The 57,046-nt window shown below is 61.3% G+C and carries 53 protein-coding genes and 3 pseudogenes (1 of these 56 only partly in view); 33 read left to right on the top strand and 23 right to left on the bottom strand.

Annotated elements, in window-relative coordinates:
• The 10 genes from ACFOJ9_RS25625 to ACFOJ9_RS25580 all read left to right on the top strand — a co-directional run.
• A protein-coding gene (locus ACFOJ9_RS25625; RefSeq protein ID WP_378982494.1) for a Na/Pi cotransporter family protein crosses the window boundary here: on the top strand, positions 1-196 show its 3' end. 1,511 nt of this gene lie to the left of the window's left edge; only the last 196 of its 1,707 coding nucleotides appear in the window; the start codon falls outside the window, past its left edge; the stop codon is at positions 194-196.
• 141 nt (positions 197-337) lie between these two features.
• Positions 338-1,537, top strand: a complete 1,200-nt coding sequence (locus ACFOJ9_RS25620) for a 2-aminoethylphosphonate--pyruvate transaminase (RefSeq protein WP_378982492.1) — start codon at positions 338-340, stop codon at positions 1,535-1,537.
• Positions 1,538-1,561: 24 nt separating this feature from the next.
• Positions 1,562-2,821 carry a phosphonoacetate hydrolase gene (phnA, locus tag ACFOJ9_RS25615; RefSeq protein ID WP_378982490.1) on the top strand — a complete coding sequence of 420 codons (1,260 nt, stop codon included), beginning with the start codon at positions 1,562-1,564 and terminating at the stop codon, positions 2,819-2,821.
• 255 nt (positions 2,822-3,076) lie between these two features.
• On the top strand, positions 3,077-4,534 hold the full coding sequence (gene phnY, locus ACFOJ9_RS25610; RefSeq protein ID WP_378982488.1) for a phosphonoacetaldehyde dehydrogenase: 1,458 nt from the start codon (positions 3,077-3,079) through the stop codon (positions 4,532-4,534).
• Between the two features lie 72 nt (positions 4,535-4,606).
• Positions 4,607-5,965: a (R)-1-hydroxy-2-aminoethylphosphonate ammonia-lyase gene (gene pbfA, locus ACFOJ9_RS25605; RefSeq protein ID WP_378982486.1), complete on the top strand. Its 1,359-nt coding sequence runs from the start codon at positions 4,607-4,609 to the stop codon at positions 5,963-5,965.
• A gap of 276 nt (positions 5,966-6,241) precedes the next feature.
• Positions 6,242-7,267: a putative 2-aminoethylphosphonate ABC transporter substrate-binding protein gene (locus ACFOJ9_RS25600; RefSeq protein WP_378982484.1), complete on the top strand. Its 1,026-nt coding sequence runs from the start codon at positions 6,242-6,244 to the stop codon at positions 7,265-7,267.
• 68 nt (positions 7,268-7,335) lie between these two features.
• On the top strand, positions 7,336-8,523 hold the full coding sequence (locus ACFOJ9_RS25595) for a putative 2-aminoethylphosphonate ABC transporter ATP-binding protein (protein ID WP_378982482.1): 1,188 nt from the start codon (positions 7,336-7,338) through the stop codon (positions 8,521-8,523).
• Positions 8,507-10,519 carry a putative 2-aminoethylphosphonate ABC transporter permease subunit gene (locus ACFOJ9_RS25590; RefSeq protein ID WP_378982480.1) on the top strand — a complete coding sequence of 671 codons (2,013 nt, stop codon included), beginning with the start codon at positions 8,507-8,509 and terminating at the stop codon, positions 10,517-10,519. Before ACFOJ9_RS25595 ends, ACFOJ9_RS25590 begins: the two co-directional genes overlap by 17 nt.
• Positions 10,520-11,103: 584 nt before the next feature.
• Positions 11,104-11,946, top strand: a complete 843-nt coding sequence (locus ACFOJ9_RS25585; RefSeq protein ID WP_378988058.1) for a hypothetical protein — start codon at positions 11,104-11,106, stop codon at positions 11,944-11,946.
• Between the two features lie 66 nt (positions 11,947-12,012).
• A protein-coding gene (locus ACFOJ9_RS25580; protein ID WP_378977816.1) for an IS630 family transposase occupies positions 12,013-12,956 on the top strand; the annotation gives its coding sequence in 2 pieces (ribosomal slippage) (positions 12,013-12,345 and positions 12,348-12,956; 942 coding nt in all).
• A gap of 12 nt (positions 12,957-12,968) precedes the next feature.
• On the opposite strand, the gene ACFOJ9_RS25575 is transcribed toward ACFOJ9_RS25580, so the two are convergent.
• The 5 genes from ACFOJ9_RS25575 to ACFOJ9_RS25555 all read right to left on the bottom strand — a co-directional run bounded on the left by ACFOJ9_RS25575 (position 12,969) and on the right by ACFOJ9_RS25555 (position 18,518).
• Entirely contained in the window at positions 12,969-13,889 is a 921-nt protein-coding gene (locus ACFOJ9_RS25575; protein ID WP_378982478.1) for an ABC transporter permease, read from the bottom strand.
• Complete coding sequence (locus ACFOJ9_RS25570) at positions 13,889-14,914, bottom strand: ABC transporter permease (RefSeq protein ID WP_378982476.1); 1,026 nt, start codon at positions 14,912-14,914, stop codon at positions 13,889-13,891. The genes ACFOJ9_RS25575 and ACFOJ9_RS25570 overlap by 1 nt, the downstream gene beginning before the upstream one ends.
• A 25-nt stretch (positions 14,915-14,939) precedes the next feature.
• A complete protein-coding gene (locus ACFOJ9_RS25565) occupies positions 14,940-16,487 on the bottom strand; it encodes an ABC transporter ATP-binding protein (RefSeq protein ID WP_378982474.1) in 1,548 nt (515 codons plus the stop codon).
• 100 nt (positions 16,488-16,587) lie between these two features.
• Positions 16,588-17,682, bottom strand: coding sequence for a BMP family ABC transporter substrate-binding protein (locus ACFOJ9_RS25560; RefSeq protein WP_378982472.1), 1,095 nt, complete (start codon positions 17,680-17,682; stop codon positions 16,588-16,590).
• The gene (locus ACFOJ9_RS25555; RefSeq protein WP_378982470.1) at positions 17,679-18,518 is read right to left on the bottom strand and encodes a GntR family transcriptional regulator; all 840 of its coding nucleotides are present in this window, start codon (positions 18,516-18,518) and stop codon (positions 17,679-17,681) included. The genes ACFOJ9_RS25560 and ACFOJ9_RS25555 overlap by 4 nt, the downstream gene beginning before the upstream one ends.
• Before the next feature lie 248 nt (positions 18,519-18,766).
• Here ACFOJ9_RS25555 and ACFOJ9_RS25550 point away from each other — a divergent pair, with 248 nt between their 5' ends.
• The 6 genes from ACFOJ9_RS25550 (at position 18,767) to fghA (ending at position 25,297) form a co-directional block, all read left to right on the top strand.
• Complete coding sequence (locus ACFOJ9_RS25550; protein WP_378982468.1) at positions 18,767-19,627, top strand: aromatic ring-hydroxylating dioxygenase subunit alpha; 861 nt, start codon at positions 18,767-18,769, stop codon at positions 19,625-19,627.
• Positions 19,628-19,668: 41 nt separating this feature from the next.
• Complete coding sequence (locus tag ACFOJ9_RS25545) at positions 19,669-20,574, top strand: aromatic ring-hydroxylating dioxygenase subunit alpha (protein WP_378982466.1); 906 nt, start codon at positions 19,669-19,671, stop codon at positions 20,572-20,574.
• Between the two features lie 22 nt (positions 20,575-20,596).
• Positions 20,597-22,363 carry a 2Fe-2S iron-sulfur cluster-binding protein gene (locus ACFOJ9_RS25540; protein WP_378982464.1) on the top strand — a complete coding sequence of 589 codons (1,767 nt, stop codon included), beginning with the start codon at positions 20,597-20,599 and terminating at the stop codon, positions 22,361-22,363.
• A gap of 9 nt (positions 22,364-22,372) precedes the next feature.
• The gene (locus ACFOJ9_RS25535) at positions 22,373-23,023 is read left to right on the top strand and encodes a glutathione S-transferase family protein (RefSeq protein ID WP_378982462.1); all 651 of its coding nucleotides are present in this window, start codon (positions 22,373-22,375) and stop codon (positions 23,021-23,023) included.
• 56 nt (positions 23,024-23,079) lie between these two features.
• A complete protein-coding gene (locus ACFOJ9_RS25530) occupies positions 23,080-24,207 on the top strand; it encodes an S-(hydroxymethyl)glutathione dehydrogenase/class III alcohol dehydrogenase (protein WP_378982460.1) in 1,128 nt (375 codons plus the stop codon).
• 244 nt (positions 24,208-24,451) lie between these two features.
• Positions 24,452-25,297: an S-formylglutathione hydrolase gene (gene fghA / locus ACFOJ9_RS25525; protein WP_378988055.1), complete on the top strand. Its 846-nt coding sequence runs from the start codon at positions 24,452-24,454 to the stop codon at positions 25,295-25,297.
• Positions 25,298-25,732: 435 nt separating this feature from the next.
• Here fghA and ACFOJ9_RS25520 read toward each other — a convergent pair whose 3' ends face one another.
• The 8 genes from ACFOJ9_RS25520 to ACFOJ9_RS25485 all read right to left on the bottom strand — a co-directional run bounded on the left by ACFOJ9_RS25520 (position 25,733) and on the right by ACFOJ9_RS25485 (position 35,020).
• Complete coding sequence (locus ACFOJ9_RS25520) at positions 25,733-26,464, bottom strand: ABC transporter permease (protein ID WP_378988052.1); 732 nt, start codon at positions 26,462-26,464, stop codon at positions 25,733-25,735.
• 4 nt (positions 26,465-26,468) lie between these two features.
• Entirely contained in the window at positions 26,469-27,176 is a 708-nt protein-coding gene (locus ACFOJ9_RS25515; protein ID WP_378982458.1) for an ABC transporter permease, read from the bottom strand.
• A gap of 76 nt (positions 27,177-27,252) precedes the next feature.
• A complete protein-coding gene (locus ACFOJ9_RS25510) occupies positions 27,253-28,050 on the bottom strand; it encodes a transporter substrate-binding domain-containing protein (protein WP_378982456.1) in 798 nt (265 codons plus the stop codon).
• Positions 28,051-28,125: 75 nt separating this feature from the next.
• A complete protein-coding gene (locus tag ACFOJ9_RS25505) occupies positions 28,126-30,096 on the bottom strand; it encodes a DUF2817 domain-containing protein (protein WP_378988049.1) in 1,971 nt (656 codons plus the stop codon).
• A 71-nt stretch (positions 30,097-30,167) separates the two neighbouring features.
• Positions 30,168-31,592: an FAD-binding oxidoreductase gene (locus ACFOJ9_RS25500; RefSeq protein WP_378988046.1), complete on the bottom strand. Its 1,425-nt coding sequence runs from the start codon at positions 31,590-31,592 to the stop codon at positions 30,168-30,170.
• A gap of 95 nt (positions 31,593-31,687) precedes the next feature.
• Positions 31,688-32,845 carry an aminotransferase class I/II-fold pyridoxal phosphate-dependent enzyme gene (locus ACFOJ9_RS25495; RefSeq protein ID WP_378988043.1) on the bottom strand — a complete coding sequence of 386 codons (1,158 nt, stop codon included), beginning with the start codon at positions 32,843-32,845 and terminating at the stop codon, positions 31,688-31,690.
• A 10-nt stretch (positions 32,846-32,855) separates the two neighbouring features.
• A complete protein-coding gene (locus tag ACFOJ9_RS25490; RefSeq protein ID WP_378982454.1) occupies positions 32,856-33,983 on the bottom strand; it encodes a 2Fe-2S iron-sulfur cluster-binding protein in 1,128 nt (375 codons plus the stop codon).
• Complete coding sequence (locus ACFOJ9_RS25485; RefSeq protein WP_378982452.1) at positions 33,980-35,020, bottom strand: aromatic ring-hydroxylating dioxygenase subunit alpha; 1,041 nt, start codon at positions 35,018-35,020, stop codon at positions 33,980-33,982. The genes ACFOJ9_RS25490 and ACFOJ9_RS25485 overlap by 4 nt, the downstream gene beginning before the upstream one ends.
• 123 nt (positions 35,021-35,143) lie before the next feature.
• Between ACFOJ9_RS25485 and ACFOJ9_RS25480 the strand changes: the two genes are divergently transcribed.
• The 11 genes and pseudogenes from ACFOJ9_RS25480 to ACFOJ9_RS38865 all read left to right on the top strand — a co-directional run.
• On the top strand, positions 35,144-36,061 hold the full coding sequence (locus ACFOJ9_RS25480; protein ID WP_378982450.1) for a LysR substrate-binding domain-containing protein: 918 nt from the start codon (positions 35,144-35,146) through the stop codon (positions 36,059-36,061).
• Positions 36,062-36,073: 12 nt separating this feature from the next.
• Positions 36,074-36,220, top strand: a complete 147-nt coding sequence (locus tag ACFOJ9_RS25475; RefSeq protein WP_378982448.1) for a hypothetical protein — start codon at positions 36,074-36,076, stop codon at positions 36,218-36,220.
• Between the two features lie 90 nt (positions 36,221-36,310).
• Positions 36,311-36,517 carry a hypothetical protein gene (locus tag ACFOJ9_RS25470; RefSeq protein WP_378982446.1) on the top strand — a complete coding sequence of 69 codons (207 nt, stop codon included), beginning with the start codon at positions 36,311-36,313 and terminating at the stop codon, positions 36,515-36,517.
• Positions 36,518-36,698: 181 nt separating this feature from the next.
• On the top strand, positions 36,699-37,376 hold the full coding sequence (locus ACFOJ9_RS25465; protein WP_378982444.1) for a protein-L-isoaspartate(D-aspartate) O-methyltransferase: 678 nt from the start codon (positions 36,699-36,701) through the stop codon (positions 37,374-37,376).
• A 1,090-nt stretch (positions 37,377-38,466) separates the two neighbouring features.
• Positions 38,467-38,904, top strand: coding sequence for a hypothetical protein (locus tag ACFOJ9_RS25460; protein ID WP_136621987.1), 438 nt, complete (start codon positions 38,467-38,469; stop codon positions 38,902-38,904).
• A gap of 340 nt (positions 38,905-39,244) precedes the next feature.
• A complete protein-coding gene (gene groES, locus ACFOJ9_RS25455; protein ID WP_258589076.1) occupies positions 39,245-39,559 on the top strand; it encodes a co-chaperone GroES in 315 nt (104 codons plus the stop codon).
• A gap of 50 nt (positions 39,560-39,609) precedes the next feature.
• Positions 39,610-41,253: a chaperonin GroEL gene (groL, locus tag ACFOJ9_RS25450; RefSeq protein WP_378982441.1), complete on the top strand. Its 1,644-nt coding sequence runs from the start codon at positions 39,610-39,612 to the stop codon at positions 41,251-41,253.
• A 166-nt stretch (positions 41,254-41,419) separates the two neighbouring features.
• Complete coding sequence (locus ACFOJ9_RS25445; RefSeq protein WP_378982439.1) at positions 41,420-41,785, top strand: 4a-hydroxytetrahydrobiopterin dehydratase; 366 nt, start codon at positions 41,420-41,422, stop codon at positions 41,783-41,785.
• 35 nt (positions 41,786-41,820) lie between these two features.
• Positions 41,821-42,147, top strand: a complete 327-nt coding sequence (locus tag ACFOJ9_RS25440; protein ID WP_378982437.1) for an antibiotic biosynthesis monooxygenase family protein — start codon at positions 41,821-41,823, stop codon at positions 42,145-42,147.
• 76 nt (positions 42,148-42,223) lie between these two features.
• Complete coding sequence (locus ACFOJ9_RS25435; protein ID WP_378982435.1) at positions 42,224-43,135, top strand: complex I NDUFA9 subunit family protein; 912 nt, start codon at positions 42,224-42,226, stop codon at positions 43,133-43,135.
• 118 nt (positions 43,136-43,253) lie between these two features.
• A pseudogene (locus ACFOJ9_RS38865) lies at positions 43,254-43,391 on the top strand (IS3 family transposase); the annotation flags it as partial.
• Positions 43,392-43,655: 264 nt separating this feature from the next.
• Here the strand turns inward: ACFOJ9_RS38865 and ACFOJ9_RS25425 are convergent.
• Both ACFOJ9_RS25425 and ACFOJ9_RS25420 read right to left on the bottom strand, forming a co-directional pair.
• Complete coding sequence (locus ACFOJ9_RS25425; RefSeq protein ID WP_378982433.1) at positions 43,656-44,078, bottom strand: CBS domain-containing protein; 423 nt, start codon at positions 44,076-44,078, stop codon at positions 43,656-43,658.
• A 142-nt stretch (positions 44,079-44,220) separates the two neighbouring features.
• On the bottom strand, positions 44,221-44,535 hold the full coding sequence (locus tag ACFOJ9_RS25420) for a DUF2934 domain-containing protein (RefSeq protein WP_378982431.1): 315 nt from the start codon (positions 44,533-44,535) through the stop codon (positions 44,221-44,223).
• A 958-nt stretch (positions 44,536-45,493) separates the two neighbouring features.
• On the opposite strand from ACFOJ9_RS25420, the gene ACFOJ9_RS25415 reads away from it, so the two are divergent.
• Together ACFOJ9_RS25415 and ACFOJ9_RS25410 are read left to right on the top strand one after the other, a co-directional pair.
• Positions 45,494-45,838: a hypothetical protein gene (locus tag ACFOJ9_RS25415; protein WP_378982429.1), complete on the top strand. Its 345-nt coding sequence runs from the start codon at positions 45,494-45,496 to the stop codon at positions 45,836-45,838.
• A gap of 1,063 nt (positions 45,839-46,901) precedes the next feature.
• A complete protein-coding gene (locus tag ACFOJ9_RS25410; protein WP_378982427.1) occupies positions 46,902-48,116 on the top strand; it encodes an NAD-dependent formate dehydrogenase in 1,215 nt (404 codons plus the stop codon).
• Positions 48,117-48,447: 331 nt separating this feature from the next.
• Here ACFOJ9_RS25410 and ACFOJ9_RS25405 read toward each other — a convergent pair whose 3' ends face one another.
• Positions 48,448-48,624 (bottom strand): VOC family protein, encoded by a 177-nt coding sequence (locus tag ACFOJ9_RS25405; RefSeq protein ID WP_378982425.1) that lies wholly within the window; start codon positions 48,622-48,624, stop codon positions 48,448-48,450.
• Between the two features lie 243 nt (positions 48,625-48,867).
• The gene (locus ACFOJ9_RS25400) at positions 48,868-49,053 is read right to left on the bottom strand and encodes a hypothetical protein (RefSeq protein ID WP_111549063.1); all 186 of its coding nucleotides are present in this window, start codon (positions 49,051-49,053) and stop codon (positions 48,868-48,870) included.
• 161 nt (positions 49,054-49,214) lie between these two features.
• Here ACFOJ9_RS25400 and ACFOJ9_RS25395 point away from each other — a divergent pair.
• A pseudogene (locus tag ACFOJ9_RS25395) lies at positions 49,215-49,563 on the top strand (sunset domain-containing protein).
• Positions 49,564-49,823: 260 nt separating this feature from the next.
• On the opposite strand, the gene ACFOJ9_RS25390 reads toward ACFOJ9_RS25395, so the two are convergent.
• Complete coding sequence (locus ACFOJ9_RS25390) at positions 49,824-50,231, bottom strand: hypothetical protein (RefSeq protein WP_378982423.1); 408 nt, start codon at positions 50,229-50,231, stop codon at positions 49,824-49,826.
• 159 nt (positions 50,232-50,390) lie between these two features.
• Here ACFOJ9_RS25390 and ACFOJ9_RS25385 point away from each other — a divergent pair, with 159 nt between their 5' ends.
• Both ACFOJ9_RS25385 and ACFOJ9_RS25380 read left to right on the top strand, forming a co-directional pair.
• Positions 50,391-51,365 carry an ABC transporter permease gene (locus tag ACFOJ9_RS25385; protein ID WP_378982421.1) on the top strand — a complete coding sequence of 325 codons (975 nt, stop codon included), beginning with the start codon at positions 50,391-50,393 and terminating at the stop codon, positions 51,363-51,365.
• Positions 51,366-51,423: 58 nt separating this feature from the next.
• Entirely contained in the window at positions 51,424-52,206 is a 783-nt protein-coding gene (locus ACFOJ9_RS25380; protein WP_378982419.1) for an ABC transporter permease subunit, read from the top strand.
• Positions 52,207-52,368: 162 nt separating this feature from the next.
• On the opposite strand, the gene ACFOJ9_RS25375 is transcribed toward ACFOJ9_RS25380, so the two are convergent.
• From ACFOJ9_RS25375 to ACFOJ9_RS25355, 5 genes are all read right to left on the bottom strand, one after another.
• A complete protein-coding gene (locus ACFOJ9_RS25375; protein WP_378982417.1) occupies positions 52,369-52,734 on the bottom strand; it encodes an Lrp/AsnC family transcriptional regulator in 366 nt (121 codons plus the stop codon).
• 751 nt (positions 52,735-53,485) lie between these two features.
• Entirely contained in the window at positions 53,486-53,986 is a 501-nt protein-coding gene (locus tag ACFOJ9_RS25370; protein WP_378982415.1) for a DoxX family protein, read from the bottom strand.
• Positions 53,983-54,792, bottom strand: a complete 810-nt coding sequence (locus ACFOJ9_RS25365; protein WP_378982413.1) for an HvfC/BufC N-terminal domain-containing protein — start codon at positions 54,790-54,792, stop codon at positions 53,983-53,985. The genes ACFOJ9_RS25370 and ACFOJ9_RS25365 overlap by 4 nt, the downstream gene beginning before the upstream one ends.
• Complete coding sequence (gene bufB / locus ACFOJ9_RS25360; RefSeq protein WP_378982411.1) at positions 54,779-55,705, bottom strand: MNIO family bufferin maturase; 927 nt, start codon at positions 55,703-55,705, stop codon at positions 54,779-54,781. The genes ACFOJ9_RS25365 and bufB overlap by 14 nt, the downstream gene beginning before the upstream one ends.
• Positions 55,706-55,734: 29 nt before the next feature.
• A complete protein-coding gene (locus ACFOJ9_RS25355) occupies positions 55,735-56,058 on the bottom strand; it encodes a BufA1 family periplasmic bufferin-type metallophore (RefSeq protein WP_378982409.1) in 324 nt (107 codons plus the stop codon).
• A gap of 174 nt (positions 56,059-56,232) precedes the next feature.
• Here ACFOJ9_RS25355 and ACFOJ9_RS25350 point away from each other — a divergent pair.
• Positions 56,233-56,357 (top strand): annotated as a pseudogene (locus ACFOJ9_RS25350) (RNA polymerase subunit sigma); the annotation flags it as partial.
• Positions 56,358-57,046: the final 689 nt, after the last annotated feature.

Genomic DNA, 57,046 nt, shown 5'->3' with positions numbered 1-57,046 from the left:
GCGCCTGCAATCGGGAATGCCGCAGAGCATCGATACCAGCGACATCCATCTGGAGGCGGTGCGGGCACTGAAGGAAATCAACTCGCTGATGGCTTCGGTCGCCTATCCGCTGCTGACGCAGAGCGGTGATCTGCTCGAAAGCCGGCTGGCGAAAGGCGGTGGGGCCGCGGACGCGATGGCTCCGGCGCTGGCCTGACGGGCGGCATTCTCCGCTGGCGAGCGGCAATTTTTACCCATCGTTAGAATCGATACTTCGATACAAAATAACGATTTTACAAATATGTCATTCAGGCCAAGAATAAGGCCACATCGAAAAGCAGATCGAGCGGAGGACAACATGCTCGCCGAGACGAAATTTGCCGCGGAGCCGTTGGCCAGGCCGGCGTTGGGCGAGCCCTACCTGCTGACCCCGGGCCCGCTCACCACCGCCTATTCGGTCAAGCAGGCGATGCTGCGCGACTGGGGGTCCTGGGACGGCGATTTCCGCGCCATGACATCAGACATGCGCCGCCGCCTGCTGGCGCTGACCGGTGACATGAAAGACGAATTCGACTGTGTGCCGATGCAAGGCAGCGGCTCCTTCTGCGTCGAAGCGATGCTCGGTTCGTTCGTACCCAAGGACGGCAAGGTCCTGGTGCTGGCCAATGGCGCCTATGGCCTGCGCGCCGCGCAGACCATGCCGTATCTCGGCCGTGCTTACACGCTGATCGACAAGGGCGACTACCTGCCGCCGCGCGGTGACGAGGTGGCGGCGGCACTTGAGGCCGACCCTGCCATCACACATGTCATCGCCATCCATTGCGAGACCAGTTCCGGCATCCTCAACCCGGTCGCCGAGATTGCCGAAGCCGTCTACGCCAAGGGCCGCAAATTGCTGGTCGATTCCATGAGCGCTTTCGGTGCCATCCCACTCGACGTCAACGAGATCCGCTACGAGGCGATGGTCTCGTCCGCCAACAAATGCATCGAGGGCGTGCCGGGCTTCGGCTTCATCATCGCCCGCAAGAGCGAACTCGAGGCCGCCAAGGGCCGCAGCCACTCGCTGTCGCTCGACGTCCATGCGCAGTGGGCGCACCTGAACAGGACCGGCCAGTGGCGCTACACGCCACCGACGCATGTCGTGGCCGCCTTCCTCGAAGCTTTGCGTCAGCATGAGGCCGAAGGCGGCGTCACCGGGCGTGGCGCCCGCTACACCAGGAACCGCGACGTGATGGTGGCGGGCATGCGTGACCTCGGCTTCGAGACATTGCTGAAAGACCGCTGGCTGTCGCCGATCATCGTCACTTTTTTCAATCCGGCCCATGCCAACTTTGCCTTTGACCGCTTCTACGACCTGATGAAGGACAAGGGCTTCATCATCTATCCGGGCAAGTTGACCGCCGTCGACTCTTTCCGCGTCGGCTGCATCGGCCAGATGGATGAACACGTCATGCGCCGCGTCGTCGAGGCGGCGGCTTTCTCGCTGCATGAAATGGGCGTCGACACCGCCGCCCCACCCGCCGCGGCAATCGCCGAGCGCGCCAAACTCGCCGCCTGAAGCGGCTGATTTCGAGGATTTTCGATGAACCAGATGTCCCCCATCAACGTCGCGGTCAACGGCCGCACTTACGCCTGGCCGCGTGTGCCGGCCATCGCCATCTGCCTTGACGGCTGCGAACCGGCCTATCTCGACGAAGCGATCGAAGCCGGGCTGATGCCGGCGCTGGTCAGGATCAAGCAAAAGGGCACGGTGCGTTTTGCGCACTCGGTCATTCCGAGCTTCACCAATCCCAACAATCTGTCGATCGCCACCGGCCGCCCACCGTCGGTGCATGGCATCTGCGGCAACTATCTCTACGAGCGCGAAACCGGCAAGGAAGTGATGATGAACGACCCGCGCTTCCTGCGCGCGCCGACCATTTTCCAGGCCTTCTACGACGCCGGCGCCAAGGTGGCCGTGGTGACCGCCAAGGACAAGCTGCGCGCCTTGCTCGGCAAGGGGCTGGCCTTCGACGAGGGCCGTGCGTTGTGCTTCTCGGCGGAAAAGTCGGACACCACGACTTTAGCCGAGCACGGCATCGACAATGCCTCGAAGCATTTCTGGCTGCCGGTGCCGGAGGTCTATTCGGCCGAACTATCGGAATTCGTCTTCGCCGCCGGCGTCCAGCTGCTGAAGGAATTCCGCCCCGACATCATGTACCTGACGACCACCGATTATGTGCAGCACAAATACGCGCCCGGCGTGCCACAGGCCAATGCCTTCTACGAGATGTTCGACAAGTATCTGACCGAGCTTGACGAGCTGGGTGCGGCCATAGTCGTCACCGCCGACCATGGCATGAAGCCCAAGCACAAGGCGGACGGTTCGCCTGACGTCGTCTATGTCCAGGACCTGCTCGACGAATGGCTCGGCAAGGACGCGGCCCGCGTCATCCTGCCGATCACCGACCCCTATGTCGTGCATCACGGCGCGCTCGGCTCGTTTGCCACCGCCTACCTGCCTGATGGCGCCGACCAGGCCGGCATCATGGCGCGGCTGGCAAAGATCGACGGCATCATGCTGGTTGTCGACAGCCCGACGGCCTGCGAGCGCTTCGAGCTGCCGGCCGACCGCATCGGCGACATCGTGCTGATCTCGACCGAGAACAAGACCATCGGCACCAGCGAACACCGCCACGATCTGGCGGCCCTCAACGAGCCGCTGCGCTCGCATGGCGGACTGACCGAGCAAACGGTGCCTTTCATCGTCAACCGGGTGCTGCCCGATTTGCCGAACGAACCTGTGTTGAGAAACTTCGACGCCTTTTACTACGCCACCATGGCGGCGGCGCTGGCGGGCTGAGCGAGTTGGATCGCCGGGAGGGCGTGTCGCCGTCCATGATGGCGCTGGTCGACCCCCACTCCGGCCCTTCGGGCCACCTCTCCCCCGATCGACGGGGGAGAGGAAGGGCGCTGAGCTCGCCGGCCTTGGCTCCTTCCTCTCCCTCCGGAGGGGGGAGAGGTGGCCCGAAGGGCCGGAGTGGGGGAAGGCATTGCAGCGACGCGATGGCCTCGCCGACAAAGATCAATGTGTTCTCTGAGCACCAGGAATACTGACATGGCCAAGCTCGATACTTCGATCAAAGTCCGCCACGAGCCGATGCGCATCGCAGGGCGCAGGGTCGACGCGGATGATGTCGTCCCCGTCCATTACCCCTACACCAATGCCATTATCGGCACCGTCCCGGCCGGGCGCGCCGAGCACGCCCGCCAGGCATTCGAGATCGCCGCCAGCTACAAATCGAAGCTGACGCGCTACGAGCGTCAGCAGATCCTGTTTCGCACCGCGGAGGCGCTGGCATCGCGCCGCGAAGAAATATCCGATCTCATCACGCTCGAGCTCGGAATCTCCAAGGCGGATTCGCTCTATGAGGTCGGCCGCGCCTATGACGTGTTCACATTGTCGGCGCAGATGTGCATCCAGGACGATGGCCAGATCTTCTCCTGCGATCTCACCCCGCACGGCAAGGCGCGCAAGATATTCACCACCCGCGAACCGCTGAAGGCGATCTCGGCGATCACGCCGTTCAACCATCCGCTCAACATGGTTTCGCATAAGGTGGCGCCGGCGATTGCCACCAACAATTGCGTGGTGGTCAAGCCGACCGAATTGACGCCGATGACGGCGCTTCTGCTGGCCGACATTCTCTACGAAGCCGGCCTGCCGCCGGAAATGCTGTCGGTGGTGACTGGCTGGCCGGCCGACATCGGCAACGAGATGATCACCAACGAGAACATCGATCTGATCACCTTCACCGGCGGCGTGCCGGTCGGCAAGATGATCGCCCGCACCGCCGGCTACAAGCGCCAGGTGCTCGAACTCGGCGGCAACGATCCACTGATCATCCTCAACGATCTGTCCGACGACGATCTGGCAAAGGCAGCCGATCTCGCCGTCGCCGGTGCGACGAAAAATTCCGGCCAGCGCTGCACCGCGGTCAAGCGGATCCTGTGCCAGGAAAGCGTCGCTGACCGTTTCGTGCCGCTGGTGCTGGAGCGGGCGAAAAAGATCCGCTTTGGCGACCCGATGGACCGCTCGACCGACCTTGGCACCGTCGTCCACGAAAAGGCGGCGGCCCTGTTCGAAGCCCGCGTCCATATGGCCGCCGAGCAAGGTGCTGAAATCCTCTACAATTCGGGCCGTCAGGGCGCGTTGCTGCCGCCGATCGTCGTCGACCGCGTGCCGCACACATCCGAACTGGTGATGGAAGAGACGTTCGGGCCGATTATCCCGATCGTTCGCGCGCCGAACGATGACGATGAGCTGATCGCGTTGTCCAACTCGACCGCATTTGGCCTGTCGTCGGGTGTCTGCACCAATGATTTCCGCCGCATGCAGAAATACATCGCCGGCCTTGAGGTCGGCACGGTCAACATCTGGGAAGTGCCGGGCTACCGCATCGAGATGTCGCCCTTCGGCGGCATCAAGGATTCGGGCAATGGCTACAAGGAAGGCGTCATCGAAGCGATGAAGAGCTACACCAATGTGAAGACATTTTCGCTGCCCTGGTCCTGACCGGGCGGCATTGACGGATAGAACAACCGAGGGAGCGTTCGCCGCTCCCTCATTCGCGTTTCGGAGACCATGATGGCCGCGATCAAAGAGCTTGTGCACACCGAAGGCGATTCCAACACCACAGCGGCTCGCGGCCGCTGGGATGCCGGGCAGGACGATCCGCGGATCCGCGGCCTGCTCGATCGCGACGCGGCCGCCTTCATGCACCAGAGCCTGTCCAGCCCCTGTCTTTCGACGATCGCCAAGGCGCAAGGCATCTGGATCGAGGACACCGCCGGCCGCCGCTTCATGGATTTCCACGGCAACAGCGTTCATCACCTCGGCTACGGCCATCCAAGGCTGGTGGCCGCGATCAAGAAGCAGCTCGACGAGCTCTGCTTTGCGCCGCGCCGCTTCACCTGTGAGCCCGCTGTCGAGCTGGCCGAGAAGCTGGCAGCACTGGCGCCCGGCGATCTCGGCAAGGTGCTGTTCACCACCGGCGGTTCCGACGCCGTCGAGGTCGCGCTGAAGATCGCGCGCGCCGCGACCGGCCGCTTCAAGACAGTGTCGTTCTGGGATGCCTTTCATGGCGCCGGCTTCGCCGCCGCGAGCGTCGGCGGCGAGGCGACCTTCCGCTCGCATATCGCCGGCCCGATGATGACCGGCACCGAACATGTGGCACCCTGGGACGGCTATCGCTGTCCCTATGGCCATGATTCCCTCGAAGCCTCGGGGCTCGCTTGCGCCAACATGATCGCTTACGTCCTTGGCCGCGAGCAGGACGTGGCGGCGGTCGTTGCCGAACCGATGCGGGCGACGCCCAATCCGCCGCCGCCCGGTTTCTGGAAGCGGGTGCGCGAGGCCTGCGACCGGCATGGCACGCTGCTGATCTTCGACGAGATCCCGACCGGCCTCGGCAAGACCGGAAAATTCTTCGCCCACGAGCATGACGATGTGACGCCCGACATCGTCGTTCTCGGCAAGTCGCTCGGCGGCGGCATCCTGCCGATCGCCGCCGTCATCGCGCGCCGCGACCTCGACGTCACCGGTGGCTTTGCCATCGGCCACTACACCCACGAGAAGAACCCTGTGACGACGCGCGCCGCACTGACCACCATTGACATCATCCTGGAGGAAGGTCTCGTCGAGCGCGCTGCCGAACTCGGCCGGCACATGCTGGGACGCATGCAGGACCTGATGGCGCGCTCGCCCCATGTCGGCGACGTGCGCGGGCGGGGACTGATGGTCGGCGTCGAGCTCGTCGAGGATCGCGATACACGCCAGCCGGCTCGCGATCTCGCCGAGCGCGTGTTCTACGCTTGCCTGGAGCAAGGCCTGAGCTTCAAGGTCAGCCAGGGCAATGTGCTGACGCTGTCGCCGCCGCTGGTCATTTCGAAAACCGATCTCGACCACGCGCTCGACATCGTCGAGGCCGCCGTTCTGGCGGCCTGACCATGTGGCATCCCCGAGGCCGATCTCGTCAACGCGGTCGCCGACGCCGGCCTTCCACGAGGCCGGAATCGTCGCCACGACAGCGATGCGACAGTTCCGTGACAACTATCAGAAGAAGTTGGCTTTCTATAAAATAAATAGATTTTACTTATCGATCACCAATCCCCAAAGTCGCCGCAACGACGAGATCGAACGGCGCCGCGTGAGCCTCCGGCCCACAGGCGAGATCGTCAAAGTGCATCGCAGAATGTGCCATCAATCACAGGGGAACTGATCATGAAATCGCGCAATGTAACCATACTTGCCGCCTTCGCCGCGGCATTGATGTCATCCGCCGCCTTTGCCGAAACGACCGAACTGACAATCTATACCGCCATTGAAGCCGAGGATCTGGCCCGCTACGCCGAGACCTTCACAAAGAGCCACCCCGACATCAAACTGAACTTTGTCCGCGACTCCACTGGCGTCGTTACCGCCAAGCTGTTGGCCGAAAAAGACAATCCGCAGGCCGACGTTATCTGGGGCCTTGCCGCAACATCACTTCTGGTGCTTAAGACCGAAGGCATGCTTGAGCCCTATGCGCCAAAAGGCGTCGAATTGCTTAAGCCGAAATTCGTCGACAAGGACACGCCACCAGCTTGGGTCGGAATGGACGCCTGGGCAGCTTCGATCTGCTTCAACACGGTTGAGGGCAAAAAGCTTGGCCTCATTGAGCCGACCAGCTGGAAAGACCTCACCAAGCCGGAATACAAGGGTCACATCGTGATGCCGAACCCGGCCTCGTCAGGCACCGGCTTCCTCGATGTATCGAGCTGGCTGCAGTTGTTCGGCGAGAAGGATGGTTGGGCCTATATGGATGCCCTGCATCAGAATATCGATGCCTATACGCATTCCGGTTCGAAGCCATGCAAAATGGCCGCCTCGGGTGAAACCGTTATCGGCATCTCTTTCGAGTTTCGCGCCGCGAAGTCCAAGAAGGAGGGCGCTCCCCTCGATATCGTCATCCCGTCCGAAGGCATCGGCTGGGACATGGAGGCATCCGCGATCGTTGCAGGAACAAAAAATCTCGAGGCCGCCAAAACGCTGCTCGACTGGTCGATCAGCAAGCAGGCCAACGAGATGTACAATGTAGGTTATGCGGTTCTGGCTATGCCGAATGTCGCCAAGCCGGTCGAGTTCCTGCCCGCAGATATCGAGTCCAAGATGATCGACAATGACTTCGAGTGGGCGGCCAACCACCGGAAGGCCATTCTCGACGAGTGGACGAAGCGCTATGACGCCAAGTCTGAGCCCAAGAGCTAGACGCAGAGCATTTCGACAGGGCGCCGTCAGAGCGGCGCCCTTCTCGTAACTCTTGCCGGATGGTCATAATGAGACATGAACCCGTCGCTGATATATCGGCAACGCCGGCCGAAGTGCGTCCCATGACCGCTGCCGGCAACACGGCTTACCTGCGGATCGAACATCTCTGGAAAGCCTTCGGCGAGTTCCATGCGCTTAAGGACATCTCGCTTGACATCAATGAAGGCGAATTCATCTGCTTTCTCGGACCTTCGGGTTGCGGCAAGACCACGCTGCTGCGCGCCGTCGCCGGCCTCGACCTGCAGACTAGCGGCGTCGTCCGCCAGGGGGGCAGGGATATTTCAACGCTACCGCCGTCAAAACGCGACTACGGCATCGTGTTCCAGTCCTACGCGCTCTTTCCCAATCTGACGATCGAAAGGAATATCGCCTTCGGCCTGGAAAACACCAAACGGCCGCGCGCCGAGATCGATGCCCGCGTCAAGGAATTGCTCATGCTGGTCGGCCTGCCCGATCAGGCGAAGAAATACCCAGCGCAGCTTTCCGGCGGGCAGCAGCAGCGCATCGCGCTCGCTCGGGCCATCGCCACCTCGCCCGGCCTGCTTCTGCTCGACGAGCCGCTGTCGGCGCTCGACGCCAAGGTGCGCGTGCACTTGCGCCACGAGATCAAGGGGCTGCAGCGCAAGCTCGGCGTCACCACGATCATGGTTACGCACGACCAGGAAGAAGCATTGTCGTTGGCCGACCGCATTGTCGTCATGAACCATGGCGTCATCGAGCAGGTCGGCAGTCCGACTGAAATCTACCGCCATCCCGCGACGCTGTTCGTCGCCGACTTCATCGGCGAGACCAACAAGTTCGAAGCGACGGTGGCAGCCGCTTCGGTCAGCTTCGGGGCAAAGGCTTTCAGATGCGCGCCGCACAGTTTTGCAAACGGCGAGGCAGTCGTCGCCGCCATTCGGCCGGAAGAAGTGATTCCGCACGGGCCGGGTTCGCGTTCGCCCGGCGCTCCCGATGTGGTGAAGACGCCGGAAAACCTGATCGACGTGACTGTCGGTGAAATGGAATTCCTAGGCTCGTTCTGGCGCACCCGGCTGCGCGGCGGAGAGCTTGGAGACGAGATTCTGATCGCCGATTTCTCGGTCAACGCCACGCGGCGTCTCGGCCTCGCCGAAGGCGGAGCGCTAACCGTGGAACTACCCGCCGACCGACTGCTAATCTTCCCGCAAGGAGAGCGCCATGGCGGCGGCAATTGATGTCCCGATGCCGTCTGGCCGGGCGCTCCGACAATCGCTCGACAAGGACGAGCTGATCAAGCGCGGTCTGCTGGTCGTCATCTCGCTCTATCTCGTCCTGTCGCTGGCAGCCCCGCTTTACGTGATGCTGTCGAAATCGTTCTCGACCTACAGCTTCGATCTTGGCGCGTTCGAATTCCAGGTTAGCGACGAGTTCGGCAATTTCGGCGAGCCAGCAACAGCCGCCGCCCTGAACGAGAAACTCGCCGCGTTGCCGCCAGAAAAGCTTGAGACCAGTTCGGATGGCCGGCTGCCGGCCACCAGCTTCTTTCCGGATTTCAGTTTCCGCAGCCCAGTCAAATACAAGATCCGCGGCACGACCGATGACGCTTATTTCCTGATAGGCACACAACTCCACCGCGGCACCGAATGGCAGGAAGTCGATTCGAACACCTTTCGGCGCATTATGCTGAGGCCCGCGCGCGCGCTTGGGTTGGACAACTACACGACCTACTTCTCAACGCCAACGCTGTTCCGCTCGATCCAGAATTCCTTCCTGATCGCGCTGATCAGCACCATCAGCACTGTTGGCATAGCCTTCGGCTTCGCCTACGCTCTGAACCGAAGCCAGATGCGCTTCAAGGGCCTATTCAGGCTCATCGCCATGGCTCCCATCCTGGTGCCGTCGCTACTGCCCGGCATCGCCCTCATTTATCTGTTCGGCAACCAGGGCATGTTGAAGAACCTGCTTGCCGGCATATCGATCTACGGTCCGTTGGGGATTGTCGTCGGCTCGATATTCTTCACCTTTCCCCATGCTCTGATCATTATCTCGACGGCGCTGGCGATCTCCGACCAGCGCCAGTATGAAGCCGCCGCTTCGCTGCGCGCCAGCAAATGGCGGACATTCTGGGTCGTTACCATTCCGGGAGCGCGCTACGGTTTGATCTCCGCGGCCTTCGTCGTGTTTACGCTCGTCATCACCGATTTCGGCTTGCCGAAGGTCATCGGCGGTCAGTTCAACGTGCTCGCTGTCGATATCTACAAGCAGGTGATTGGTCAGCAGAATTTCGAGATGGGGGCGGTGGTCTCGGTCATCTTGCTGATCCCGGCCATTGCCGCCTTCGTCGTTGACCGCCTGGTCCAGCGCAGGCAGGTTTCGCTCCTATCGGCCCGCTCGGTGCCTTACGAGGCAAAACCCAATCGCCGCTTCGACCTGGTCTGTCTAGCCTATTGCAGCCTGGTCGCGTTGTTCATCGCCGGCATCATCGGCATTTGCCAGTACGCCGCGCTGGTCAAGTTCTGGCCCTACGACCTCAGCCTCAGCCTGAAAAATTTCGCGTTCGATCGCATGGATGGCGGGGGCTGGACCTCCTACTATAACTCGATCACGCTCTCGATGCTGACCGCCGTATTTGGAACCGTCATCGTCTTCGTCGGCGCCTACATGGTCGAAAAGACCGAGGGCTTCAGGGTCGGACGAACCGCCTTCCACTTCCTCGCCATGCTGCCGATGGCGGTGCCGGGGCTTGTGCTCGGCCTGGCCTACATTTTCTTCTTCAACAATCCGGCTAATCCGCTGAACGCGATCTACGGCACAATGGCGATCCTGGTCGTCTGCACGGTGACGCACTTCTACACAGTCGGTCATTTGACGGCTCTGACAGCGTTGAAGCAGATCGATCGCGAATTCGAGCCGGTAGCGGCCTCGCTGAAGCAGCCGTTCTATCGCCTGTTCACGCGGGTGACAGTGCCGATCTGTCTGCCGGCAATCCTCGATATCTCGATCTATCTTTTCGTCAACGCCATGACGACGGTTTCCGCGGTGGTGTTCATCTATACAACTCACACGGCGCTTGCCTCGGTCGCAGTGCTCAACATGGACGACGCTGGTGACACCGCGCCTGCCGCTGCCATGGGCATGATGATCTTCTACACCAATGCACTCGCGCGGATCATCCATATGGCTGTTTCGAAAGGTATCCTGAAAAGAACTCAGGGTTGGCGGGTACGATAATTGCAATAGGTCAATGACAAAGCAGCGGAGACGAGCGCTACTCGCCGGTCTCGATCTTCAGCCCCACCGACCGCGGCGACATCTTTGCCGGTGCGGCACTGACCATGATCCTGGTGGCGGCTACGCTGGTCCTGCTGCTCGGACTGGAGCGAATTACCCGACGCGCCACGGGCTCGTAGGCTTTGCGTCGCTTGTAGCATCGGCTGGGTGTATTTCACGAAGGTGCCTCAGCTCGTCGTTTTCGCCCGGCAGGCTCCTTGTTGCGCAAAGGGCGTGAAAGGAAACGGACTGCCATCTCTATCCGCAGGAACTCACTTCCTGGAAGCGGACATTGGCCCGAACGGAGCCCACGACATTGGCTAAACACTGAGTAGCTTCGTGATAAAAGTGCGCAGGTGCGTTGAACGAATGCTTAAATAACAGCTTCAAATATTCAGGTTGAACTGCCGGTATCTCGTCGGCAACCGGGGGCATTCCGAAAACCCCTGTGAAGTGAAAGTCTCAGCCAAGATACGGATGAGGCAAGAGCCATCTGAGTGACCTGGTACCTGCTTGTAGGATGCCATTCTGCGGTCTGCTCTTCGATGGCTCCTTTCCCTGGCGCGGGATGCGCCAGTCCTCACCCGTTGTTGAATGTCGCGGCGAAGTGCCTTGCGACCGGGAGGAGACTTGCAATGGATGACATCAAATTCACGACGGGCTTGAGCACGGTAGCCGATGCCAGGGTCGCTTTTCGCGGCACGCCTTTCGTTGAGCGTACGGCGCCGTTGAACCAGAACGCATTGTGGATGCGCTGGGACCGAAACATGGTCGTCGATTCCTATTCCGATATGGTCGAGGAACTGGCGGCAATCCGAACCAGGGTTGCCATGGGCGACATGTCGCCATTGTCCAAATATGTCATCGCCGGCCCCGATGCCGAGAAGCTGATGGACACGCTCATCCCGCGTGACATGAAGAAGCTGCAAGTCGGTCAGATCTACTATGCGCCGTGGTGCGACGAGAATGGCCATGTCGTCGGTGACGGCCTGGTCTTCCGCATGGATGAAGCGACATTCCGCGCTCGCGATCATGTTCGGCAGCATGATGTCCGGCTTCGGCGGCGCGTTCCTGATGCTCGGCTATTCAGACAAGTTCGTTCCCGACCTTATTGCCGGGCGAGGCTGGCTGGTCGTCGTCGCTATCATCGCCGGCAACTGGATGCCGTTCCGGGTTGTCGGTGCGATCTTCATCTTCGCGTTTCTGGAGGCGTTGGGCATCCATGCCCAGGTCGTGGGGATTCCCGTCCCCCATCAGATATTCCTGGTGCTGCCCTATGTGGCATCGCTGGTGCTGCTGGCCGGTCTGCGGTCGCGCACGCATCAGCCGGTCGCGCTCGGCGTGCCTTACAACAGGGAGTAATCCCTAGAGCGGGATGGGATTTGTAAGAGTCGTGGGATTCCCAAATCACCTTTGTTCTGATTCAACCTTCATACTGGAGGAGGCCAGTATGGATGGCAGGATATTCGATGGACCTTCGCGAGCGGGTTGTCGCCGCGGTTAAGACGGAAGGGCTCTCGCGGCGCGCCGCGGCGGCTCGATTTGGCGTCAGCTATAGCGCGGCCATTGCGTGGCTTAAGCGTGTTGAAGAGACTGGCAGTGCCGCGCCTCGCCAGGTGGGCGGCTACAAACCGAAGAAACTCTCGGGAGCGTGGCGCGACTGGCTGATCGAGCGCTGTCACGACGGGGACTTCACCTTGCGCGGCCTTGTGGCCGAGCTTGGTGAGCGTGGTCTGAAGGTCGACTACCGTTCGGTATGGGAGTTCGTGCATGCCGAGAAGCTCACTCACAAAAAAAGACGCTGATCGCCGCCGAACAGGATCGTCCCGATGTCGCGCGACGGCGGCTGCAGTGGACGAAGTATCGGGGCCGGATCGATCCCACGCGACTGGTCTTCATTGACGAGACCTGGACCAAGACCAACATGTCGCCGCTCAGGGGCTGGGCGCCGGTGGGCCAGCGCATCAAGGCCAAAGTGCCGCACGGCCACTGGAAGACCATGACCTTCCTGGCCGCGCTGCGCCACGATCGCGTCGATGCGCCTTGGCTGATCGATGGGCCGATCAACGGCGAGAGGTTCCTCCTCTATGTCGAGAAGGTTCTCGCGCCGACCCTCCAGCCGGGGGATATAGTCATCATGGACAATCTCGGCTCGCACAAAGGCAAGGCGGTGCGCCGCGCCATACGCGCCGCCGGCGCAAGGCTCTTCTTCCTGCCGAAATACTCGCCCGACCTCAATCCGATCGAGCAGCTCTTTTCAAAGCTCAAGCACTGGCTGAGAAAGGCCGCAAGCCGAACCGTCGAAGCCGTCTGCGACGCGATCGGCCAAACCCTCAATCGCGTCACACCGGCAGAGTGCTCACACTACTTCGAAAACTCCGGCTATGACCGAAACTAATCTCATCCCGCTCTAGCTCGCCGGGCGGAATGGTTTTGCAAGCGAAGCCGGAAAATGCAGCGCAAGCATCTGACGGTTTCGCGAGATGAGGACTAGCACGATGATTGTCGCCAGATAGGGCAGGGCCGAAAGCAGTTCTGACGGCACTTCCAGCCCCAGCGCCTGTCCTTGCAACTGCAGGATCGTCATGCCGCCGAACAGCCAGGCGCCAAGCAGGATGCGCAGCGGCCGCCATGTGGCGAACACCACCAGCGCAAGTGCTATCCAGCCCTTGCCGGCGGTCATGTTCTCGACCCACAGTGGCGTGTAGGCGACCGACAGATAGGCGCCCGCCAGTCCCGCCATCAGCCCGCCGAACAGCACGGCCATGTAGCGAATCTTGATCACCGGGTAACCGATCGCATGCGACGTCTGCGGTGACTCGCCGATCGTGCGCAAAATGAGCCCGGCCTTGGTCCGGTAGAGAAACCAACTGATGGCTGCGAACATCAGCAAGGCCAGGTAAACCATCGGGTCGAAGCGGAACAGCATCGGGCCGATTAGCGGCGCGTCGGACAGGATGGGGATGTCGATGCCACGCAGCGCCTCGATCGGCTCGCTGCCGAAGCCGCGTCCGAGAAAAGCCGAAACACCTGACCCGAAGATCGCGAGCGCCAGGCCGGCGGCGTATTGGTTGGTCAGGAAGGTCAGCGCCAGAACGCCGAACAGCAGCGATGTGGCAGCACCCGCCAGCGCGCCGGCCATGATCGCGACAGGCATGGAATAGCCCGCGGTGACCGCCCAGAACGCAAGGGCGGCCCCCATCAGCATCATGCCTTCGATGCCGAGATTGAGAACGCCTGATTTTTCGACCACGAGTTCGCCGAGTGCGGCGAAGATCAAGGGCGTCGCAGCAATGACGGTGCCGGTGAAGATGGCAATGAACAGATCCATCAGGCTTTCTCCCGGACCAGGCGAACGCGGTAGAAGATGAAGAAGTCGGCGGCGAGCAGGAAGAACAGTAGGATGCCCTGGAAAATCCGTGTCAGTGCCGAGGGCAGGCCAAGCGTCATCTGCACGCCTTCGCCGCCGAGAAAGAGCAGCGACATCAGCAACCCGCCGAGCACGATGCCAAAGGCGTTCAGCCGTCCGATGAAGGCGACGATGATGGCCGCGAAACCATAACCCGGCGATATTTGCGGCGAGAGCTGGCCGAGCGGTCCGGCCGCTTCCGCCATGCCGGCGATGCCGGCTGCCGCTCCGCCTGCCAGCAGGCCGATCCAGACCGCCGCCGACTCGCGGAATCCCGCATACCGCGCGGCTAGGGGGGCCGCGCCGCTCACCGACATCTTGTAGCCGAGGAAGCTGCGGTCGGTGAACAGCCACATGGCGATGACGGCGACGACAGTGATAAAGATCGACGAATTGAGCCGGTACGCCGGATCAAAGGATTGGAGCAGCGCGGCGGCAGGCAGGAGGGCGGTCTGCGGATAGTTGAATCCGGCCGGATCGCGCCACGGTCCATGCACGAGATAGGACAGGAACAGCGTAGCGATATAGGTCATCATCAGGGTGACGAGGATTTCGTTGGTATTCATGCGGGCGCGCAGAAAGGCCGGGATTGCCGCCCATGCCATGCCGGCGCCCATGCCGGCCACGAACATCAGGGGCAACAGCAGCACGCTCTCCGGATCGGGCCAGAACAGCCCGACGCCGCTGGCGGCGATGGCGCCCATCGTGAACTGGCCCTCGGCGCCGATGTTCCAGACATTGGCGCGAAAGCCGACCGCCAGCCCGCAAGCGATGAGGATCAGCGGTGAGGCCTTGAGCAGCCATTCCGACAGCCCGTTCATCGAACTGAGCGGCTCGACGAAGAACGCATGGAGCGTGGCCAGCGGATCATGTCCGAGCGAGGCGAAGAAAATCGAGCCGACGACGACCGTCAAAATTGTCGCCAGAACCGGTGCGGCGACACGCATCGGGGCGGAAGGCTCCGGCCTCTGTTCAATCCTGAAGTACAACGTCGCCACCTCTGTTCGCCAATGTGTCCTCGCTCATGCCCCGGCCGGTCATCAGAAGTCCGATTTCCTCGCGGTCGGTTGTCGTGCGGACGAGTGGCGCCGACACCTTGCCCTGGCAGATCACCAGCAGCCGGTCACAGATCTCGAACAGCTCGTCGAGTTCCTCGGAGACGACAAGGACCGCTGCCCCGGCACGGCTGAGATCGATGATGGTCTGCCGGATGAAGGCGGATGCCCCGACATCGACCCCCCAGGTCGGCTGCGAGACCAGGAACAGCTTTGGCTTGAGCGCGATCTCGCGCCCGACGATGAATTTCTGCAGGTTGCCGCCCGACAGGCTTTGCGCGATCGCCTGCGCGCCGTTGGCCTTGACCTTGAACCTGTCGATAATGCCAGTGGCGAAAGCCTTGGCTTTGGGGCGATCGACCAGTCCGTTGCGCACCGTGCCGAAGCGGTGCGCGGTCAGAACGGCGTTTTCCCACAGCGTGTGCGATGGCACCGCGCCGCGCCCGAGCCGCTCTTCGGGGACAAAGGCAACGCCGAGCTTGCGGCGTTCGTTCGGACGCAGGCGGGCGGCGTCGGTGCCGCAAATCCTGATCGCGTCGCCGCGTTCGTGGGTGCGTTCGCCACTGAGCAAGGCGATCAGCTCGGCCTGGCCGTTTCCGGAGACGCCCGCCAGCCCGACGATTTCCCCGCCATGCACATTGAACGACACGTCCTTCAGGTCGACGCCGAAATGGTCCCGAGCCTGGACCGAAAGATTGTTGACCTCAAGCACCGGCTTGGCGCTCGGGCTTGGCGGGCTGAGATGCATTTCAGGCAGCTTGGAACCGACCATCATGCGGGCAAGCTCCAGTGATGTCGTCTCTTTCGGACGGGCGGTGCCGGTAACCTTGCCGTTACGCAGCACGGTGGCGGTGTCGCAGAGCTCCTGCACCTCGTCGAGCTTGTGGCTGATATAGACGATGCTGCAGCCTTCGGCAGCGAGCTGCTGCAGCGTCTCGAACAACTTGACCACTGCCTGTGGTGTCAGCACGGAAGTCGGTTCGTCGAGAATCAAGAGTTTCGGCGCCTGCAGCAGGCAGCGCACGATCTCCACGCGCTGGCGCTCGCCAACCGACAGGTCGTGCACCTGGCGAAGCGGATCGATCGGCATGCCGTAGCGCATGGAGAGGTCGCGGATCTTTTCGGCAAGTGTGGGAAGGTGAAAGGCGCTGCTTGTCGACAGGGCAATGTTCTCGACCACCGACACGGATTCAAACAGCGCGAAGTGCTGGTAGACCATCTCGATGCCGAGCGCGCGGGAAACCGCAGGGTTGTGAGCGGCGATCGCATTGCCATCGCTATAGATTTCGCCGGAGTCGGCTTGCGCCGCGCCATAGATGATCTTCATCAGGGTGGATTTGCCGGCGCCGTTCTCGCCGAGGACAGCGTGGATTTCGCCGGGTTGGATCGACAACGAAACGTCGTCATTGGCGACGACGCCCGGATAGCGTTTGCAAATATTGCGCAGTTCTAGACGCGGATGCATGGCGGGTCCTGCCGTGGCGTGAAGCGGGGTTGGACTAGGCGCAAGCTGGCAAGCGCCGAAGCATTTCAGCTTCGGCGCCACGCGGCTCGTTGACGGATAATCAGCTCAGCTTGCCGATCATCCCCTTCACGAACCAGTTCATGCCGCGAATGTCGTCGTCGGCCAGAACCGAACCGGCGGCGACCTTGACGGTTCCGCCCTGGTCCTTCAATTCGCCGCCGTAGGGACGCACCTTGCCGCTGCCGATGTCGGCCTCGAGCTGCTTGAGCTTGGCCTTGGCGTCGGCCGGAATGCCGTCATTGTAGGGCGCCATTTTGACTACGCCTGCCGCCAGTCCGTCCCACCGCACTTCCGGCTTCCAGGTGCCTGCGGCAACGGCCTTGGCAGCGCCGACATAGTCGCTGGTCCAGTCGAGGACGAATGCCGTCAACTGCTTGCCCGAACCGAACTTCGCCATGTCGCTGGCATAGCCGATCGACCACGCGCCGCCTTCGCCGGCGACCTGGACACCGGTTGCCGTGTCCGTCATCGAGCAGATGACGTCGCAGCCTTGTGAAAGCAGCGTTTTGGCGGCTTCCTTTTCCTTGCCCGGATCGAACCAGGAATTCAGGAAGATTGCATTGCAGGTGGCGTTCGGGTTGACGCTTTGCGCACCGAGCAGCAGCGCATTGGCCGGGCCGACGATATCAGGGATCGGGAAGCCGCCGATGAAGCCGATCTTGCCTGATTTCGACATGTAGCCGCCGGCCGCGCCGGCGACGAAAGTGCCCTCGTAATATTTGGCTTCAAAGGTGCCCAGATTGGCGAGGTGGACGATGCCGGAGCAATGTTCGAAAGCCACCTTGGGGAACCGCGGCGCCACTTTCTGCATGGGCGTTCCGTGCGAAAAGCTGGTGCCGAAGATCAGCTTGTTGCCGGCGCTGGCCAGTTCGCGAAAAATCCGTTCGGCGTCCTGCGGCATGAAGATGTTGTCGATGACGGTAAGCTCGACCTTGTCGCCGAATGCGGCCTTGATGGCGTCGACGCCGAGGCTGTGCTGCTTGGTCCAGCCGATTTCAGCCACCGGCGAGACATAGACGGCGCCGATTTTCAGCACCTCCTGCGCTTGCGCGACCGTGCTCAATCCCCCCGCGCCAAGTGCTGCGCCGAGCGCCCCGCTGTATTTCAGGAAATCCCGTCTTGTTACGTCGTTCATGATGGTAACCCTCTGTTGGCTTTTTTTGTTGATGCCCGGCTTGCGGATGCCGGGTCTGTTTTTGGAAGATGGACGTGTAGATGCGTCGCCGCGTCGCCATTGCCTGGCGACTTCGCCATCTTTCTGAGCGGAACCGCCGTTGTGGCTGCGTCGGCTGCACCATCGAGATAGGGGGCGAGGGCTTCGGCGGGCGTCATTTCCGGGAACACCTCGCGGTCCATGATGTAGCCGCGCACCACCGAGCGGTGATGGGTGTCGATGAGATCCATAGCTTGTTTGAGGCGGCCTTTTTCCAGGAGGTCGACGACACGTGAATGGTCGTCGAGCAGATTGCAATAGTCGAAATCGGCGGTGATAAGCGAGCGCAACAGCGTCGTGCGGCGCACGAGCTGGGCATGGATTTCCTGCATCACCTTGTTGCGGCTGAGGCGCACGAACACCGTGTGGAACTCCTGGCCGAGCACGTCGGCCAGGGCATGGTTGCCGGCTGCAACGGCTTGTCGTTGCCGCTCGACATGGTGGCGCAGTTCGGCCCAGCCGGCCGGGCCCAGCCGATCGCTCAGCTGTGCCGCCACGCCCTGTTCGACAAGCGTCAGGGCATCGTAGATCTCCATTGCCTCCTGCATGCTTGGCTTGGCGACAAAGGCACCGCGATTACGCTCGATCTGCGCCAGCCCGTCATCGGCGAGCCGTATCAGCGCCTGGCGGACGACGATGCGGCTGACGTCGAATATTTCAGCGAGCTCGCGTTCGCCGAGCTTGCAACCGGGAACCAGACGATGATCAATGATGGCGCGCGTCAGCGTGTCGGCGATAGACTGGGAACGGCTGCTCACGAGACGGCGCTCCGCCTGGATTTCCACGCGCTTTTCGCAATGTCACTGCCGATGATCGGCGTCATTCCAGCGCCCCATATCCCAGGTTGCGGTTGGCATATATGGGATGCAATCCTTTCAATCTGTCAACCAAAAAACATTCATTGGCTACAAAAAATGCATTGATTGATATCCAATCTTGTGTTTGCAATGGCGGTGCTGACCAAGCCGGGTTCGATGTGAAGAGCCGGCCAGGGAGGACGATTGCGATGACCAGCCCTTGCAGCGACGGGGTTCTTCTGAACGACTGGCATATTGTTGCGGATTGCTCGATGCTTTCCGCCGGTGCTCCGGTCACGACACGCTTGTTGGGGGTCGCTCTCTCGATCGCCTGCAAGGGACGCTATAACAAGGAGATCGTTCGCCAGGACACTGGCGAACAGGTCAATTCGGCAGAGCGCTACGGCTTCGTCTGGGCGTGCCTTGGCAAGCCTTGGCGGGACATCATCTACATTCCGGAATCGAATGAGGCGGACCGGCATCTGGTCACCGGCGGCTCGATCGCGGTCAAGGTGTCGGGCTTGCGCGCCGTGGAGAATTTCCTCGACATGGGACACTTTCCCTTCGTGCATACCAGCCTGCTGGGCGACGAGCCGCATACCGAGGTGGTGCCCTACAGGGTCGAGATCACCGACAAGGACGAACTGCTGGCGACCGAATGCAAATTCTATCAGCCGCTTGCCTCGCCCACCGCCAAGGAAGGCTTTGTCGTCGACTACATATACAAGGTGATCAGGCCCTACACGGTGGCCCTCTACAAGAGCAATCCCGTAAAGAAGGACCGGCTCGACGTCATCACCCTGTTCGTGCAGCCGGTCGATGAGGACAACTGCATTGCGCATCCCTTTCTTTGCTATCTCAAGGACGACATTGACGCGGCGACGGTGCGCAGCTTCATGCAGCTGATCTTCGCCCAGGACAAGCCGATCCTGGAAAACCAGGTGCCGCGACGATTGCCGTTGGACCCGCGGGCCGAAACACCGATCCGCGCCGACGCCGTCTCTGTTTCCTACCGGCGTTGGTTGCGTGATCAGGCAATAACTTACGGCGCCATTCCGGTTCAGGCCTGACAGGATCGATGTCGGCCTTGGCTCCTTCGAAGGACATGAAAATGATACAGACGAGATGTTCGGACCCGGTCATCCTCAATCTCTGGCATCCGATCGGCGCCATTGCCGAGATGACGCCAAACAGTGTGGTGGAGACGACCCTGCTCGGGGAGCAGGTCAGTTTCGCAATTGGCGCGACCGGCGCCATCGGAGTGTGGAGATCCCGGCCCGACCTGCGATCCGGAGACCGGATCGACCCGGCCTCGATCCATGAAGCGCTGCCGGCCAAGAGCGCCTATGGCTATGTCTGGACCTCGCTCGGTTCGCCACCGGCCGAGCTGTTTCCGATCCCCGAATATGAAGAGCCCGACCGCCGCAAGCTCAACGCGGCAACGTTTGGCGTCAACGTCTCGGCACCGCGCGCCATCGAGAACTTTCTCGACATGGGCCACTTTCCCTACGTGCACACCGATATCCTCGGCGTTGAACCGCATACCGAGGTCAAAGAATACGACGTCGAGATATCCGTCGACCGCGACGAGATCCTGGCCACGCGTTGCCGCTTCTTCCAGCCGATGGCTTCGACCGCTTCGGATGGTGGCGCCGACGTGGACTATATCTACCGCGTGCCGCATCCCTATTGCTCGGTGCTCTACAAATCGAGCCCGGTCGACGAAACCCGGCGCGATGTCATCGCCGTCTTCCTGCAGCCGGTCGATCAGGAGCATGTGCGCGCCCACATGCTGCTTTGCGTGCTCGATGAAGACAATGAAGACAAGATCATCAAGCGCTTTCAGCAGACGATCTTCGGACAGGACAAGCCGATCCTCGAGAACCAGGTGCCGAAGCGCCTTCCGCTGGACCCGCGCGCCGAAACACCGATCCGGGCCGACAAATCGGCCATCGCCTACCGGCGTTGGCTTAGCCAGAAGGGCGTGACCTACGGCGTCATCCCGGTTGCGGCCTGACACTATTTTTTGGAGACGACGAATGTTGCAAGAAGCCAGAAGCCGGTGGCATCCAATCGCCGCTGCCTATGATTTGCCTTACCGCCACGTCTTCCATGGCCAGCTGCTTGGTCGGGAATTTGCTGTCTGGCGGGCCGATGACGGCTACGTCAATATCTGGGAGAACCGTTGCCTGCATCGCGGTGTCAGGCTCTCGATCGGCATCAATGACGGGCGCGAACTGAAGTGCCAGTATCACGGCTGGCGCTATTCGAACCGCACTGCCGGCTGCACCTATATCCCCGCGCACCCGGCCGACGCGCCGGCCCGCACCATCACCAACCGCACCTTTCCGGCGGTGGAACGCTATGGGCTGGTTTGGTCCTCGGAAGAGCCGCGCGGCGAACTGCCTGATGTCGTTGGACTTGCCGAAGGCAAGCTGCTCGCCTTGCGTGGAATTCCGGTCAATGCGCCGGCCGACAAGGTCGTCGAAAGGCTGAAAGCCTATCGCTTTCAACCCAATGGGGCGATCGATGGTGAGGGCGCCGAAATCCTCATCGACGCGGCCCAGGATTTTGCCGTGGCGCTCTGCTCGCGCGACGGCGATGCGCAGACGCATGGCGTCTTCTTTGTCCAGCCGGTTGATTCCAACCGTTCGGTGATCCGCGGCGTGCTCGATCAGGGTGCCGAAGGAGCCGCGCGCATCGACATACTGCGACACCACAATGAACGGCTTTCCAAGTTGCGCGACCAGGTCGAGCGCGAAGCGGCAAATGTACCTTCGCCTACGCCCATCGAACCTGTCTACGAAAAAGTGTCAGCCGAACTCGCCGAAATGCCGGAACTGACGACGCATGGCCGCAAGGCGGCGCTGCGCGTCACGGTGGCACGGAAATGGCAGGCAGCCGACGGCATAGCCGGGTTCGAGCTTCGCCCGATCAAAGGCCTTCTGCCCACATTCCAGCCGGGGGCCCATATCGATGTCCATATGCCCAATGGCGAGGTGCGGCAATATTCGATCACCAACGGCCCTGGCGAGACCGACAGCTTTACCATCGGCGTCAAGCTGGAGCGGGATTCGAAGGGCGGTTCGAAATGCATGCACGAGACCGTGCGTGAAGGCGACGTGCTGGCGATCTCCGAGCCGCGCAACAATTTTCCGCTTCGCCGCGACGCGATCAAGACGCTGTTCGTCGCCGGCGGCATCGGCATCACGCCGCTGCTGGCCATGGCGCAGGCGCTGAAGAACCAGGATCTGGCGCACGAATTGCACTATTTCGCGCAAGGAGAGGAGCATCTCGCCTTTTCCGATCGCTTGCGGCAACTCGGCGGCTCACTGGTGCCGCACCTTGGCCTGACGCCCGAACAGACAGGCGCGAAATTGCGCGAACTGCTTTCCCCATACCGGAACGGCATGCATGTCTACATCTGTGGGCCCGGCCCGATGCTGGAGGCTGCCCGCAAGATCGCGGCAGAGCAGGACTGGCCGGACGCTTCCGTGCATTTCGAGTATTTCAAGAACACCAACAAGATCGACGACAGTTCGAGCTTCGAAGTGGCCCTCGCGCGTTCCTGCGTCACGCTCAAGGTGCCTGCTGGCAAGACCATCATGCAGGTGATGCGCGAGAATGGCATCGATGTGCCGTCATCCTGCGAGCAGGGTGCCTGCGGCACTTGCGTGGCGACCGTGATCGAAGGCGAGCCGGACCATCAGGACGTCTATTTGAACGATGCCGAGAAAAAAGCGGGGACCAAGATCATGACCTGTGTCTCGCGCGCCAAATCGGCACGCCTCGTGCTGGACATCTAGGAGCTGCCGATGATCACCCTTTATGACTACGAACTGTCCGGCAATTGCTACAAATTGCGCCTGCTGATGAGCTTTCTCGGCATCGACTACAAGACGGTGCCTGTCGACTTCTACCCGGGCCGCGAACACAAATCCGAATGGTTCCTGAGGCTCAATCCGCTCGGGCAACTGCCGGTACTCGATGATGACGGACTGGTGCTGCGCGACGCGCAGGCGATCCTTGTCTATCTCGCGGCGAAATACGATCCATCAGGCACGTGGTATCCCAGGGACAACCCGGCTCTACTCGGCGAGATCAGCCAATGGTTGGCCTTCGCCGACGGGATCACTTCGACTGCGTCGGCCGCCCGCTTGCATGACGCTCTGTTCTACGATTTCGACATCGACGCCGCCCGCGCCGGCGCGCACCGGTTGTTCCGCATCCTCGACGAACAACTGTGGTTCGGCGAACAGCAAGGCCGAGACTGGATTTGTTCGGCCGGTCATCCGACCATCGCCGACGTCGCCTGCTTTCCATACATCATCCTGTCGGAGGAGGGCGGTGTCCCGCGTCAGGACTATCCGGCCATCCGGCGCTGGTGCGATCGGATCAAGCGCATCAAGGGCTTTACCGTCATGTCGGGCGTGTTCCCCGCCGGCCCCACCAAGGTCGCCGCATAGTTGATCAGAAAGAGCCTGAGTTACGGCTCGGCAGAACACTCATTGGGAGAGAAAAGATGAAAACCCGCGCCGCAGTCGCTGTCGCCTCCGGAAAGCCGCTGGAGATCATGGAGGTCGAGCTCGACGGTCCGCGCGAGGGCGAGGTGCTGGTCGAGATCAAGGCGACCGGCATCTGCCACACCGACGAATTCACGCTGTCTGGCGCCGATCCCGAAGGCCTGTTTCCGGCCATCCTCGGCCATGAAGGCGCCGGCGTCGTCGTCGATATCGGCAAGGGCGTCACCTCGGTCAAGAAGGGTGATCACGTCATCCCGCTCTATACGCCGGAATGCCGGCAGTGCCCGTCTTGCCTGTCGCGCAAGACCAATCTGTGCACGGCGATCCGCGCGACGCAGGGCCAGGGCCTGATGCCGGATGGTTCGTCGCGCTTCTCGATCGGCAAGGACAAGATCTTTCACTATATGGGCTGCTCGACCTTCTCCAATTTCACGGTCTTGCCCGAGATCGCGCTGGCCAAGGTCAATCCGGACGCGCCCTTCGACAAGATCTGCTACATCGGCTGCGGCGTCACCACCGGCATCGGTGCTGTCATCAACACCGCCAAGGTCGAGCAAGGCGCCACTGCGGTCGTCTTCGGCCTCGGCGGCATTGGCCTCAACGTCATCCAGGGTCTGAAGCTTGCCGGCGCCGACATGATCATCGGCGTCGATTTGAACAACGACAAGAAGGGCTGGGGCGAGAAGTTTGGCATGACGCATTTCGTCAATCCGAAGGAGATCGACGGTGATGTCGTGCCCCACCTCGTCAACATGACCAAGCGCGGCGCCGACCAGATCGGCGGCGCCGACTACACATTCGACTGCACCGGCAGCACCAAGGTGATGCGTCAGGCGCTGGAAGCCTCGCATCGCGGCTGGGGCAAGTCGGTCGTCATCGGCGTTGCGGGTGCTGGCCAGGAGATCTCGACCAGGCCGTTCCAGCTGGTCACCGGGCGGACCTGGATGGGCACCGCTTTCGGCGGCGCACGCGGCCGCACCGATGTGCCGAAGATCGTCGACTGGTACATGGACGGCAAGATCCAGATCGACCCGATGATCACCCACACGCTGAAGCTCGAGGACATCAACAAGGGTTTTGATCTCATGCATGCCGGTGAGAGCATTCGCAGCGTCGTGGTTTACTGATCGGTTTGAGCCATACGCCGCGCTGAAAGCTCTGTGTTCCCAAAATACCGGCTTCCCCAGCATCGGCGTAAGACCGGCGGCGCAACAGGCATTCCGGAATGCCCGCGCCGCCGGTCGATCAGAGCCTGGGCCATCTCGTAGAATCGGGATCATGGTCCAATCCACCAAGGTTGCCGCGATCCCGACCGATGCCGTAGACACAGCGACCGTGATTGGCGTTTTGAAATTGGCGGAGAAGAACCACATGTCAGAGTCGATGAAGATCATCTCCGCCGTCAGGTCGCATGGTGGCATGCAGGGCGTCTATTCCCACGCTTCGGATGCCTGCGCCTGCGACATGAATTTTGCCGTTTTCGTGCCGCCGCAGGCCCGGGAAACCCCTTGCCCGGTGGTATGGTACCTCTCTGGCCTCACCTGCACCCATGCCAATGTGATGGACAAGGGCGAGTACAGGCGGATGGCCGCGGAGCTTGGCCTGATCGTCGTCTGTCCCGACACCAGTCCCCGCGGCGCCGATATTCCCGATGAAAAGGACAATTGGCAATTCGGCAGTGGCGCCGGCTTCTACGTCGATGCGACGCAAGAGCCTTACGTGAAGAACTATCGGATGTATTCCTACATCACCGTGGAACTGCCGGCTCTGATCGCACAGGAATTTCCGGCCGACATGAGGCGTCAAGCGATCTTTGGTCACTCGATGGGTGGCCACGGCGCGCTGACGATTGCGCTGAGAAATCCAGAACGCTTCAAAAGCTGCTCGGCGTTTGCGCCGATCGTGCAGCCAGCCACCGCCGGCTGGTCGAGGCCTGCTTTCGAAAAATATCTCGGCAACGACGAGGCCTCGTGGCGGCGCTACGACACCACCTCGCTTATCGAGGATGGGCACCGTTTTCCGGAATTTTTCATCGATCAGGGTATGTCGGATGGATTTCTCAACGATGGGCTGAGGCCCTGGCTTCTGGAAGCGGCCTGCGCCAAGGCCGGCATTCCGCTGACGCTGCGAATGCAGGACGGCTACGACCACTCGTATTTCTTCATTTCGACATTCATGGACGACCATCTGAAACGGCATGCGGAACGGCTTGCATAAGCCGAGATCCGAGCGATGTGCGCGGACCCCGCCGCATTGAAATTATTGATAAATTTCAATCGGAAGCGCCACCGCTAAGCACAGATTATTTAGATATTTCAATATCTTAACGAAGCTTGGTAGCGGGAGCGCGCTACCGCCTTTCACCCCACACACTGAACTGCCAGTTTCGGCTTCGCTGCTGCGGCTGAGCGAAGCGAGGCTCTCTAACTACGAATCTGGGGGTCAGGAGTTCGAATCTCTTCGGGCGCGCCATTTTCCCACCACTCCAGAACAAAGATGGGCACCGCAGCGATGGCGGCTTTGCGCCTGATCTCGGCCGTCCAGGACCCCGTAGCCGCCGCCTGGAAGCGGCCGTCGCCGACAGCGAAGTTTAGTTCGAGGTTGTGCTGGAGCGGACAGCCGGTTTTCAGATCACCTATCTGAGTAGGGGCGTCACGAAATCATGGTAGATCGATTTGGTTGCGGCGCGGTCAAATGTCGGCCAGAGGAGGTCTCGTGGCGCATGAGAAAACGCTCGGTGGAGCGGATGATCGCGATCAACATCAGATTGATCACCAGATAGAGCACACCGGCAATTGCAAAGATCTCGAAGATGGCGAAGGTCTGGCTCATGAGCCGTTTGGCATAGCCGGTTATTTCGAGCACCGTGATCGTCGAGGCAAGGCTAGTCCCCTTGACGACGAGGATGAGCTCATTGCCATAGGCCGGCAGCGCCTGGCGGATGGCGAGCGGAAACTCGATGCGCCGGAACCGCAGTATGCGCGACATGCCGCACGCCTGGGCCGCTTCGACGAGACCAACCGGAACCGACATCAATCCGCCGCGCAGAATTTCGGACGTGTAGGCAGCCGTGTTCAGCGCAAGCGCCAGGACGGCGCAGCGCGCGCCGTCGCTGATCACCCACCACAAAGCCGCGTTATCCTTGATCAGGGAAAGCTGGCCAAGCCCGTAATAGAACAGGAAAATCTGCACCAGCAGTGGCGTCCCGCGAAAGACATTGGAATAATATTTGGCGAAGCCTGACAGGAAGCGGTTCGACGACAGCCGCATCAGCGCCAAGCCGAGGCCCAGATTGAAGCCGATCAGCACCGAAACGAACGTCAGTGCCGCTGTGACCCACAGGCCCTTGAGCAGGACGGGAACCGCTAGCTGGATGAGATCCATCATACTACTTTCTCGTCCTCACCCTGAGTAGGCGTTCGATGCCGTCGAACCCGGCTTGGCTGACGAGCGTAATGGCCAGATAAACCACAGCCGCGATCAGGTAGAAGATGAACGGGTGGCGGGTGGAATTGGCGCCAATGAAAGAAATGCGCATCAGCTCCTGAAGGCCGACCACCGAGACCAGGGCCGTGTCCTTGATCGTGGTCTGCCAGACATTGTTGATGCCGGGAACCGCGATGCGCAGCATCTGCGGCGCTATGATGCGGCGAAAGATCCGGCCGCCCGATAGCCCGAGCGCGCGAGCGGCCTCGATATGCCCATCGGGGATCGCCCCCAGGGCTCCGCGCACGACCTCGGTCGAATAGGCGCCGGAGATCGCGCCGATGGCGATGACCGCGATGACGAACGCATAGCCGCTCTCCGCGACACCGGCATAGCCGAAAGCGGTCACGACCTTGGTCACGAATTCAACCGAACTGAAAAACAGGAGGTAGATGATGAGCAGTTCGGGTACGCCGCGCACCAGCGAGGTATAGGCATCAACGAGCAGCGAGAGCGGAAATATCCGGGCCCATTTGATCAAGCCGCAGACAATGCCGATCACCAGCCCGGCCGCCATGCTGACGAGACTCACAAGGATCGTTATCGATGCGCCACGCAGGATGGCGGTCACCCAACCCGCTTCCCAAACCTGCCAGAGACCGAATTCCATCTGCGTTGCCCTAGTCTGTCGTGCCAATGAAGTGCATGCGCCCGGCGGTCCGGGCGCATGCGAGGATTCCAAGGCGTTATTTGCAGGGCCGGGAAATGTCCGTCTTGAACCATTTCTGGCTTGCCTTGCCGACCGAGCCGTCCGCGATCAGCTCGCAAAGCGCCTTGTCGATCTTGGCCTTGAGTTCGGTGTTGTCCTGCGCGATGCCGACGCCGATGCCTTCGCCAAGCGTCGGGTCGTACGTGCTCTTGATCTCAACGCCGACCAGTTGGAAGTTCTTGCCATCGGGCTTGTCCAGAAAATCCTGCAAGGCGGATTGATCGGCGAAAGCCGTGTCGATACGGCCGCTCGCCAGGTCGATCTGCATCTGGTCAAGCGTGTCGTAGGTTTTCAGGTCGGCATTCGGCGCACGCTTCTCGATGAAATGCGCGTGGGTGGTGCCAGCCTGCACGCCGACCTTCTTGCCGTCGAGCGACTTCAGCAGCGTGTCGACATCGGTGATGGCGGCCAGATCAGAACCCTTGGCCGCGACGAACATGTTGGCCAGTTCGGCATAGCCGACGCTGAAATTGATCTCCTTCTTGCGATCGGCGGTGATCGACATGCCCGAGATGATGACGTCGAAGCGCTTGGCCTTCAGCGCCGGGATCAACCCATCGAACGCCTGCACGACGAAATGGCACGTCACCGCGAGTTTGGTGCACAGCAAAGCGCCCACATCGGCGTCGAAACCGGTGACGTTGCCATTGGCGTCGGACATGCTCCATGGCGGATAGGCGCCTTCCGTTCCGATGGACAACTCGCCTTCGGCCGCCAATGCGCTTCCCATGCTTCCCGCGAGACATGCGAGCAGCGTCAAGACTTTCAATTTCATATCAGTTCCCCTTGTTGTTGGTCTTCATTGCCGTTGTCCGGCGCGAACCGGACGTTTCGAGAATGCGGGCTTCCCTCACAGTGTCCGTGCCAGGAATTGGCGCAGACGCTCCGAGCGCGGGCTGCCGAACAGCTCCGCTGGCGCACCCTCTTCCTCCACCTTTCCCTGGTGGAGAAACAGAACCTTGTGGGAGACCTCGCGCGCGAACTGCATCTCATGCGTCACGAGGATCATGGTGTTGCCTTCCTCCGCCAGTTGACGGATCACCCGCAGCACCTCGCCGACCAGTTCGGGATCGAGCGCCGAAGTCGGTTCGTCGAAGAGGATGACCTTGGGCCGCATCGCCAGCGTGCGGGCGATCGCCGCCCGTTGCTGCTGGCCACCGGACAACTGGCCGGGATAATGGGCGTGCTTGTCGGCGAGCCCGACCTTCTTCAAAAGGGCGTGGGCATGTTCGATGGCCTTCTCGCGGGGCTCCTTCAAGACGTGCCGGGGCGCTTCGATGATGTTCTCCACCACCGTCATGTGCGGCCACAGATTGAAGTTCTGGAACACCATGCCGACGCGGGCACGGATGCGTTCGACCTGCGCCATATCGGCTGGCCCAAGACGGCCGTTCGACAGCGGCTTCATCTTGATGACCTCACCGTCGATGGCGACCTTGCCGCCATCCGGCTGTTCCAGAAGATTTATGCAGCGCAGGAACGTGCTCTTGCCCGAGCCCGACGAGCCGATCATGGAAATGACTTCGCCTGCATGGGCGGTGAGGTTGACGCCCTTCAACACCAGAAGCGAGCCGAAGCTCTTGTGAAGCTCGTCGATCTGCACGGCCGGCGTGGTGATCTTCGCCTCGTCAGCGGGCGCCGGATCAGCCACCACGGCGGGAACGGTTGGCCGCGTCTGTTCGCTGCCGATGGCCGCGTCCTGGGTTACCTCGACAGTCCGTAGATCCGCCAGCGCACGGTCGAAATAGCGCAGGCTGCTGGTAAGGCAGGTGCGTTGCCAGTCCGGGTCATCCGGAAAGAAGGCAGCGCGCAGCGTGTCCCGAATCCGCTTGCCCAGCGGCGAATCGAGCTTGCCGAACAGATGCAGCCAGTTGTCGGCCTGGACCACTTCCATGACAGCCGGCCCGTCCAGCGTGCCGCACTCGACGACAAGCGGCAGCACGCGCGCATTCGGCATTGCCCTGCGGACGGCGTCGGAGACATAGCCGGTCGCCGTCGCCGCGATGCCGGTACCGGTCCTGGCGCCCGGGCCGGTCAGCACTGTTGCCAGCGCCGGCCCGAAGATGGATTTGCCCCAGGCAAGGCCGGCATGCTCGGAACTCGCCACCGAAAGCAGAGCCGGATAACCGTAAGGCCCTGCCCCGGTATGCAGGTCGAAGACGATGACATGGCGTGCTGCGCCGGCAAAGGTCTTCAGAATTTCGTTCAAGGTGCGGTTCGACCAGACCGGGCCACCACCGCCGTAGAACATGCCGTCGGCGAACTCATACTGGCCGGCCTCGACGATCGCCGCCAGCCCGGCATGCCCAAGCCTCTTGCGCGCCACGGCGAGCTTCTCGTCGGCCGCTGTGCGGTCCGGCCCTTCCCATTCGCGATAGGCCACGGCATCGTGCAGGCCCGCATAGCCATTGTTGACCGGAGTGCTCGAAGACCAGTCGATGAAGTTGCGGTTGAGGTCGACATTGTCCTCGTTGACGCGCCGCGACCATGCCGTGCCCCAGGGATTGATGAGGTGAATGGCGAGGATGGCTGTGTCGCCGGGCAGGCACCGCAGGTACTTCTGGCCGAGCCAGGCGGTCTGGCAGGTCGAGCCGAACGGGCCTTCGACACCATGCGTGCCGGAGATGAGCACGATCAGCTTGCGCGCATCACGGCGGCCAAGCAGCGCCACATCCGTCGCCAGCGTCTCGCCATCCGGGCCGTTCAGCGGATGAACATATTCCGACAGTTCCGCGCCCGCCCGCTCAGCGGCTTCGCGAAATCCCTGGCGCAGGGTGGCGAAATCACAGGCATAGGCTGGTGCTGGCTCATCATGGCGCATGGTCGATCCCACTGGACCGCTGGCGGTTGCGGTCAATCCGTTCATTCCCTGTCGTTCCACCGTGGGGCTATTCATCGTTTGTGATCGCTCGCGTTCTGAGGTGGCAATCGGCGCTCATTGTCGGAAAGGAGCGGCCTGGAGGACCGGACGAACCAGGCGTCAGAGGGAAGCACCTTGTCGGGGTTCATGATCGACTGATCGTCCAGCGCTCGTTTCACCCGCTCCATCGCGGCGAGCTTCGTCGGGTCAGCCGTCGCCAGCAGCGAATGGATGCGCTTGGACCCAACACCGTGCTCGGCGGAAAAGGAACCGCCAATCTCCCGCAGTTGTTGATACAGGACGCCCTCAGCAGCCTCCGCCACATCAGGCGCCAGCGGACCCTGACGGTTGAGGATGATATGCAGGTTCCCGTCGGCCAGGTGCCCGAAGACATAGGGCGCCAGACCCGGTTCGATCGCGGCGAGCCCGGGCAGGATTCTGTCGAGATAGGCCGGAATTTCCGACAGAGGCACCGATACGTCGAAGGAAGGCGCATGGGGATGGGCGCGATAGAGCACGCCGGTGTCCTCGCGCAACCGCAACAGGTCGTCCTCTTGCCGGCGCGAGCCGGCAATGATGCCGGTGGCTTCGGGATAGCGCTCCATCACTTCCGAATAGATCCGCTCGAAATCCTCGCGCAGCGCCTCTTCGCGCGCGCCGCCAAGCGACAGCAGCAGGAACAGCGGCTGGTTGAGCGGCACGCCGGGTTCGGACCATCCATGCGCGGCGGCGGCCAGGCTGAAATACGAGGTCCACATCGCCTCCGCCGCGCGCAGATGCCCGGCATCCGATTCAAGTGCCAGGCGAATGGTTTGTAGAGCCGCTTCGACAGACGGCAGCCCGAAAAGCGCGGTGGCGGTGGCTCGCGGCGAAGGGTCGAGCTTGACGACCACGCGGGTCACGATGCCAAGCGTGCCCTCGGCGCCGATGAAGAGATGCTTCAGATCGTAGCCGGCGGAATTCTTCACCACCCGGGTCAGATCGGAATAGACCGATCCGTCGGCCAGCACGGCCTCCAGGCCAAGCACACGATGGCGCATCACGCCGTTGCGAAAGGCCATCACCCCGCCCGCATTGGTGGACACCATGCCGCCGATCGTCGCCGAGCCGCGCGCGGCAAGGTCGATGCCTGGCTCCAGCCCGTGTTCTAGAGCGGCCACCTGCAGGGCTTCGAGGGTGACACCGGCGCAGACCACGGCCACGCGTTCGAGCGGATCGAGCCGCTCGATGCGGTTCATGCGTTCCAGGGAAAGAACGATCTCGCCTGGCCGCGAAACGCTGCCGTCAACCAGGCCGGTCCGCCCTCCTTGCGGCACGATGGGAATCTCGTTCTGGCGGCAGATGCGTACCACCGCCACGACCTCGCCGGTCGATGAAGGCGCAACGACGATGCCAGCGCCGCAAACCGTCCCGTTCGAACCAAGGTCGATCGCCCCGGCATCATCACCGATCCGCACATTCGAGGCGCCAACGACATCGCGGATCGCGTCGACAACCGACAACGGCACCGCTTGCTCGATCCAGTTCGTTTGCCTGGGAGACGCGAGGCCGCTCATCGCCCCGCCAATCCCTGAAGCGCTGTGATCAGCCGGTCGTTGTCAGCCGGCAAGCCGATGGTGGCACGCAGATAGTGCTCGTAGCCGGCTTCGCGCCACGCCTTGACGATGATCCCCTGCTTCAGGAGACCGGCGGCAAGGCTAGCGCTGTCGCCCTTGCAGTCAAAGAACAGGAAGTTTGTCTGCGACTGGGCAACCCCGAAGCCGAGGCCGGCAAGTGCGGCGGCGGCGCGCGCACGCTCGGCCCTGACGCGGCCCGCCGACGCCTTCATCCAGCTTTCATCGGCGAGTGCCGCGATGGAGGCGGTCTGCGCCGCCGCATTGACGTTGAAAGGCGTCTTGGCGGCCGCGATCACTCTTGCCAGTTCGAAGCCGGAACAGACGGCATAACCCACGCGCAGTCCCGCCAGGCCATAGGCCTTCGAGAATGTACGCAGCACCACATGGTCGATGCCGCTATCGCGCAGGACCTCGATGCCGTCGGGCGCGCCGGGATCGGCGAATTCGAAATAGGCCTCGTCCAGGACAAGAAGCGTGCCGGGCCGCACCGCGTCGATCAGCCGTTGCAAGCTGGGACGGTCGAGACCCGGCCCGACCGGGTTCCACGGCGAGGATATGAAAACGATCCGTGGCCCGGCCGCGATCGCCATCTCGAGCGCGGCTAGATCGAACCCCATTTCGGGTGTCATCGCAATCTTGACGACATCGGCACCGGCCGCCAGCGGCTCTATCTCATGCAGGCCGAAGCTCGGTACCGTGGTGACGACCGAGGCGCCCGGCACCAGGACGGCGCGCGAGATGGCGGCGATCATCTCCTCGGAACCATTGCCGGCGACGATCAGGCCGGGATCGACCGCCAGTTTTTCGCCAAGCGCCGCCCGCAGCGCAGTGCAGGCCGGATCGGCATAGCGCCATGGCTCGAAGGATGAGGAGGCCAATGCGACCATGACGGCGGGAGAACACCCATCCGGGTTCTCGTTGCTGGCCAGCCGGGCGATATCGTGGCGGCCACTCAGCGCTCGCGCCATCGCGATGTTCATGCCGGCATTGTAGAACGGCAAGGCGGCGATATGCGGATTGAGCGGCAGGCCCGATGCTGGTTTGACCGATTGTTCCAAATCCGACTTCCGTTTCCCCGCGCCCACGCGCGGCATCACGATCTTGTCAAACATCCAGGACGACTGATCCGCGCGGCTTGGAGCAGCACAGCAGCACTTCGCCTGCCCCAAGCTCGTCCAGTGGTTCTTCGAAATAGGCGACGTCGCCCGAGATCAGCCGCGATTTGCATGTGCCGCAGATGCCGGCCCGGCAGCTGAATTCGGGCAACAGACCCTGGTTCTCGGCGAGGTCGAGCAACGATGCGGCCGAGCCATCCCAGACGGCCGTCAGGCCCGACTTCCTGAATTCCACGGTTGTCGCCTGACCGGCCGGCTCGGTCCTTGCCGGCTGCGCCGGAACCGTGGGGGCTCGCACGGCATCAGGCTCAAGCACCGTTGCCGGGCCGAAGAATTCGTAGGCAATGCGATGCTTCGGCACGCCAAGCTCGCGCAGCATGGCGTAGATCGCCTGCATGAACGGCGGTGGGCCACAGAGGTAGAAATCATAGTCATCAATCGGCAGCAGGCGCTGCAGCACGTCCCGCGAAATCATGCCTTCGCTGTGGAAACTCTGTTCGGCCCTGTCGCGCTCGGACGGGGACCGATAGCAGTAGTGCGCGGTCAGGCCGGGCCGGGTCGTGATCAGGCCGGTCACCTCGTCGCGCAAGGCATGCACATCGCCGTTCTCGCAAGCGTGGATGAAGACGGCACGGCGGTCCGGCATCGAAGCCAGCGCATGCAGCATCGACACCATCGGCGTCAGCCCGACGCCGCCGCTGAGCAGCACGACTGGACGGTTGCTGCCCTTGTCGAGCACGAAATCGCCGCACGGCCCTTCCGCCTGAAGCACATCGCCGACCTCGATCCGGTCATGCAGGAAGCACGAGCTTACCCCGTCGGGCAGCCCCGGCGCGAGTGCTGCTTCGCGCTTCACGCTGATCCGATAGCGAGTGCTGTCTGGGGAACAGGAGACGCTGTAGTTGCGCAGCACATATCCCCTTTCGCCGGCTGCCTCCCGCGCTACCGGAATCCGGAACACCAGGAACTGGCCCGGCTGGAAGTCGCGCCAGTCCTGTGGATTGACCGGCTCGACATGGAACGACGTGATGATGGCGCTTTCGCGCACCTTCGCGACCACTTTCAGGTCGCGAAACCCGCTTCTTGCGATGGTGTCGCGAGCGGTGAATGCGTTCATTCGGCAGCCGCCAATTGCTGGCTCTCGCTGGCGATCAGCTTGGCCAGGTTGCGGCGAAAACGCAGCGGCCCGACATCGATCTTGAGATCGAGATTGGGCGTGCGCTTGTTGGCCATGCCTTTGTGCACGGCATTGAGCACGGTGCGGTCCTCATCAAAGGCGCCGCGCACGGAGGTGGCGAACTGACGCGAAACCTCCAGGTCGTCGGGGGCGAAATTGCGCATCTGGAACCAGTAATATTTCGTCTGGTTCTCATCGACCGGCGTCATGAAATTGTAGCTGTCCATGAGGAACACATCCTCGTGCAGCGGCTTGCCCTCGCCGCCGGTGCGGGCCGGCACGAAGATCGCCTTGATGATGGCGTTGGAGGGGTAGCGCACCTCGTAGTGCTGCTTGCGGTCGCAATTGCCGGAGAATTTGAGGAAAGGCGCATAGAAGGGCGCCGGCGCGGCATCGACCACCCAGCGCCACACGGTCACGCCGTCCGCGCCCACGGTGGTTTCGAGCGGCGCATCCTCCATCGCCTGAACGCCACCGAAGGAGGACTGGTGGACCCAGGACACATGCGAAGGGTCAAGCAGGTTGTCGGTCATGTAGAGGTAGTTGCAATCGAGCGCCATGGACTCGCCACGATTGACGCCCCATGCCGGATCGCCCCAGTGGTCGACCGCGAAAATCAGCGCGGGGTCGGCCTTCGCTGCCTCGCCCATCCAGACCCAGAGCAGGCCGTAGCGCTCGGCGATCGGATACGAACGGACGCAGGCGACATGCGGTATCTTTTCCGCGCCCGGCACCCGTGTGCAGGTTCCCGTGCTGTCGAAGGTCAGCCCGTGATAGCCGCATTCGACAGTGTCGCCCTTGATGCGGCCCATGGACAGCGGCAGCTTGCGGTGAGGGCATGCGTCTTCAAGCGCGGCCACAGCACCATCCGTCCGGCGATAGAGGACAATATCCTCGCCAAGAATCCGGGTCGGCACCAGCCTGTCGGCGACCTCATGGTCCCATGCGGCAACGTACCAGCAGTTTCGAAGAAACATGGCGTCCTCCCGAGCTTGTGAACGCCTAAACGAATATCTTGCGGGCCCGGGACGACATAGGGCTTGCATCTGCGTTCTATTTTAGAAAAACTAAATCAAGCTGACCCCAGGATCGTTGCCCAGGTGAACAAGACGCCCCCGCTACGTGCGATACAGGCCTTCGAGGCTTTCGGCAGGCGTGGCAGCGTGACGGCGGCGGCCAACGAACTCGGCGTCTCCGTCGGCGCGGTCAGCCAGCAGATCCGCAAGGCCGAAGACGCCTTGGAGGCGAGGCTTTTGGAACGGCGCGGCAGAAGTGTCGCCCTTACCGCGCTGGGCCGTGTTTACCACGCAGCGGTTTCCGTCGGCTTCGAACACATTCGCGAGGCCCAAGATGTCATCGAACGGGCCCGGTCCGCGGACACTTTGACCATCTCCTGCCTGCCGTCGCTGGCCAGCAAATGGATCGGCCCGCAGCTCCTGGATTGGCAGATCGACCACCCCGGCGCGACTGTGCGGCTGGTGGGCGCCGAGACAGAGCCCCGGCTGGGCGCCGAACAGGTCGACTTCCGTATTTCCTACGGCACCAAATATCGTGATTTCGAGCACTACACCGAACTGTTCACCGATTGGGTGGTGCCGGCCTGCTCGCCGACGCTGCTGGCGAAACATCCGGTCGGCAAGCCCGCCGATATTCTCGATCTGCCGCTTCTCAGCATCGAATGGGCTCGCGATCACCGCTCGCCGCCGACATGGGCGGAATGGGCCGCAAGCATCGGCGCGGTGCATCGCAGAACATCCGGCGAAGTGGCCTTTTCCCTGTCGAGCGCGGCGATCGATGCGGCGGCCAACGGAAGGGGCTTTGTGCTGGCGCAACTGTCAATGGCTGCCGACGATATCGCGTCGGGCAGGCTCGTCGCCCCGTTCGACAAGCGGATCAGGCTGCCGGAACCTTATTTTTTGGCTTGGGATCGGGCCATTCTTGCGAAGCCTTTTGGTTCTGAGTTGCGAGCCTGGATTGTTTCGATTTCTAAGCGACTGGGCGCAACCTTAGCAGGATAGTCGAACACTGCCGTGAACCCTTTCTGCGGCTACATTGTCGTTGAGGCCGATACCATCGATGCTGCCGCCCGCCTGTTCGAGAACCACCCGCATTTCACGGTCTTCCCGGGAGAAGGCGTGGACATCATGCCCTTCCTCACCGGCCCTGCGCCGACTTGAACATCCGCTAATCGCTTGCTGATGCATCCAAACAGCACAGTAGTGACGGTCCGGAGGCGGCGTAAATGCAACGGAAGCGCCGCGCCGGCTGTGCCGGCGTTCGCCCTCGCCTCGCCTGCAGCGCGAATAGCGCTTCTGGCTCGCCCAGGTCCGGTCATCGTCAATCACCAGATCACGCACGATCAGCACAGGAGCTACAGCGCAGGGTTCGGCGTCGTTTTGGCCTTCGGCCCATTGGTGCTCAACTGGCTGGCGATCCGCTATATCGATGTTGTCGCCTGGCTGGCGAGCTGCTGATGCGCACGCCGTTCCACCCCCCGGTGCGAGGAACGGGAGAGCAACAAGGACGGCGACGAAATAGCAGAGCGGTACAACCCGCCCCAACCGAAGCCGCGTTCTCGACGACATGATTACTGTGACCAGACGAACAGGTTATAAGGCTATCAGGCAGCAGACTGGTTGAGGAACGCCCACCGTCATGAAGCCGATGAACGAAGAGCACCTCGCGGTTCTACGCAGGCACATGGTCGAGGTGATTGCAATCTATGCCGACCTTGCAAGCGAAGAACTCGGCAAGGCGACGCTCGATGAGCGGGTGATGGCAGCGATGCGGCAGGTGCCACGGCATCTCTTCGTTCCAGCCGTGGTCGCGCCTTATGCCTACCAGGACATGCCGCTGCCGATCGGCTTCGATAAAACCGTCTCGCAGCCCTTCATCGTCGCTCTCATGGCCGATCTCCTTGCTCCCCAACCGCACGAGGCAGTGCTCGAGATCGGCACCGGCCTGGGCTACCAAACCGCAATCCTCGCGGAACTCGCCTCGCAGGTTTGGAGCGTCGAAATCATCGAGGAATTCGCAAGCCATGCCGAGGCTCTCCTGCAGAGCCTCGGCTCCTCCAATGTCGGCATTCGTGTCGGAGACGGGTCTCGCGGCTGGCCTGAGCACGCCCCATTCGACAAGATCCTGGTCACGGTGGCGGCTGAGCCGACGCCGCCGGCTTTGCTTGAGCAGCTCAAGCCAGGGGGGCGCATGGTTCTGCCTGTGGGATCTGAAAAAGTACAGTTGCTGACTGTCATCGACAAGGATGCGGCAGGGCAACTCGAGGTTCGGGAACTCATCCCAGTTCGGTTCAGCCGGCTCGAAACGGTCATATGAGGGGTGCGGCTGCGCGGAGCCGTGCTGGAAGATCAGGATAACGCGCGCCGCATCGATCACACGGGCGCTGGACGGCATCGCCGATCTTTTGACATCCATGCCGCAACGCTACTCGTCGAGCACGCCTGCAGCCGCCGGTCGCAGCCGCTGGCGATCATGCCGGCGCGGTCGTATGTGCGCTTATCAAAGACCCTTATCCAGCCTACTGAGTGCCTACCAGAGGGCAAATGGGTCGCTCATCTGGGAAAATGACGGCTAAAGGCTCAAGGAATTAGCCCAGTGGCCAACACGTAGCGGGCAGGAGGTAACGATGGATCTCAAGGACAGGCGCGCCTCTGGTGCGGCGTGGTAGCCGTGATCGTGGTATTGGTTGTGATTGCGTATGCGGCTGGTTGGTTTGGCGGCACACCGATACCAGCACCGCAGCAGTGAGAGCGATCGTCATTCTCGCTTGGCGGCAGCTGACTGCTCAGTCTCTAAAGGTCGAAGGAAGGGACACCTGATTGGCTGTTTCGCTGGTTCGGCTACCATCCTGACGACGCACAGCCTGCACCGTTTTTGAGATGGCTTCCGCTCAATTTGTTGGAACGGACCGGTCCTTGGATCGCGCGCAATCCGCAACACTCCGCCATCGGGCCGGGTAACTTCGATAGTGGTTTCGACACAGAAACTGCGATCCTACGGAGTAGCCAGGCGCCAGGTCGTGCCGGAAGTCGTACACTGGAGTCACAAGGCCCAACGACCGAGCGGAGAACTCGCATCAGCCCGGCCTTCGGCGGTTTCGAAGCTAAACTGCCACTCCCTTGATCCCGCTGCCCGGCCCGCAATGGAGCCGGGCTACTCCAGCACAGACTCTGCCCGTCGGTCACCTCGATCGGCACGGACTCCAGACCGACGTCGTCGAACAGCCGCGCATGTTGACCGCGTTTCGCCAAATTAATGGCCGGATCTTTGCGAAGCCTCCACATCTGCGTGAACGAAGCCCTCCAGGCATCATCGTGATTGGACTTCACGATCCGTTGGAGTCACGCTGGCTGCAGGCATAAGAAGGATATGGGTGGACCAACTATCGTCCGAATAGGAGGCCAACATGAAGCACCAAACGATCGAGCAACTGCAGATCGTCGCCGAGATCGATCAGGCCTACCCGCGCCAGACCATGTCGCGCAGCGAACGTCTTGAACGCTGGGCGGAGCTCCTCGAACGGAACCCTGACCGGCGCCTCTCGACGCTGCCTCAGACTGAGTACCAGCCGGCTAATGCGCGCGCGATCATGCGCGGCCACGACACGCCGATTTCGATCGCTTTCGAGGATCCTGTCCTCCGCGCCGCCGGGTTGGAAAACGACAACTACGGCGAAGCGAAGCGGTTCTTCGAGCTGACCGACAGGCAATTGCATGAGATCATCTGCTATTGCCATTTCGGCGCGACGGTGAACGCCGCAACGGCCGCCCGTCACATCCGTGCGGCGATTGCCGGGAGACAGCCCGGCATGTTCGCTCGGATGCGTGAGGCGTTCGTCGGATAAAGCCGGCGCCGTTTCGCAGCATCATTTTTGAAGCGGCTCGCATGGAAAGCCGCCGCCGCAGCGCAGGCAAGCGCTCCCCACGCGGGAAGGATGCGTTGCATGAGGGATGGTGCGGTCATGATTATCCAAGGTCCTTTTCGAGAGCGGCGTCGAGGTCTGCTGGGTTGAGCTGCACCATCTGTTGCGCCGAACTCTGCAGGGCGATTGCCGGCAGGTGAATGAACGCGCCGACGCGTCGCCAGGCAAGCCTGGAAAATTTGGCACTCCTATCATTCGAGTGCCAAAGGGGCTATGTTAAGTGTTGCAGTCGCTCTATGTGCGGCGGCAGAAAGAACCCCCAATGAAGTTCCGACCACTCCACGACCGCGTCGTCATTCGGCGCGCTGAAGGCGACAACAAATCCAAGGGCGGAATCATCATTCCCGACACCGCCAAGGAAAAGCCTCAGGAAGGCGAAGTGATCGCCGTCGGCCCAGGCTCACGTGATGAGAGCGGCAAGCTGATTCCGCTCGACGTCAAGGCCGGCGATCTCATCCTGTTCGGCAAATGGTCCGGCACCGAGGTCAAGATCGACGGCGAGGATCTCCTGATCATGAAGGAGAGCGACATTATGGGCATCGTCGAGAAGACCAAAGCGGCCAAGAAAGCAGCCTGACCGGGCGATTTGCGCTCTCCTAATTTCTAGACTGAACTGGACGTAAAATCATGTCTGCCAAGGAAATCAAATTCGCTACCGATGCCCGCGACCGGATGCTGCGCGGTGTCGAGATCCTCAACAATGCCGTGAAGGTGACGCTCGGCCCCAAAGGCCGCAATGTCATCATTGACCGCGCCTATGGCGCGCCGCGCATCACCAAGGACGGGGTCGCCGTCGCTAAGGAAATCGAGCTTGCCGACAAGTTCGAGAACATGGGCGCGCAAATGGTGCGCGAAGTGGCCTCGAAGACCAACGACCTTGCCGGTGACGGCACCACCACCGCCACGGTGCTGGCCGCTTCCATCCTGCGCGAGGGCGCCAAATTCGTTGCCGCGGGCATGAACCCGATGGATCTCAAGCGCGGCATCGATCTTGCTGTGGCTGCCGTGGTGAAGGACATTCAAGCCCGGGCCAGGAAAGTCAAATCTTCGGACGAGATCGCCCAGGTTGGCACGATCGCCGCCAATGGCGACGCGTCGGTCGGCGCAATGATCGCCAAGGCGATGAACAAGGTCGGCAATGAGGGCGTGATCACCGTCGAGGAGGCCAAGACCGCCGAGACCGAACTCGATGTCGTCGAGGGCATGCAATTCGACCGTGGCTATCTCTCACCCTATTTCGTCACCAATGCCGACAAGATGCGCGCGGAGCTGGAGGACCCCTACATCCTCATTCACGAGAAGAAACTCGGAAATCTGCAGGCGATGCTGCCGATCCTCGAAGCCGTGGTGCAAAGCGGCAAGCCGCTGCTGATCATCTCCGAGGACGTCGAAGGCGAAGCGTTGGCGACCCTTGTGGTCAACAAGCTGCGCGGCGGCCTGAAGGTCGCGGCCGTCAAGGCGCCGGGCTTCGGCGACCGTCGCAAGGCCATGCTGGAAGACATTGCGGTGCTCACCGCCGGCCAGATGATTTCCGAAGACCTCGGCATCAAGCTCGAGAACGTTACGATCGACATGCTCGGGCGGGCTAAGCGCGTGCTGATCGAAAAGGACACGACCACGATCATCGACGGCGCTGGTGAAAAGACCGGCATTTCAGCACGCATCCAGCAGATCAAGTTGCAGATCGAGGAAACGACCTCGGATTACGACAAGGAGAAACTCCAGGAGCGGCTGGCGAAGCTGGCTGGCGGCGTTGCCGTCATTCGCGTCGGCGGTGCGACCGAGACGGAAGTCAAGGAAAAGAAGGACCGCATCGACGACGCGCTGAACGCCACGCGTGCGGCGGTGGAAGAAGGCATCGTGCCCGGAGGCGGTGTGGCGCTGCTGCGCGCCAGGTCGGCGCTTAACGGGCTGACGGGAGCCAATGCCGATGTGACGGCCGGCATTTCGATCGTGCTGAGGGCGCTCGAGGCGCCGATCCGCCAGATCGCCGAGAATTCCGGCGTCGAAGGCTCGATCGTCGTTGGGAAACTCATGGACAGCAAGGATCACAATCAAGGTTTCGATGCTCAGACCGAACTCTACGTCGACATGATCAAGGCCGGTATCGTCGACCCCGCCAAGGTCGTTCGGACGGCCCTGCAGGATGCCGGTTCCATCGCGGCCCTGCTGATCACCGCTGAAGCAATGATCGCGGACATTCCGCGGAAGGATGCGCCCGCTATGGGTGGCGCAGGAGGTATGGGCGGAATGGGCGGAATGGACTACTGAGCGGCGCCTGAAACTATAGCCAGGACGACGGAGGCCAGCGACGCGGGCACTGCGAGCCGATATCTTGGCGATCATCGCCTCGCTCGACATCGTGTTCGGGGAGATCAATCGATAGGCGCTCGTCGCTGTCGTTTTTGCTGCTAAAAATAGTCTTGGAGACAAGAACATGACCGATACTCTTGCCGAGAAAACATGTACGCCTTGTCGCGGCGGCGTCCCGCCGCTCACGCGTGATGAAGCCCAACGCTTTCAGGCACATGCTCCTGATTGGGAGCTGGGTGACGATGCCCACCGCATCCAGCGGAGCTTTCGATGCGGCAATTTCCGGGACGCGCTCGCCCTTGTCCAGGAGATCGGTGAGCTCGCCGAAACCGAGGGCCATCACCCCGACATCAGTTTCGGCTGGGGTTATGTGACGGTTTCCCTGAGCACCAAGAAGATCAAAGGACTGCACGAGAACGATTTCATCATGGCGAGCAAGATCGATCGGGTGCTCGATCGCTCAGGCCGGCCCGTCGACCGCCAGCAGTGACACGGCAAATCCATCGCCAATCTAGCGAGGTTTCCATGACACAGATCCGAACCGACAACCAACCCGTCACCCAAATCACCGTCGTCGATTCTGAACCGGACAAACAGGCCGAGGCATTATCCGTCATGACCGAGCGGGCGCGCTTTATGGCGCGCCAGCCTGGGTTCATCTCAATCAGCCTGCATCGCAGCCTCGACGGGCGGCGCATCGTCAACTACGTCCAATGGCAGAATCGCGACCTGCTGCGATTGGCTCATCAGTCGCCGGAATTCCGCAAGGAGTGGGGTCATTTCGATCAGTTGACGGACGAGATCGATCCCAATCTGTACGAGGTAGCCCAGGTGATAGATAGTGGTCAGTAGGTGTGCCGCCCACATGACCTGAACCGCCGGGTCGAGACGGCCGACATGAGCTGACAAAGTCCAGGCCATGGCTTCCATGAACCATCGCGTCGTCACCGTGTTCGGTGGAACCGGGTTTCTCGGCCGCCGCGTTGTTCGGCGTCTCCGCGCTGGTGAGTTTTTTGTTCGGATCGCATCAAGACATCCGGAACGGGCCAGGAAGCTGTTTGGTTCTGATGATCCGCAACTTCAATCGGTCGAAGCCAATATCCACGATGAGCGGGCGATCGCCGATGCACTTGCTGGTGCTTACGGTGTTGTAAATGCGGTCAGTCTTTATGTCGAACAGGGACGGGAGACCTTTCATTCCGTACATGTCGAGTCAGCCCGGCGGGTTGCAGCTCAAGCACACCGAGCTGGCGTCGAACGGCTCATTCACGTTTCAGGAATCGGCTCCGATGTTGCCTCGCCGTCACTCTACATCCGCAAGCGTGGCGAAGGCGAACTGGCGGTGCGTGCCGCGTTTACTGACGCCACTATCATCCGCCCGGCGGTGATGTTCGGACCGGATGACGCGTTTCTCACCACCATCCTCAAGCTGCTCGGCCGGCTTCCAATCTATCCGATGTTCGGCCGCGGCCTGACGAGATTGCAGCCGGCCTATGTGGAAGATGTGGCGGAGGCGACCGCAAGAGTGCTGCAGGGCACGGAAACGCATCCGATCACATTCGAGTGTGGCGGCCCCCGCGTCTACTCTTACGAGGAATTTCTCAGAGTCGTTGCGCACGAAGCCGGTCTTAAGCCCAAACTGATTCCAATCCCATTTGCCGCTTGGCACGCGCTGGCTTGGTTCGCCGAAATGCTCCCGAGCCCGCCCGTCACTCGGAATCAAGTGGAACTGATGCAGGTCGACAACGTGTCATCGCCGGAGATGCCGGGATTTGGAGAACTTGGAATTTCGCCGTACTCGGTCGAGGAAATGCTCCAGGAGATATTGTGGGATCACTGATCAAAGAGCTTCTTCGGCTAGTGCGCTCCCGCCAAGGGGAACGACAAGGGCAAGGTCGAGGGCATGGTGAAGTATGCCCGCTCGAAACTTCATGACGCCGATACCGGCGGCGGCGAGCGTCGATGAGGCTTCGGTCTATCGTCTGCTCAAGGCGCACGACCTGATCAACAGTCCGGCCTTCATCGTCATGAAGGCTGCCAACGAGTTCAAGGACAAGACGACGGCCCCTAACCAGCTATGGCAGACCGACTTCACCGAAAGCTGGCTGGATCGCGTTAAAGGCAACCGCATGCAGCCACTGCAAGGAGAGGGTGCAATTTTGCGCGAGGCGAGGGCGGACCGAGTGCGCTCCGATATTTGCCGCTGCTCCTTCTCCGCCAGAGCTGCGTACAGGTGCAGTATAAGTTCGTCCTGCACACGCGGCATTTCCAAGGATGCAGCCGACAGTTGCGGTTGGGTTCCGCAATCGTCGGAGCCGAAGCCCGACGGGTATCGACTATCCGCCGGGCGAGCCACCCTTTCAGTGGTGATGGGCGGAAACGCTCTTGACGTATTCGGACACCAGTTCCATCGGCGCCGACTGACCGAGGTCGCCCACGCTAAGGATGCCGACCATCCGCATATTCTCGTTGATCACCGGCAACCTGCGGATTTTTAGTTCCTCCATGTGCTGCATGGCCTTGGCCAGATCGTCGTCTTCGCGGCAGCAGTGAATGCCGGCAGTCATGACATCGCGCGCCGTCGCGGTACGGCTGTCGAAACCATCCTCCGCCAGTCCTTTGCAGACGATGTCGCGGTCGGTCACCATTCCGATCAACCGGTCGTTCTCTCCGATAGGAATCGAGCCAATATCCTGGGCTCGCATCATCTTCGCTAGTTCGGTGACAGGGGTTTCGGAGCTGACCCAGTCGACACCCTTGTGCATTGCGTCTTTGACTTTCATAGCGGACTCCCTTGCTGGTTGCCCCGCCGCTGTGTTTCATCTTACCGCGGACGGGGTTTGGCTGCCAGAGGTCGTCGATCTGTACTCGCAATCGGTGCGGCAGGTGATCGAGGCCCCCCAGCCTCGCGCCGGGGTTTTCGTTTCATGGCTGCCCTTTCGCATCCTTTGACCGCTTTGCGATGGCTGGACCTGCGCCGGCAGACTGCTGTGTGTCCGATGAATCTTTCCGCAGGTCCGCTTCGTCGATCTCGTTCATTGCCTGTTCCCAAAAACGCAAGTCGGCGCCATGGGGCTTCCCTTCGATTTCCCAAAGCGCATATGCCCGTTGGCGGATGCGATCTTCTCTGTTCTGATCGACCATCGATTCCTCCCGATGTTCATTTGGCTCGAAAGGAACGCTTCCGCGGCCGAAACGATCCACACCGCCTGCAGCATTTTCCTTGGGTTTCAGACCCACAGACACACTTCGCCCTGTCAAGACGTGCACCAGCCGCCAGGGCAACGCTAATCAAGTTGGCTCGCCCTTCCACAGCGCGGCCCGATTGTTCGCTTTTACAGAGATACGAAAACGCCGCTCGACCGGAAGGGAGCGGCGTTTACCAAGTGTGGTGTCCTACCCTAGACGAAACCCCGATTTGGTCGGGGCCGTCGGATGTTGAACCGACGTTTCCAGCTTGTCCGCTATCAGCCTTTAGATGGGGATCTCCCGTCGTCCTTGCAAGCGCCCTCGGCGGCTTTGCAAAGTGAGAAAGGCTAGTTGCGAGCCAATCACTTACCCAGCCATAGACCGATCTCGCGACAGGGCGCATAGTTCGCGGATGAAGCCGCTCCCCATAATCGACCCAGCCAACGACAACGGCAAGCCAGAGGATCACCTAGCTGTAGCCACAGTGGCCCTTCACACCGCCGTCAAAGGGCTGGATGCACCCGTTGAATTGCTGGCCAGCAAGATCAAAGCGCCTGTAGAGGGAGCGTCGCAGCGGTGGCCTACACGGTGATCTGGTATGGGAAAAGGGCATCGTAGAGAAGACGCCATTTGATGCCGAGAAGGCTGCGAGGGACCACATCTTTACTACCTTTCCCGCCCGAAAGCAGGATGACGGTATTGTAGCGGTGGAAGTTCGCAAAGACGACGGCACGGTCGTTTTCAGCAAGGCGGGGTGACAAATAAATTCGAGGGAAACGCAACTGGCCTGCCCTTTTGGATCTTTTGAGGGTTTGCCCTAGGGGCGGTTCCTGAATTTTGTCAGGCCATTAAAAATGCGGCGACAAAACTGACGGGCCTACATTGGATCCAATAATCGAGTCGCATGTACCAAACCGGCACACTATATATAGATGGTCGCCTGCACCTTCCCGGCAAGCCGGCGAGTGGAAGAGTCCATCACGCTTTCGCCCAACAAGGGAGAAGCGATTTGACCTTCAACCGGGCAGCGGATCCAACGCAGCTTTCAATGCTGGCCACAGTGGTCGATGAATATTGCCATCAGGCTGGGATAGCAGTTGGCGATCCGGCCAGGGAGCGTATTGGCCGTCACATCATCGAGTTATTCCAAAGCGGCATGGATAAGCCAGACGAGTTGTTGTTGGCCTTAGACCATCACTACGACGAGTGGCTTGGTGAGGGTGGCCTGCCGTCGTCTCGTGCCGAGCAAGCCGCATCGCTGGCCTCTGGCGCTCCTCCCTCCCCTGCGGATCACCCGTCGATGTCGCCGCTACGCTTCCCTCAGCGAAAAACCCCGCAGGAGCGGGGCTTCTAGTATTTTTCGGCGCGGGCTTGCGGCTCCACTGAAAACAGTGGCGGAGAAGTTAGGCGACAGGGCCAGCGTCTGCCGTTACGGCGAGTCAGGATATCGTTGCATCTTCGCCGTTCCGAGCCGCGTCGAACGCGACCGGTCGATTGATGACATTGCTGACGGCAGAACCACCGAGTGTGCGCGTCACGGAAGCCGGAAAGCTGCGGTCGTTCAATTGCGGAATTCGGATGGAATTGTATCGACTCCGACTATCCTGCACACCCTGCAAAAGCTGCGCCGATGGCGCTTGCAAGGACGACAGGAAAACACCACCTATAGACTGATAGCGAACAAGCTGGAAACGTCGGTTCAAGTCCGACGGCCCCGACCAAATCGGGGTTTCGTCTAGGGTAGGACACCACACTTGGTAAACGCCGCTCCCTTCCGGTCGAGCGGCGTTTTCGTATCTTCTGTAAAAAGGCAACAAACGGCCCGCATTGTGGAAAGGCTAGCCTTGTAGCGCGGCTAGTGCGTCCGCAACTCGAACTTGATCAGGACTTGTATAAGCTGCCTGTCTGTCTCGTCACTTTCGCCATTTCCAGGTGACAGCGGTGAGCGTTGCGAACTGGCTTGGCAATACCGTCTGAGCGGCAAACGATGCGAGATTCCTCTGCTTGATAAGCGCTGACTAACAGGTTGTTTGCAATCTTTGAGGGGATGCAGAAGCCCTTGAGGCCTGCGAAGTCGGAGCCTGTCAGTGATCATGATGCACGGTGCCAACCTCGGCAATTCTGAAGTGTCCGCATCAAGCATTTGTTGTCAGCAGACCGTGCGCGCGGTCTGAAATAAAGGAACTCGAACGCTGCACCAGTGCCGCCCGCAGCACTTGAAACCATGCCCGGGTCTTCCATGTAATACGCAATAGCGCACAACTTTAGCGCACAACTTTCCGAATGAGGAAGCGCCGGCAGATGAGTCTGCTCCCCACCAGCAATTCAACAGAGCATCGCCGTGCCGACCATCGTTGGCCGGGAGCGTTAACAACAGAGCGTTTTCCTCTTCGTTGTCAGACGAAGGGAGATACACAATGGCAAAGGTCGTTTGCGTCCTCTATGACGATCCGGTCGACGGTTATCCGACAAAATATGCGCGGGACGGCCTGCCAAAGCTCGACCGCTATCCCGGCGGCCAGACACTTCCCACGCCGAAGGCCATCGACTTTGAACCGGGGGTCTTGCTCGGTAGCGCGTCGGGCGAACTCGGCCTGAGGAAATTTCTCGAAAGCGCGGGCCACAGCCTGGTGGTGACCTCGGACAAAGACGGTCCCGCCAGCATTTTTGAACGCGAACTCGTTGACGCCGAAATCGTGATCTCGCAGCCGTTCTGGCCGGCATATCTGACCGAAGAACGAATAGCCAAGGCAAGCAGACTGAAGCTTGCGATCACCGCCGGCATCGGATCCGATCATGTCGATCTTCAGGCCGCCATGGACCGCGGCATCACGGTCGCCGAGGTGACTTACTGCAATTCGATCAGCGTGTCCGAGCATGTGGTCATGATGATCCTGGGGCTCGTGCGCAACTACATCCCGTCCTACCAGTGGGTCGTGAAAGGCGGCTGGAATATCGCCGACTGCGTCGCACGCTCCTACGACATCGAGGGAATGCAGATCGGAACCGTCGGTGCCGGTCGGATCGGCAGCGCGGTGTTGCGCCGGCTGAAGCCGTTCGACGTCAAGTTGCACTACACCGATCGCCACCGACTGCCTGAGGCGGTCGAGAAAGAACTTGGCGTCACCTTCCACCAAGATCCCGCATCCATGGTCGGCGTCTGCGACGTGGTCACGATCAACGCACCTCTGCATCCGGAGACGGAAAACCTCTTTGACGAGACGATGATCGCCAGGATGAAACGCGGCGCCTATCTGGTGAACACGGCGCGCGGCAAGATCTGCAATCGTGACGCCATCGCCCGCGCGCTGGAGAGTGGCCAACTCGCTGGCTATGCCGGCGACGTCTGGTTCCCGCAGCCGGCTCCCAAGGATCATCCGTGGCGATCGATGCCGCATCACGGCATGACGCCGCACATTTCAGGATCGTCGCTCTCCGCCCAGGCGCGCTACGCCGCGGGGACCCGCGAAATTCTGGAATGCTGGTTCGAAGGCCGGCCGATCCGTGAGGAATATCTGATCGTCGATGGCGGCAAGCTCGCCGGCGCCGGCGCGCATTCCTACAGCGCCGGCGACGCCACCCGCGGTTCGGAAGAGGCGGCACGCTTCAAGGCCAGGAGTGATCCGCGCTAGATCGATTTCCGCTGCGCTCGACTCGGACGAGAACAAGACAAGGGTGACGGGCAGATCGACATGGGTTCTGCTGCCAAGGTTGACGAAAAGACCAAGGCCGAACTCAAGAAAAACTGGACGATGATGCTGGCCGGTTTGAAAAAGTCCGCTAAAGAAGATTGATGTGTCCGTGCCTCTGATTAGTGTTAACACGCTAGGGCGGAGCGGTTGGACGGGGACTCATCCCAACCGGAACAAGTCAGCTTCCGCGCATGCATTCTCAAATTTTCGTTGACGGACAAGTCTTCCCGATGTGCCGCGATCTGCCATCTATTCCCCCACGCATCCCGCATCATCGCTCGTCGGTCGCCATAGGCGTGTCCTTAGGTTCCTCAATCGGCTCTCCGCCCGCACCGATTGCACGCCGGTACGTTTCGTCAGTGTCTTCTACATACACATAGAGGAAAGCCGGCATTGCTTCGCGTTCGCCATCGCCGCTGACCATCACGATAGGGTCGCCAATCTTCATCTCTGCCGGCGCCCCAGTCCGGTACTCGCCGGTCGCGTCCCCGGCAGGCAAATCAGGCTAACAGAGTAGCCGAGAATTTCGTCCAGTTCAGATCGCCACCGTGCACTGGTGGCTCTGAATCAGGTGCTTCTGCAAACGGTGAAGGAAGTCCCCAGACCGCCTCTTGGATCTTGTAGGGCTCTACGGGCCGGTGAAGCCGCCCCTACGGTTGGGTAGCGACTGCGCGAGACCGGATGGCCATCGCTAGCTCTCCGCATGGCTAAAGACCACAGCGCCGTTGTCGTTACGAACTTCAACGGCGACGATTCCATCGTCACCTTTTCGGGTCTGGAACATCGAGATTGCATGGTCTTTCGCAGTCTTCTCGGCGTCGAACGTCTCCTTGTCGACGATGCCCTGTCTTCCGTACCAGATGACAGTGAAGGCCATTTTTGGTCGTTCCTTTGCGCCAAGCATACAGGAATTCAGGGCGATAGGGGATGAAAGCACGGTGCCACATTCAAGCATTGGCGCTCCACAGGGCCGGTGAACTAGCCGCATCTGGACTCCAAACGGCAAGAGGTCGCATTCTGCCCTGGGGGAAGAGGGGCGTGGACAAGCACCCCTACGACAATCGCTCTGGACAGTGGCGCAAGGGTACCGCCGGCAAACGCCGTCGTCGTTCTGGCAACCCGTCGTGGTGGGTGTCCATCTTTGCGGGCGGCGCATTCCTGGCCGGCTTGCTGACCCTTGAAATCGGCCCACCTCTCGTAGGCTGCAACATCAAGGGCAATATCAGCTACAACACAGGCGAGCGCGTCTACCATGTTCCCCGGACAGGAATACTACTGGCAGACACGTATAAGCCTTTGGAAGGGGGAGCGGTGGTTTTGCTCTGAAGCGGCCGCCCGCAAAGCTGGCTGGCGGAAATCGAGACCGGCCTTTTTATTGAGCATATGAGCCCAGTACGAAGACGCCATGTGGCGCGCTCGCCCAGTGTTACGACGCTGAGCTGAAGATCCACATGCAACGCCAGTTGCGAAGCGTCTCTTCGCTCAGCTGTCCGCGGTAGTGAGCGATGACGTCTTAAAGAGTGAGGTAGTTCGAGTCAGACACGGGGCGCTATTGCGTTGATGGAGTTCTTGATCGGCGACCCCCCTTGGCTACCAAGCAAAACGAACGCCGGCGGAAGAAAGAGGCGGCTTAAGGAAGTGACTTGGCTAGATCAACCGATGCCGCTCCTTAGATTCGTTTGCCCGTCGCCTCGTGCCATTGGTGTCAGTGGTTTTAGCTCGATGCGCCGCGTCGCTTTGAGCCCGATCTGTGTTCTTCTTCCTTCCGCTAGCGCCGCCTTCATTCTCCCATCGCTCGATCGCCCTCCGTTCGAGCGCCTTACGCGTCTTAAGCACGTCGAACTCGATGCCGACACCAGCCGATAGAGCTTCGCTCGCGATGGCGTCGGCAAGATCGGCGTCGGAGATTTCCAGTTCAGGAAAGATCTGTCTTATTGCTGCTAGGGCTTCCGAGAGAGCAAATGATTTCGGGTCTCTTTGGACCTCGTTGAGGAAGGCGCCAATTGCGGCGCGCACTTCAGGCTGAATTCGGTGGGTCGGGTCCGCGCTATTCATGGCGATTCTCCCTGGCAATCGTCTTAACGGTGCATACACGTTGAGGGTTCCCTCACGCGCGCGGGCACAGTATCCGCGGGTATGAGTGGTTGGCCGCATTCACCGTGGCCGATGGTGGGTGTGCAAACTGGCCTGCAATGGCTTCCCTGGCCGATGACAATGCTCGTGGTCGGCGTTGTCGCACTGCGTGCCGGCGGCTATCGCCTCGCCGCCTTTTCGATCTTTACGCTCGGCTACCTGCTGGTGACCAAATACTGGCCCCAGAGCATGAACACCATGGCTCTCGTCCTGTTGACCATTCCAATCTCCGTCTTCGTAGGGCTCGCTATTGGCGTCCTCGCCTTTCAGGTGAAGCAGGCGCGGGCGACCATCAACGTCGCGCTAGACGTGATGCAGACAATGCCCGCCTTCGCCTATCTCATCCCGTTGCTGCTGCTGTTTGGATTCGGCCCGGTGGTCGGGCTGATTGCCAGCGCCGTCTATGCCATCCCTTTCATGGTGAAGAATACGATACTGGGCCTTGAGCGTGTCCCGAGCGACATTGCCGAGGCCGGCGTGATGAGCGCCTGCACGCCGCGGCAGCGCTTCTGGCTGGTGGATGTGCCGACGGCGGCACCTCAGCTCCTGGTTGGGATCAACCAGACGACGATGGCCGCGTTCAGCATCATGATCATCGCCTCGATAATCGGCGGCTTCGCGGATATCGGCTGGGAAGTCCTCTCTTCGATGCGCGCGGCCGCGTTCGGCCAGAGCTTGCTCGCCGGCGGTGCGATTGCGCTTCTCGCCATGGTCATGGACCGGATCACGCTCGGCCTGGCCGGCCACGGTGGCGCCGCGCAGCACCCGGCCTGGCTCACCAGCCGGCGCATGTGGAGTGTCATCGCCATAGCACTGATCGGCGCGTGGCTCATCCGACTGAGCGGGATCGCTGTCACGCTCCCCTTTGCCTCCACGCCAGCCCTGATCGACGCCGATGCCGTCAATCATTGGGTTCTGGGCCTCGTTCCGCGCTTTGACGGCCCGATTGAGACTTTCAAGAACGGGGTTCTCTACTACTTTATCCTGCCGCTTCGGATTGGCATGATCCGCGCCGTAACGCCGCTCTCCTGGGGCATTGCCTTAACCCAACGGTGATTGCCTTTTACGTGGCATCGATAGCCGTGATCGCCTATGGCCTCGCGCTGCGCTTTGGTTGGCGCCCGGCATTTGCTATAGTCGTCGCGGCGCTCTATTTCTTTTCGGATTTTCCACCTTCCCGTGGCCCGCCACGATCGCGCTGATTGTCACCCTGGCCTGGCGATGCGCCGGTTTTTTCAGTTGGGCTGTTCGCAATCTCGAGCTGCATGTTCATCCTGTTGACGGGACTCTGGGAGCCCTTCATGCAGTCGGCCTATCTCTGTGGCCTGGCGGTACTGTTGTGTTTGGCGATCGCTGGGGCTCTCGGCATCTGGGCAGCACACAGCGACACGGTTTCACGGGTGCTGCGGCCCGTCCAGGATGCAACTCAGACGATACCTCAGTTCGTCTTCCTCATTCCGGTTTTGATGTTCTTCAAGGTGGGGGACTCACAGCTCTGATCGCAATCATGCTCTACGCGATCGTGCCACCGATCCGTTACACCGAGCATGGCATCCGCAGCGTACGCGTCGATTGCATCGAGGCGGGCCGGCAATGTGGCTGCACGCCCGCACAACTGCTGTTCCAGGTCAAGCTGCCCCTCGCCATGCCGAACGTGATGCTCGGCCTCAATCAGACCATCATGGCCGCCTTGTCCATGGTGGTGGTCGCGGCCCTGGTCGGGACCAAGGATCTTGGCCAACAGGTCTACATCGCGCTCGGCAATGCGAGCGCCGGGCTCGGTCTCACCTCCGGCTTGGCGATTGCGCTAGTTGCCATGGTGGCTGATCGTATCATCCGCGGTTGGTATGATCGGCACCAGTCGGCCCGCGAGGGCCATCAACTGAACGAGTGTTAGATCGCAGTCGCAATAGACCTGCACGACCTTAGGGCTGACCGCTCCCCAACCGGAGACGCTGCCGCACGACGTGCGCGTCCTTCTCGAGCGCCTACCGGATGGGCGAGGCAATGCGCAATAATAGAACCTGCTAAATCCGTTGCCTTTGACAACCCGCCACAGCTAGGTCAGTCGTGCTCGGGCCGTCCGCGGCGTCGCCAGGAGCAAACAGGTTTCGCTGCCCACTATCCCGGCTATGAGCCGAATGCGCCGTAGCACAGCATCGAAATCAGGCAATGAGGCCGTTCCAAGCTCGACCACCAGATCCCAGCGGCCGTTGGTCGTGTGGATGTTGGAGACTTCGGGCAAGCCACCCAGCGCCCGGATCACGCGGTCGGCAGCGTGGCCCTCAATCTCTACGAGCATGATGCCACGGATGCGCTGATCCACCGCGTCGGCACGCAAAACAACCGTGTAGCCGATGATCTCGCCGGATCGCCGGTCATGAAGCTCGCGCGTAACCGTATAGATGCCATCTGATGACGGCATCTCCTTTTTGAGCAGGCTGCGGCCCGCAATGGCAGCCGCAATTTCAAGCTCAGGCTATATGGTAGCGGCGGGGTTTTGAACCCCCGAGACGAAACGTCTTTATTATCAACGAGTTGAGAGGGATCAGGCCTGTCGGAGTCGGTACTCCTGACCCTGTTCGCCAAAAATCGACAACAATATCATATTGTTAGGTAGTAGTAGTGGTAGCGGGAGAGCGCTACCGCCTTTCCCCCCATTCGGAAAACCTGCAATATTTTCTACGATGCTGGGCATGATAGAACCGATCTCGGTGCTGCCACAACCTGCTTCGAATGCACAGGTTTGATTGAGAGGATTGTCAAATGGCGGATTGCGCGGTTCGCGGCGCTTGTCAGATATTCAGTCTGAAGTGAGTGTCTTTCGGTCAATGAATGAACCCGCTCGCATGGGGGGCGTGGCGCCGAGGCGAACCCGACACGCGAATTGAATGCCTTACCTTCGACAATCCGGTCGGCCTGCCAATCCCGGATTTGCCGCTCCATTTTTCGCCTGTCCGTCGCGAATGTAAGCTCTGCAACTTGCGAACCCCAGGGCGCCTACAAAGCGTAAGATCGATGACTGGCTGGCACCCACCAAAGCGGCGATCGGCCCTCGGGTCAGGAAGTTGCCACTCTCCAAGGCGTAGGCCCATAGGATCGCAAAGCAAACATCGCCGCCTTTCATCCTGAACGTCGTATTGGGGAGAGAACCGACGCCGAAGGGGTGGAGTAGCTCAGCGTCTGCGAGTGCCGATCCAGTGATCGAGCGAAATCCGCCCTGGTCCCCACGCCATGATGCCGAGCGCCATAGCCGCCCAGGTAATGTGTAGCGGCCAGCCGTCCGGCACGGTGAGCTGTATGACCAGCGTCATCAGGAGCAGCCCGAATGCCGTCAGTCGGGTCGCCAGGCCGAGAACAAGGAGAATTGGCAGCAGGATTTCCGCCGACCCCGAGGCGAACGCCACGATCCCAGGAGCAGGGAAGTCGTAAGGTCCGCCCGGCAGATGCAGCTTGAGTTCCGACGTGAAAAGCAGGACGGCGACATCGTTCAGCTGCAGAAAGCCGTCCCATTTGTTGACCCCTGACCGCCAGAAGGGGACTGCAAGCGCGCAGCGAAGGACGATCTGGGTCAGAGACGGCGTGGCAATCGTGCGCAGGGCCGCGTTCACCCGCTCGAACAGGCTTGAAATGCCTCGAGGCTCGGCACCGCCGCTCGCGGTTCGCTCGCTGTTCATGATCCAGAACCTCCCCGGTATGCCACGGTAAAGGCGCCCGCCTCCAGCACGCCGCTAATGTTTGCGGAAAGGTCGAATTCGGTGCTCTCGGCAAAAGCCGCTGTGGCCGCTGCGCCCAGCGGCTCGCCCGAGATCAGATGCGAGACAAATACCGCACCGCCGGGCGGCAGGTGGCGGACAAAGACTTCGAGGCCAGGCCGCGTGACCAGCGCATCTCCCGGCCCGGTCGCTTTGATGCGCCCGACAGGGCCGCCCCTCCGGTTTGCCGCGAAAATCGTCACTGTCGGATAGAGTGAGCGCAGGACACGCGTTGCCGGATGTGGCACGAACACGGTATCGGCCAATCGATCGGGCGGGATCGCCGCCAGCGCATCGGAAACCAACGGTTGCACATCGGCGGCGTGATAGGCGTCGAGCCAAGCCCGCTCTATGCGCGCTACGTCGGCCAGCCAGGGCATCGATTGTGCATATTCGTAGCACTCGATGAAATCGGGAAAGTCGCGGCCGTATTCGAAGAGCAGTGGCGAGGTAGGCGGCGTCTCGCGGATATGGAAGCGCGCCATCGCGCGAAAGAACTCCGGACCGGTGATGCGCCGCGTCGCCGGAAAGCTGGCGGCCAGCGCGTCGATCAGGCTGACGGTCACGTTGTTGCGGTAGACGGCATATCGCTTGACGGCAGCCTTCCCATTCGGCCCCGAAACAGCGTCAGGTGGGGCGCTGTCGGGATCGAGCAGACCGGCTGTAAATACTGCGGCATAGTCAGACCGGCTGCCGGGATCGCCCGACTGGAACTCACTCCGCGGCATGAGCTTTTCCAAGCATGTAGCTGCGCCCATAGCGGTCGAGGATCGCTTGCGCGGCGACAGCCTCCGCCTCGAGCGCCGGCCAGTCGGGGATGTCGCTGTCCCATTCGACAAGCGTCGGGAGCGGCCCGCATTGGCTAATCACGATATCAAAGAGCTTCCACACTGCATCGGCCACCGGGCCGTCATGACTGTCGATGAGCAGCAGGTCGCCCTCGTCATCCTCCTGCATGGCGTGCCCGGCCAGATGGATCTCGCCGATATGCTCGAGCGGGAAATCCGCGAGATAGGAAAGTGCCGAATAGCTATGGTTGGTGGCCGAGACGAAGACGTTGTTGACGTCGAGCAGCAGGCCGCAACCGGTACGCCGCACCAGCTCGCGGATGAACTCCGTCTCGCTCATCGTCGATTCCGGAAAAAGGATATAGGTCGAGGGGTTCTCGAGCAGGATCGCTCGGCCGATCACCTCCTGCATCTCCTCGATGTGGTCCGCCACGCGGGAAACGGTTGCCGCCGTGTAGGGGAGAGGAAGGAGATCGTTGTAGTAGGTGGTGTCATGGGTCGACCAGGCGAGATGCTCGGAAACCAGCGCCGGCTCATAGCGTTCGACGAGCGCCTTGAAACGCTGAAGATGCACTTGGTCCAGCGGCCGCGGTCCGCCGATCGACATGCACACGCCGTGCAGCGAGACAGGATAGTCACGGCGGATGTGCGCGAGCGCATCGTGCGGCGGGCCGCCGGCGCCCATATAATTTTCGGCGTGGACCTCGAAGAAACCGTCCTGCTTGCCGCGGGCCAAGATCGCGGGCAGATGTTCGTGCTTGAAACTGGTGCCGGCTAGACCGGCGACGAGGTGCGCCGGAAAGCGCGAGGTTTCCGACGCGCGGGACGCTGGGTGAATGGCCAGTCCGTTCATCTTTGTCTTCGCTTTCCGGCAGGCATTGCTTACGACGGGACGTCGCGGGTCAACTCCGTCGTCGATCCCTTGCGGTCGCCGGGCAGTTCCATTGTGGTGCAGGTGCCGCCGTCGACGAACTTCCAGGCATTGCCCTGGTAATCGACGGTCGAAGTGCCCTGGCAGGTTGTGCCGGCGCCAGCCTTGCAGTCGTTCTGTCCCTTCAAGGCGACGCCGAAGCATTTCTCCTTACCTGCATCCATCGCCGCCTTCACGTCGGCTTCCGACATGGGGGCAGCGGCGGCAAACGATGCAAGCGCGGTTGCGACCGCGGCGGCCAGCATTGCAACGCTCACGGTTGATTTCGTAGGCATGATTTTCTTCTCCCGTTGGGTTTTGCACGCGCCGTATCTCAAGCGCGCAGTGATCAGTTCGATCCGGCGGGCCCGTGTGTTACATCCCTCCGCCACACAAATCCGTGATCGCCGCTCGTGGTGGCTTGGACTAAATTTTTGCCGACGCAGAAACAAAGGCCCCCGTGGGCCGCGGCGGTTTCCGTGAATGGCCGTTCGATCAGCGAAACGGCAGCAATCAAGGCATGAGCGAACCGGCTGTCCGGGTCGCTCTGCATCGGGGCTTGGCGGCGATCGCCAAACGGTTCGGGCGGGACTGAGATGGATACGAACGAACTGACCAAGGCCCTGGCGGCCGATGCGCGGCCGCGCTCGGCATCGCTTTCGACCGTCGGGTGGGCGCCGCAGCGCTCGCGGAAGCCGTCGCCGCGGCCGTCTTCCTCGCGGTGGCGGTGCCGGCAGCGAGCGCCAAGTTCCAGCGAATGCAGGATGGATCCGGCGGGGCGTATGGCGAGGCGAAAGTGCGTTCCAGAAGCCCCAGGCTCAAGCTGCTGCCGGCATCGCGCGCGGCAAACGGCCCCGGCATGACTTCCTGGACCAGGACCAGGGCGGCCAGCGGAATTCAGGCGCGGGTGCCCATCGAGCGTGAACGGAGGTGGCGGCGTGTTGGGTGCGCGACGGTGCGTTCGCCCGTTGGGGAAGATCCTTTTGAGACGGAGGCTATTCACGTTCACATTTGGTTGCAGCGCAACAAGTCAACGGCAGTTGGTCTTGACAAATCAAGCGAACAATTGTCCCAAGGGGCTTGATGAGAAACGTTGGCCGAATCTCGATTGCAGGAAGTGCGCCGTTCCGCGCGATGCTTGGGGTCGTGTTTCTGGTCTTGTCTTCTCTCCAGCCAGGCCTTTTCGCAAGCGCGAACGCCACCGGTTTTCATAGCGACCCCGGGGTGACACTCCAGGTCGAGGAACCTGCGCACGACGCCGGCGGCCACGTTGGCGACCACAAG

The organism is Mesorhizobium cantuariense (assembly GCF_042647205.1).
GTDB classification, from domain to species: domain Bacteria; phylum Pseudomonadota; class Alphaproteobacteria; order Rhizobiales; family Rhizobiaceae; genus Mesorhizobium; species Mesorhizobium cantuariense.
This window is presented reverse-complemented; position numbering and strand designations above follow the sequence as displayed.

Bases quoted from the DNA above. Each gene is read 5' to 3' on its own strand.
- ACFOJ9_RS25575 (WP_378982478.1), bottom strand. From the start codon at position 13,889: ATGGATCTGTTCATTGCCATCTTCACCGGCACCGTCATTGCTGCGACG.
- ACFOJ9_RS25595 (WP_378982482.1), top strand. From the start codon at position 7,336: ATGAGACATGAACCCGTCGCTGATATATCGGCAACGCCGGCCGAAGTG.
- ACFOJ9_RS25405 (WP_378982425.1), bottom strand. From the start codon at position 48,624: ATGAAGATTGGCGACCCTATCGTGATGGTCAGCGGCGATGGCGAACGC.
- ACFOJ9_RS25530 (WP_378982460.1), top strand. From the start codon at position 23,080: ATGAAAACCCGCGCCGCAGTCGCTGTCGCCTCCGGAAAGCCGCTGGAG.
- ACFOJ9_RS25585 (WP_378988058.1), top strand. From the start codon at position 11,104: ATGGCTCCTTTCCCTGGCGCGGGATGCGCCAGTCCTCACCCGTTGTTG.
- ACFOJ9_RS25520 (WP_378988052.1), bottom strand. From the start codon at position 26,464: ATGGATCTCATCCAGCTAGCGGTTCCCGTCCTGCTCAAGGGCCTGTGG.
- ACFOJ9_RS25600 (WP_378982484.1), top strand. From the start codon at position 6,242: ATGAAATCGCGCAATGTAACCATACTTGCCGCCTTCGCCGCGGCATTG.
- ACFOJ9_RS25620 (WP_378982492.1), top strand. From the start codon at position 338: ATGCTCGCCGAGACGAAATTTGCCGCGGAGCCGTTGGCCAGGCCGGCG.
- ACFOJ9_RS25510 (WP_378982456.1), bottom strand. From the start codon at position 28,050: ATGAAATTGAAAGTCTTGACGCTGCTCGCATGTCTCGCGGGAAGCATG.
- bufB (WP_378982411.1), bottom strand. From the start codon at position 55,705: ATGAACGGACTGGCCATTCACCCAGCGTCCCGCGCGTCGGAAACCTCG.
- ACFOJ9_RS25390 (WP_378982423.1), bottom strand. From the start codon at position 50,231: ATGAATAGCGCGGACCCGACCCACCGAATTCAGCCTGAAGTGCGCGCC.
- ACFOJ9_RS25570 (WP_378982476.1), bottom strand. From the start codon at position 14,914: ATGCGTGTCGCCGCACCGGTTCTGGCGACAATTTTGACGGTCGTCGTC.
- ACFOJ9_RS25435 (WP_378982435.1), top strand. From the start codon at position 42,224: ATGAACCATCGCGTCGTCACCGTGTTCGGTGGAACCGGGTTTCTCGGC.
- ACFOJ9_RS25550 (WP_378982468.1), top strand. From the start codon at position 18,767: ATGACCAGCCCTTGCAGCGACGGGGTTCTTCTGAACGACTGGCATATT.
- ACFOJ9_RS25410 (WP_378982427.1), top strand. From the start codon at position 46,902: ATGGCAAAGGTCGTTTGCGTCCTCTATGACGATCCGGTCGACGGTTAT.
- ACFOJ9_RS25445 (WP_378982439.1), top strand. From the start codon at position 41,420: ATGACCGATACTCTTGCCGAGAAAACATGTACGCCTTGTCGCGGCGGC.
- phnY (WP_378982488.1), top strand. From the start codon at position 3,077: ATGGCCAAGCTCGATACTTCGATCAAAGTCCGCCACGAGCCGATGCGC.
- groL (WP_378982441.1), top strand. From the start codon at position 39,610: ATGTCTGCCAAGGAAATCAAATTCGCTACCGATGCCCGCGACCGGATG.
- ACFOJ9_RS25400 (WP_111549063.1), bottom strand. From the start codon at position 49,053: ATGGCCTTCACTGTCATCTGGTACGGAAGACAGGGCATCGTCGACAAG.
- ACFOJ9_RS25560 (WP_378982472.1), bottom strand. From the start codon at position 17,682: ATGAACGACGTAACAAGACGGGATTTCCTGAAATACAGCGGGGCGCTC.
- ACFOJ9_RS25515 (WP_378982458.1), bottom strand. From the start codon at position 27,176: ATGGAATTCGGTCTCTGGCAGGTTTGGGAAGCGGGTTGGGTGACCGCC.
- ACFOJ9_RS25505 (WP_378988049.1), bottom strand. From the start codon at position 30,096: ATGCGCCATGATGAGCCAGCACCAGCCTATGCCTGTGATTTCGCCACC.
- ACFOJ9_RS25485 (WP_378982452.1), bottom strand. From the start codon at position 35,020: ATGTTTCTTCGAAACTGCTGGTACGTTGCCGCATGGGACCATGAGGTC.
- ACFOJ9_RS25425 (WP_378982433.1), bottom strand. From the start codon at position 44,078: ATGAAAGTCAAAGACGCAATGCACAAGGGTGTCGACTGGGTCAGCTCC.
- ACFOJ9_RS25545 (WP_378982466.1), top strand. From the start codon at position 19,669: ATGATACAGACGAGATGTTCGGACCCGGTCATCCTCAATCTCTGGCAT.
- ACFOJ9_RS25440 (WP_378982437.1), top strand. From the start codon at position 41,821: ATGACACAGATCCGAACCGACAACCAACCCGTCACCCAAATCACCGTC.
- ACFOJ9_RS25535 (WP_378982462.1), top strand. From the start codon at position 22,373: ATGATCACCCTTTATGACTACGAACTGTCCGGCAATTGCTACAAATTG.
- ACFOJ9_RS25495 (WP_378988043.1), bottom strand. From the start codon at position 32,845: ATGCCGCGCGTGGGCGCGGGGAAACGGAAGTCGGATTTGGAACAATCG.
- ACFOJ9_RS25590 (WP_378982480.1), top strand. From the start codon at position 8,507: ATGGCGGCGGCAATTGATGTCCCGATGCCGTCTGGCCGGGCGCTCCGA.
- ACFOJ9_RS25385 (WP_378982421.1), top strand. From the start codon at position 50,391: ATGCTCGTGGTCGGCGTTGTCGCACTGCGTGCCGGCGGCTATCGCCTC.
- pbfA (WP_378982486.1), top strand. From the start codon at position 4,607: ATGGCCGCGATCAAAGAGCTTGTGCACACCGAAGGCGATTCCAACACC.
- ACFOJ9_RS25490 (WP_378982454.1), bottom strand. From the start codon at position 33,983: ATGAACGCATTCACCGCTCGCGACACCATCGCAAGAAGCGGGTTTCGC.
- fghA (WP_378988055.1), top strand. From the start codon at position 24,452: ATGTCAGAGTCGATGAAGATCATCTCCGCCGTCAGGTCGCATGGTGGC.
- ACFOJ9_RS25460 (WP_136621987.1), top strand. From the start codon at position 38,467: ATGAAGCACCAAACGATCGAGCAACTGCAGATCGTCGCCGAGATCGAT.
- ACFOJ9_RS25565 (WP_378982474.1), bottom strand. From the start codon at position 16,487: ATGCATCCGCGTCTAGAACTGCGCAATATTTGCAAACGCTATCCGGGC.
- ACFOJ9_RS25365 (WP_378982413.1), bottom strand. From the start codon at position 54,792: ATGCCGCGGAGTGAGTTCCAGTCGGGCGATCCCGGCAGCCGGTCTGAC.
- ACFOJ9_RS25370 (WP_378982415.1), bottom strand. From the start codon at position 53,986: ATGAACAGCGAGCGAACCGCGAGCGGCGGTGCCGAGCCTCGAGGCATT.
- ACFOJ9_RS25540 (WP_378982464.1), top strand. From the start codon at position 20,597: ATGTTGCAAGAAGCCAGAAGCCGGTGGCATCCAATCGCCGCTGCCTAT.
- ACFOJ9_RS25355 (WP_378982409.1), bottom strand. From the start codon at position 56,058: ATGCCTACGAAATCAACCGTGAGCGTTGCAATGCTGGCCGCCGCGGTC.
- ACFOJ9_RS25375 (WP_378982417.1), bottom strand. From the start codon at position 52,734: ATGCCGTCATCAGATGGCATCTATACGGTTACGCGCGAGCTTCATGAC.
- groES (WP_258589076.1), top strand. From the start codon at position 39,245: ATGAAGTTCCGACCACTCCACGACCGCGTCGTCATTCGGCGCGCTGAA.
- phnA (WP_378982490.1), top strand. From the start codon at position 1,562: ATGAACCAGATGTCCCCCATCAACGTCGCGGTCAACGGCCGCACTTAC.
- ACFOJ9_RS25465 (WP_378982444.1), top strand. From the start codon at position 36,699: ATGAAGCCGATGAACGAAGAGCACCTCGCGGTTCTACGCAGGCACATG.